Below are 56,098 nucleotides of genomic sequence, written 5' to 3'. Positions count from 1 at the left end.
GAGCAAGGGTGGACGTCCGCGTCCCGCAGCGGGGCGACAAGGCCGCCCTGATGTCCACGGTCCGGGAGAACGCAGAGCATGCCCTGAAGCTGCACAAGACCCGCCGCGCAGGGGACCTCACCGTGAGGTCGCAGGCTCTCCAGGAACTCCAGGAAGCGCTGGACCTCCCCGTGCCGCTGCTGCGCATCGAATGCTTCGACGTCTCCCACGTCCAGGGAACCAACGTGGTGGCGTCCATGGTGGTGGTGGAGGACGGGCTGCCCAAGAAATCCGACTACCGGAAATTCTCCATCACCGGACCGGCCGCCTCCGATGACACCGCGGCCATGCACGACGTCCTCACCAGGCGCTTCCGCCACTACCTCCAGGACAAGTCCGCCCAGGTCGATGAGGCGGTCCTGGAATCCCCGGACGGGGAGGCTGCCGCAGAAGACGCGGTGCTGGACACCACCACTCCGGCGCCGAAAGCCAAGTTTGCCTACCCGCCGAACCTGGTGGTGGTGGACGGCGGGCAGCCGCAGGTCAATGCGGCCGCACGGGCCCTGGCGGACCTGGGCATCGACGACGTTTACGTGGTGGGCCTGGCCAAGCGCCTGGAGGAAGTCTGGCTGCCGGACAGCGACTTCCCGGTGATCCTTCCCCGCACCTCGCAGGGCCTGTACCTGCTGCAGCGCATCCGCGACGAGGCGCACCGGTTCGCCATTTCGTTCCACCGCCAGAAGCGCGGCAAAGCCATGACCGTTTCGGCGCTGGACGGCGTTCCGGGGCTGGGCGCCTCCAAGCGCAAGGCGCTGCTGACCCATTTCGGGTCGGTCAAGGGCGTCAAAGCGGCGACACCCGAGGAGCTCGCCCAGGCGAAGGGGATCGGTCCGGCGCTGGCCGCAGCCATCGTCAGCCACTTCTCCGGCGATGGTCCCGCAGCGGTCACAGTGCCGGCCATCAACATGACCACCGGCGAAATCATTGAAACTTAGCTAGGGTAAGTGGCGGGGTTTGCGCCGGCGCTGCCCCGCGGACCAACAACGGAAATGGGGCGGACTCAATGGCAGGCACTTCGGCGGAATCCGAGGCGGGGCAGGACGGCATGGAGCCCGTCAAACCCCTCGAAGCGGAGCTGCTGGTGGTTACCGGGATGTCCGGTGCGGGGCGCAGCACCGCCGCCGATGCACTCGAGGACCACGGCTGGTACGTCGTGGAAAACCTGCCACCCCAGATGCTGGGAACCCTTGCCGAGCTTGTCTCGCACGCCCCACAGTCCATCCCGCGGCTGGCCGTTGTCGTCGATGTCCGCAGCAAAGGCCTGTTCGCGGACATCCGTGCCACCCTGGGCGCCCTGGCCGCCAGCGGTGTCACCTTCCGGGTGCTGTTCCTGGACGCCAGCGACAACGTCCTGGTCCGCCGCTTCGAGCAGGGACGCCGGCCGCATCCGCTGCAGGGCGGGGGCCGCATCCTGGACGGTATCGCCGCCGAACGCGAGCTCCTGCAGGAACTGCGCGACAGCTCCGACGTCGTGCTGGACACCTCCGGCTACAACGTGCACGGCCTGGCCACCGCCATCACCGAACTCTTCAGCGAAACGGGCCCGGTGGCGCTGCGGCTGAACGTCATGAGCTTCGGCTTCAAATACGGCCTGCCCGTGGACTCCAACTACGTGGCCGACGTCCGGTTCATTCCCAATCCGCACTGGGTGCCGCAGCTGCGTCCGCACACGGGCCTGGACAAGGACGTGAGCGACTACGTGCTGGAGGCCGAGGGGGTCAAGAACTTCGTGGACCGCTACGTTCTGGCCCTCGAGCCGGTCCTCGATGGCTACCGGCGCGAAAACAAGCACTACGCCACCATCGCCGTGGGCTGCACGGGCGGGAAACACCGCTCCGTGGCAGTCGCCGTCGAGCTTTCCAAAAAGCTCGCGCAGTATCCCCGGGTCACCGTGACCACCACCCACCGGGATCTGGGCCGCGAGTAATGGCGCTGTTCACCGGCGCGCTGCCGCTGGTTCCCCCTGCCACGGGACCGGGCGCCGGCCCGCAGGACACCGAGCCCACCATTGTTGCGCTGGGCGGCGGCCACGGGCTCTCAGCCTCGCTGTCCGCCCTCCGCCTCCTCACCTCCAAGCTCACCGCGATCGTCACAGTGGCGGACGACGGCGGCTCATCCGGGCGCCTGCGCGAAGAGTACGGTGTCCTCCCGCCGGGAGATCTCCGGATGGCGCTCTCCGCGCTCTGCGACGACACGGACTGGGGGCGGACCTGGCGCGACGTCATGCAGCACCGGTTCCGCCCCAGCAGCGGCCCCGGCGGATCGCTCGACGAACACGCCATGGGGAACCTGCTGATCGTGACGCTCTGGGAGTTGCTGGGCGACGCCGTCGCCGGCCTGACCTGGGCCGGGGCGCTCCTGGGTGCCCGCGGCCAGGTCCTGCCCATGTCCACGGTGCCGCTCACCATCGAAGGCGACGTCCGCGTGACGGCGCCGGACGGGGGATCGGTGCTGCAGACGGTCCACGGCCAGGCCCGCTGCGCCGTGGCAGGATCGCTGGAAAACGTCCGTTTGCTCCCGGAGTCGGCACCCGCCTGCACGGAAGCGCTGACCGCCATCGAGCTTGCTGACTGGGTCATCCTGGGCCCGGGCTCCTGGTACACCTCGGTGCTGCCCCACCTGCTGTTGCCGGAGATGCGCCAGGCGTTGTGCAACACTCCCGCCAAACGCTGCCTGACCATGAACCTCGCCACGGACACCAAGGAAACCTCGGGCATGACGGCCGCGGACCACCTGCACGTCCTGCGCCGCTACGCCCCCGGATTCAACGTTGACGTTGTCCTGGCCGATCCTGCCTCCGTCCCCGACCGCCAGGAGTTCGAGAAGGCCGCCGCGATGATCGGCGCCGAGGTGGTCTTGGGTAAAGTAGGGGCGTCGGGACGCCGTCCCGTCCATGACCCCCTGCGGCTGGCCACGGCGTACCAGGACATTTTTGGGAACAGTTAGGAAGGTGCCATGGCACTGACAGCATCGGTCAAAGAAGAACTGTCCCGTCTGGACATTAAGAAGTCGTCCGTCCGCAAGGCTGAGGTCTCCGCGATGCTCCGTTTCGCGGGCGGCCTGCACATCATTTCCGGCCGGATCGTCATCGAGGCAGAGGTGGACCTTGCATCCACGGCGCGGCGCCTCCGGGCAGCCATCGCAGAGGTCTACGGGCACCAGAGCGAAATCATCGTGGTGTCCGCCGGCGGGCTCCGCAGGGCCAGCAGGTACGTGGTCAGGGTAGTGCGCGACGGCGAGGCGCTGGCCCGCCAGACCGGCCTCCTGGACGGCCGCGGACGCCCCGTCCGGGGGCTGCCGTCCGCCGTCGTCAACGGCTCCGCGGCGGATGCCGAAGCAGTGTGGCGGGGTGCGTTCCTGGCCCACGGCTCGTTGACCGAACCCGGCCGCTCGTCGTCGCTCGAAGTGACCTGCCCCGGGCCTGAATCCGCCCTGGCACTGGTCGGTGCCGCCCGCCGCCTCGACATCCAGGCCAAGGCGCGCGAGGTGCGCGGCGTGGACCGGGTGGTAATCCGCGACGGCGACACCATCGCCGCGCTCCTGACCCGCATGGGCGCGCACGACGCACTCATGGTCTGGGAAGAGCGCCGGATGCGCAAGGAGGTCCGCGCCACCGCCAACCGCCTCGCCAATTTCGATGATGCCAACCTCCGCCGCTCGGCGCAGGCCGCCGTCGCTGCCGGCGCCCGCGTGGACCGCGCCCTGGAAATCCTTGGCGACGACGTCCCGGATCACCTGAAGTACGCCGGCGAACTGCGCGTGGCCCACAAACAGGCCAGCCTGGACGAACTCGGCAGGCTTGCCGATCCTGTGATGACCAAGGACGCCATCGCCGGCCGGATCCGCCGGCTCCTGGCGATGGCGGACAAGCGGGCCCTTGACCTGGGGATTCCCGGCACCGACGCCAATGTGACGCCCGAAATGCTCGACGAGTAGCGGGCCCCTAGAATCAAAAATAATTCCGGGCGCCAGACGTCCGGATGCATAATCCGAGAGTCACCAACCGGACCGAAAGTCCACGATATTGGAGGATTTTGTGACTGAGTACGTATTGCCCGAACTCAAGTACGACTACGCCGCCCTTGAGCCGCACATCTCTGCGCGCATCATGGAGCTGCACCACAGCAAGCACCACGCAGCTTATGTTGCAGGCGCCAACAACGCGCTGGCCCAGCTGGCAGAGGCACGGGAGAAGGGCGATTTCGCCAACATCAACCGGCTCTCCAAGGACCTCGCTTTCCACACCGGCGGACACGTCAACCACTCGGTCTTCTGGAACAACCTTTCCCCGGACGGCGGCGACAAGCCCGAGGGTGAACTGGCTGCAGCCATCGATGACGCGTTCGGTTCCTTCGACGCCTTCCGCGCCCAGTTCTCCGCAGCCGCCCTCGGCCTGCAGGGTTCGGGCTGGGGCTTCCTGGCCTACGAGCCCATCGGTGGAAACCTGGTCATCGAGCAGCTGTACGACCAGCAGGGCAACGTGGCGCTGGGCACCACGCCGCTGCTCATGCTGGACATGTGGGAGCACGCCTTCTACCTGGACTACGTGAACGTCAAGGCCGACTACGTCAAGGCATTCTGGAACATCGTGAACTGGGCCGACGTCGCCAAGCGCTTTGACGCCGCCCGCAGCAACGCAACCGGGCTCATCACCCTCCCGTAACCTGCAGCACACATGCTTGTTACAAACTTCACATTCGGACTTAATAAGGCCGCCATGTGGACTGGCCGCCCCCGCACTTGCGGGGGCGGACCCAGTTAAACGTAAGATAGGTCACGGAAGGCGGTTAGCCTTCAGCAATGAGGCTGGTCGCCCTCCGTCTGTAAATCATCTCTGCCCAATGGCGTGCGGGATCTGTTAGTTGGCTTGAACGCCCGCTCAACTAGTAGTGCTTGCTTCAAGCACCAAGGAGACTGAAAAGTGACGACCCGTATTGGTATCAACGGCTTCGGCCGTATTGGCCGCAACTACTTCCGCGCAGCACTCGCCCAGGGTGCGGACCTCGAAATCGTTGCCGTCAACGACCTCACCAGCCCCGAGGCGCTGGCCCACCTGTTCAAGTACGACTCCGTGGGCGGACGCCTGAAGGAAACCATCGAGGTCAAGGACGGCAACATCGTCGTCAACGGCAACGTCATCAAGGTCCTGGCCGAGCGTGACCCCGCCAACCTGCCGTGGGGCGAGCTGGGCGTGGACATCGTCATCGAGTCCACCGGCTTCTTCACCAAGGCTGCCGCCGCGCAGAAGCACATTGATGCCGGCGCCAAGAAGGTCCTCATCTCCGCCCCGGCGTCCGATGAAGACATCACGATCGTTATGGGCGTGAACCACGGCCTGTACGACAACGCGACGCACCACATCATCTCGAACGCTTCCTGCACCACCAACTGCCTGGGCCCGCTGGCCAAGGTCATCAACGACGAGTTCGGCATCGAACGCGGCCTGATGACCACCGTGCACGCCTACACCGCAGACCAGAACCTGCAGGACGGCCCCCACAGCGACCTCCGCCGTGCCCGTGCCGCAGCCATCAACATGGTCCCCACCTCCACGGGTGCTGCCAAGGCCATCGGCCTGGTTCTCCCGGAGCTCAAGGGCAAGCTGGACGGCTACGCCATCCGCGTCCCCGTCCCCACCGGTTCCGCCACTGACCTCACCGTGACGGTCGGCCGCGAAACCACCGTCGAGGAAGTCAACGCTGCCCTCAAGCGCGCTTCCGAGTCCGACGAACTGCAGGGCTTCCTGACCTACACGGAAGAGCCCATCGTCTCCTCGGACATCGTTGGCGACCCCGCATCCTCGATCTTCGACTCCGGGCTGACCAAGGTCATCGGCAACCAGGTCAAGGTTGTTTCCTGGTATGACAACGAATGGGGCTACTCAAACCGCCTCGTCGACCTCACGGAGCTTGTCGCGTCCAAGCTGGGCTAGGGTTAGACGCATGACATCCCACACCCTCAACGAACTGATCGCTGAAGGTGTCCGCGGGCGGTACATTCTGGTCCGAAGCGACCTGAATGTGCCGCTCGACGGCTCTACAGTCACTGACGACGGCCGCATCAAGGCCTCCCTCCCAGTGCTGGCAAAGCTCACGGACGCCGGTGCCCGCGTGCTGGTAACAGCCCACCTCGGACGCCCGAAGGGCGCCCCCGAGGATAAGTACTCCCTCCGCCCCGCCGTGAACCGCCTCGCGGAACTGGCGGGCTTCAAGGTCACCCTCGCCGCCGACACCGTCGGTGACTCTGCCAGGGAAGCAGCAGCTTCCCTGCAGGACGGCGAAGCCCTGGTCCTGGAGAACGTCCGCTTCGACGCCCGCGAAACCAGCAAGGACGACGCCGAGCGCGGCGCCTTCGCTGACGAGCTCGTGGCGCTGACCGGCGGGAACGGCGCGTACGTGGATGACGCCTTCGGTGCTGTCCACCGCAAGCACGCAAGCGTCTACGACGTCGCGTCCCGGCTGCCGTCCTACCAGGGCGACCTGGTGCACACCGAGGTGGAGGTCCTGCGCAAGCTCACGGCCGACACCCAGCGTCCCTACGTGGTGGTCCTGGGCGGATCGAAGGTCTCGGACAAGCTCGCCGTGATCGATAACCTGCTCGGCAAGGCAGACACCATCCTGGTGGGCGGCGGCATGCTGTTCACGTTCCTCGCTGCGGCGGGGCACAAGGTGGCCGCCAGCCTGCTCGAACAGGACCAGATCGGCGTTGTCCAGGACTACCTGAAGCGCGCTTCGGATGCCGGCACCGAGTTCGTGATTCCCACGGACGTTGTGGTGGCGGAGAAGTTCGCTGCCGACGCCGCGCACGAAACGGTTGCCGCGGACGCCATCGAGGGCAGCAGCTTCGGTGCCAACGGCATCGGGCTGGACATCGGTCCCGACTCGGCAGCTGCTTTCGCGGACCGGATCAAGGGCGCACGGACGGTGTTCTGGAACGGACCCATGGGAGTCTTCGAATTCGAAGCCTTCTCCGCCGGAACCCGTGCCATCGCCCAGGCCCTGACCGAAACGGAAGCGTTCACCGTGGTGGGCGGCGGCGACTCCGCTGCCGCTGTTCGCACCCTCGGCTTCGCCGACGACCAGTTCGGGCACATTTCCACCGGCGGTGGCGCCAGCCTGGAGTACCTTGAGGGCAAGGAACTCCCGGGCCTGAGCATTCTGGACCGGTAGAACCAACCGCCGGGAGCAGCAACGCTCCTGTCCTTCGGCCGGCAGGTTGCCCGCGGCAGCCTGCCGGCCGCACACTTTACAAGACCATTTTGGAGAACACGTGACAACGTCTACGAACGGCGCCTTCGACCGTAAGCCCTTCATCGCCGGCAACTGGAAGATGAACATGGACCACGTGCAGGGCATCACCCTCCTGCAGAAGCTGGCCTGGACACTCTCGGACGCCAAGCACGACTACAGCCGCGTCGAGGTTGCAGTATTCCCGCCCTTCACGGACCTCCGCGGTGTCCAGACCCTGGTCCAGGGCGACGACCTGGATGTGGCCTACGGCGGCCAGGACCTCTCCCAGTTCGACTCCGGCGCTTACACCGGTGACATCTCCGGGCAGTTCCTGAGCAAGCTGGGCTGCAAGTACGTGCTGGTGGGCCACAGCGAACGCCGTACCATCCACAACGAGTCGGACGACGTCCTGAACGCCAAGACCAAGGCCGCCTTCAAGCACGGCGTCACCCCTGTCCTCTGCGTCGGTGAGGGCTTGGAGATCCGCCAGGCCGGCACGCACGTCAACCACACCCTGGACCAGCTTCGCGCCGGCGTGGCAGGCCTGACCGACGAGCAGGCGGCAGAGCTCGTGGTTGCCTACGAACCCGTATGGGCCATCGGAACGGGCGAGGTTGCCGGACCGGAGGACGCGCAGGAGATGTGCGCCGCCATCCGGGCCGAGCTGGAGAAACTGTTCGGCGCGGACGTTGCTGCCAAGACCCGGCTGCTCTACGGCGGCTCGGTCAAGGCCAACAACGCGGCAGCCATCCTGAAGGAGCGCGACGTTGACGGCGTGCTTGTGGGTGGCGCCAGCCTGGACCCGGCTGAGTTTGCTAATATTGTCAGGTTCGAGAGTCACCTGGTGACGGACTAGTCCGTCCCGGCGCACGCACTCCCGCCCCACTAACTTCCTGAAAGGCCGTCGTGGACGTTCTTCATGTCATCCTGCAGATCCTCCTGGGCATCACCAGCCTCCTGCTGACGCTGCTCATCCTCCTTCACAAAGGACGTGGCGGCGGGCTGTCGGATATGTTCGGCGGCGGCATGAGCTCAGGACTCAGCTCATCCGGTGTGGCTGAGCGCAACCTCAACAGGTTCACCATCATCCTCGGCGTGACCTGGGGAATCGTCATCATCGCCCTGGGCCTGATCATGCGGTTCAGCGGCGCCGGGGACTCCTGACCCCTAACTTCAAACACTGGCATGCCGCTGGGCCCTCCCGCCCCGCGCGCCTGCGAACTAAACTGTGGCTGTCGGCTTCCGACAGCCACAGTTTTGTTTTAACCGGCAGAACCAGTCATCCCGAGGCAGGAGTTCCAATGGTCCATCCAGTGTCAGGTTTCCGCGGTACGCGGGCTGGGGTGACAGCGGGGACGGGCTCAAGCCTCCAAGGCGGCGCCGACCACGGCAGCCCGCTGCCCAGGATCCGGGTTTCGTACTGGTGTGCAAAGGGGCACGTCACGGAGCCTGTTTTCCTGCAGCTCCCTGACGTCCAGATCCCGGCCGTCTGGGACTGCCGGCGCTGCGGAGCGCTGGCATCCAGGGACGGTTCCGAGGCCGCCGGCACGGAGGCCCTCGACGACGGCTACAAAACGCACCTCGAGTACGTTAAAGAGCGGCGCTCCGACCAGGACGCCGAAGACGTGCTGGCCGGAGCGCTGGAACGGTTACGCGCCCGCGGCGTCCTTCCGGACGAGCTGCTGCGGGACCCGTGAGGCCGCATTCTCGTCGATGAGCCACAAGGTCCGGGACGTTCCCCGCGGCCCCGCCGCGGGGACCTGGACCGGGGTGGCCCCTGCGAGGGCCAGGCCAACGGCACCGGCCTTATCCTCGCCGGCCACCACCATCCAGACCTCAGCGGCAGTGTTGATAGCCGGCAGCGTCAGCGAAATCCTCTGCGGCGGCGGCTTTGGGGAATTGCGCACCCCCACCACCGTGCGTTCCTTCTCGCGGATGCCGGCCTGTTCGGGGAAGAGCGACGCAACGTGCGCGTCGGGACCCACACCCAGCAGGACGACATCAAGCCGGGGAAGGACCCCGGGCTCTTCCGGACGGTCGTCGGACATGTCGGCGGCATGTTCGGCGGCTGCCGCTTCACGGAGCCGACGCGCATAATCATCAGCCGCCTCTTCAGGCGTTTCGAAGTCGTCCGAGGAACCGGGTTCGTGGATGCGCTCCGGATCCACGGGAATGTGCTTCAGCAGGGCGTCGTGCGCCTGCCTGGTGTTCCGGTCGCCGTCGGCAGATCCCACGAACCGCTCGTCGCCCCACCAGAAATTCACCTTTGACCAGTCGACGGCCGGAGCCGCCGGAGAGTCTGCAACAGCCTTCAGCGTGCCGATGCCCACCGTGCCGCCGGTCAGGACAACGGTGGCCTCACCGTGTTTGTCCTGGACATCGACGAGCTTGGTGATCAGGCGTGCCGCGATGGCAGCCATCAGCACGGACGAATCGGGATGAATGCTTACTCTTGGGTCAACGCTCACTGGGCCGGACGCTCCTTAGGTTTGTACGTGGCAGTCCAATAGTAATCACTTCGCCGAACACCTCATCCGGGTCGAGCCGGCGCAGTTCTTCGGCGAGGCAGTCGCGGAGGCTGCGGCGCGGGAGGGAGATCCGCTGGGCAGGCTGACCGGGCTGGGTGAGTTCCGCCACCGAGAGCCCGGGTCGGAACAGCTGGACGTCACCGCCGGGCCGGGTGAGCCGGACCCGGCGGATGCCGGTTCCTGCCGGATCCGCCACGATGGTGACGGGGGCGTCCAGGGTGAGGGTCAGCCAGGCAGCCAGCAGGATGGTGCTGGGCGAGTCCGAGGCACCTTCCACAGCCACAGCCGTGACGGGGGAGGAATCCGCTTCGTCGAGGGCCGCAGCGAGCTGGATGCGCCAGTTGGTCAGCCTCGTCCAGGCGAGGTCGGTGTCACCGGCTTTGTAGGTGCCATGGATCCGTTCGAGGGCCGCCTGGGGATCGGGTTCGTTCGCGGAGTCCGTGATCCGGCGGTGCGCGATGGCGCCGATGGAGGTTTCGCAGGCATTCTCCGGAGCACCGTGCGGCCACCAGGCCACAATCGGCGCGTCCGGGAGCAGCAGCGCCGCGACGAGCGACTCGCTTTCGTGGGCGAGCTGGCCGTAGCCGCGCAGCACGATCACCTCCGAGGCGCCGGCGTCGCCGCCAACCCGGATCTGGGCGTCCAACCGGTCACCAGCGTCCTTTCCGGCGTCGGCGAGGACAATGATCCGGCAGGGGTGTTCCCGGCTGGCGTCGTTTGCAGCCTCAATAGCTTCCTCTTCGAGGCCGGACTTCGTCACTACCACGAGGGTCAGGACCCGGCCCAGGGCGATCACGCCGCCCTGTTCCCGCAGGGCCATGAGTTTCTTGGACACCTTCGAGGTGGTGGTGTCCGGCAAATCGACAATCATGGCCTTCTCCAGGTTCGTCCGTCACGGGCCAGCAGCTCATCAGCCGAGGCAGGGCCCCAGGATCCCGGGGCGTAAGGTTCGGGCTGTTCGTCCAGCTGCGCCCAGTATTCCTCGAACGGGTCAAGGATCTTCCAGGACAGTTCCACTTCCTCATGCCGGGGGAACAGCGGCGGTTCACCTAGGAGCACGTCCAGGATCAGGCGCTCGTACGCCTCGGGCGAGGACTCGGTAAACGAGTGGCCGTAGCCGAAGTCCATCGTCACATCCCGGACTTCCATCTGGGTGCCCGGGACCTTCGAACCGAACCGGATGGTGACGCCCTCATCAGGCTGGACGCGGATGACCACCGCGTTCTGCCCGAAGTCGTCCTCACCGTGGTCACGGAACAGCAGGTTGGGAGCGCGCTTGAAGACCACGGCAATCTCCGTGACCCGCCTGCCCAGGCGTTTGCCGGCACGCAGGTAGAACGGGACTCCTGACCAGCGGCGCGTGTGGATGTCCACCCGCACGGCGGCGTAGGTCTCCGTGGTGGAGTCCGCGGGGATCCCCTCTTCCTCCAGGTAGCCCTGGACCTGCTCGCCGCCTTGCCAGCCGCCGGAGAACTGCCCCCGCGCAGAATGCGTGGACAGGTCCTCCGGGAGCTTGACCGCTGCCAGGACCTTTTCCTTCTCCGCGCGCAGGTCATCGGCGTTGAAGGAAATGGGCTCCTCCATCGCCGTCAGCGCCAGCAGTTGGAGCAGGTGGTTCTGGATGACGTCGCGGGCTGCACCCACGCCGTCGTAGTACCCGGCACGGCCACCGGTACCAATGTCCTCCGCCATGGTGATCTGGACGTGGTCCACATAGTTCGCGTTCCACAGCGGCTCGAACAGCTGGTTGGCGAAACGCAGCGCCAGGATGTTCTGGACCGTTTCCTTACCCAGGTAATGGTCGATCCGGAACACCGCATCCGGCGGGAAAACCGATTCGACAATGTCGTTCAGCTGCCGCGCGGACTGGAGGTCGTGGCCGAACGGCTTTTCGATGACCACGCGCCGCCACTTGTCGCCGTCGGCCTGTGCCAGGCCATGCTTGGAGAGCTGCCGGCAGACCTGTTCAAAGGCCTTCGGCGGGATCGACAGATAGAACGCGTGGTTCCCGCGGGTGCCGCGGACATCATCGAGTTCCTTGATGGTCTCGCCGAGCCGCTCAAACGCAGCGTCATCGTCGAATTCACCCTGGACGAACCGGATGCCCTCGGAGAGCTGGTTCCAGACCGCCTCATCGAACGGGGTCCGTGCGTGGGCCTGGACGGAGGCCTTCACCTCAGCGGCAAAGTCTTCCTTGTCCCACTCACGGCGGGCGAACCCGACCAGCGCGAAACTCGGCGGCAGCAGCCCCCGGTTGGCGAGGTCGTACACAGCCGGCATCAGTTTCTTCCGGGCGAGGTCGCCGGTAACCCCGAAGAGCACCAGCGACGACGGACCGGCAATCCGGTTCAACCGGCGGTCACGCGGATCCCGCAGGGGATTCCGGCCGGACTTTCCGGAACGTGTTCCGGAAGTCCTGCCGTATTCAGTTTCTGGCATGTTGCTTGTGCGCCTTAGCTTTCGGTAGCGGATGCCCGGGCAGACAGTGCAGAAACGATGTCCTGCAGCTGTGCCACGCCGGCGGCTCGGTTGGTCAGGTGCAGCCGGAGCACGGGGCGGCCGTGCTCCTCGAGGACCTGGGCATCACCGGCGGCCTGGGCGGAAATCAGTTTGCCGAAGGTGAAGGGACGCTCGGGGATGGCGAGGTCCTCCGTGGACTCAGCCGTCACCTGGAGGAACACGCCGATGGCGGGGCCGCCCTTGTGGAACTGGCCCGTCGAGTGCAGGAACCGGGGACCCCACCCAAACGTCACGGGGCGTCCCGTCACCGCCGCGAACTCATCGCGGACGCCTTCAAGCTGCGCGAACGCCAGCCGGTCGAAGTAGGCCTGGACGCTGAGGTAGCTGTCCGGCTGGAGGGTGTCCAGCAGTGCGCTGACAGCTTCTGCGGCCGTTGATGCGTCGCCGAGCCATTCCCCGCCGCGGACTTCGATGGAACCATCGACGAACGCTGCCGGAGTGGGTTCGGGCTGCGCGTCCAGCAGGCCGCGGGCCGCAACCTTGGCGGCTTCCACGTCAGGCTGGTCGAACGGATTGATGCCCAGGAGCCTGCCGGCCACTGCGGTGGCGAACTCCCAGACCATCATCTGGGCGGCGAGGCCGCCGGCGATGGCAACTTCGTTTTCACCAAGTTCGACGTCGGCATCCGCGGCCACGAGGCGGACCACGAGGACATCCTTCGCGCCGGAGTTGACCTCGGGGGAGTCGGGACCTGCCACAACGGGCAGCACTCCGGTGCCGAGCTTGCCGGTGGATTCGGCGATGAGCTGCTCAGCCCAGTCGGCGAAGCCCACGATGCCGGACCCGTCTTCGGCGATGACGATCTTGTTGCGCAGCGGGCTGGTACCGCCCAGTGCGGTGCCGAGGGCCAGGCCGATGTTCTCGGGGGCGTCGTCGTTCAGGACCTCTGCAGCTTCGTCAGCCTCGTCCAGGAACGCCTGGATGTCCACGCCGGCCAGGCCGGAAGGCACCAGGCCAAACGCGGTCAGTGCAGAGAAGCGGCCGCCAACGTTGGGGTCGGCGTTGAATACGGCGCGGTAGCCGGCTTCACGGGAGGCCTTGTCCAGGGGCGAACCGGGATCGGTGACGATGATGATCCGGCTGTTGGCGTCGATGCCGGCGTCGTTGAACGCCTTCTCGAAGACGCGCCGCTGGGAGTCGGTTTCAACGGTGGAACCCGACTTGGAGGAGACCACGATGGCGGTCTCGGCCAGACGGTCCGCCAGGGCAGCACGGACCTGGTCAGGGTCTGTGCTGTCCAGCACAGTCAGCTCGACGCCGGCGGTGCCGGCGATGACCTCGGGGGCCAGCGAGGATCCGCCCATGCCGCACAGGGCAATACGGGTGACTCCCTCGGCCCGGAGGGCGTCGCGCAGTTCCAGGATGTCCTTCACCAGCGGCTGGGAGACCGTTGCAGCCTCGACCCAGCCGAGGCGGATTGCGGACTCCGGCTCAGCGTCGGGACCCCAGAGGGTATGGTCCTTCGCAAAGATCCGGCTGGCAATCCTGTCCTCGACGAGGGCGGGAAGGTGCTGTTCGAGTGCCTGCTGCGCGGCACCGGTGGCTTCGTAGCTGAGTGTGCTCATGGGTGGTTAGGAGGCCTTCCGTGCAGAGGCGAGGGCGCCTTCGACATCGGCCAGCAGTTCCTTCCAGCTGGCCACGAACTTATCGAGGCCCTCGGATTCCAGGAGGGCAACGACTTCGTTGTAGGAGACGCCGAGCTTTTCGAGCGCATCCAGGGTGGCGTTGGCGTCGGCGTAGGTGCCGGAAACGGTGTCACCCGTGACCACGCCGTGATCGAAGGTGGCGTCCAGGGTCTTTTCCGGCATGGTGTTCACGACGCCGGGAGCAACCAGTTCGGTCACGTAGAGGGTGTCCGGGTAGGCCGGGTCCTTCACGCCGGTGGAGGCCCACAGCGGACGCTGGGGGAGCGCGCCGGCTTCGGCGAGGAGCGCCCAGCGTTCGGTGGCGAAGAGTTCCTCGTACACCTGGTAGGCGAGGCGGGCGTTGGCCAGGCCGGCCTTGCCCTTGAGGGCCTTGGCTTCGTCCGTACCGATCTTGTCGAGGCGCTTGTCGATTTCGCTGTCCACGCGGGAGACGAAGAAGGATGCCACGGAGTGGATCTTCGAGAGGTCGTGCCCGTTCTCCTTCGCCTGCTCCAGGCCTGCCTGGAAGGCGTTGATGACCGCGCGGTAGCGCTCGAGGGAGAAGATGAGGGTCACGTTGACGCTGATGCCCTCTGCCAGTGTGGCGGTGATGGCTTCCAGGCCCTCGATCGTGGCCGGGATCTTGATCAGGACGTTGTCCTTGTTGACCTTCTTGTAAAGGTGCTTGGCCTCGGTGATGGTGCCGTTGGTGTCCCAGGCGAGGCGGGGGTCCACCTCGATGGAGACGCGGCCGTCAACACCCTTGGTGGCTGCCGCCACGGGGGCGAACAGGTCACAGGCGTCGGCGACGTCGGTGGTGGTGATCTCGAAGATCGTCTCCTCCACGCTGGCGCCGGCTGCTGCCTTGGCAGCGATGGTGGCGTCGTAGTCCGTGCCGGCGGTGATCGCGGCGTGGAAGATGGACGGGTTGGTGGTTACGCCAACCACGTTCTTTTCTTCGATGAGCTTGCGGAGGGTGCCGGTGTCGAGGCGTCCGCGGGACAGGTCATCGAGCCAGATGGAAACTCCGGCTTCGGAGAGCTGCTGGGTGGGAGTAGTCATGGTGGTTATCTCCTGGAAATCGTTGTTAGGCGTTCAGGCCTGCGAGGGAATCCTTGGCTGCGGCGGCGACTGCCTCCGCGGTGATGCCGAACTCCTGGAAAAGGCGCTTGTAGTCGGCTGAAGCGCCGTAGTGCTCGAGGCTGACGGAACGGCCTGCGTCGCCGACGAATTCCTTCCAGCCGAGTGAGAGGCCGGCCTCGACGGAGACGCGGGCCTTGACCGCGGCGGGCAGCACCGATTCGCGGTAGGCGGCGTCCTGCTTGTTGAACCACTCGACGCACGGCATCGAGACGACGCGGGCGGCGACGCTTTCGGCCTGCAGGGCTTCGCGTGCCTGGACGGCCAGCTGGACCTCGGACCCGGTGGCGATCAGGATGACGTCGGCGGGGACGGTGGCGCCGTCCTTGGCTGCTTCGGCCAGGACGTAACCGCCCTTGGCGACGCCGGACGCGGCACCGAACGTGTCGCCGTCGGCTGCTCCTTCGCCGCGCTCCCAGGTGGGGATGTTCTGGCGGGTCAGGACGATGCCGGCAGGGTTGCTGTGGTTCTCCAGCATGGTCTTCCAGGCCACGGCAACCTCATTGGGATCGCCGGGACGGACTACGTCCAGGCCTACGATGGCGCGCAGCGTGGCGAGCTGCTCCACCGGCTGGTGGGTGGGGCCGTCCTCGCCCAGGCCGATGGAGTCGTGCGTCCAGACGTAGAGCGACGGAACGCCCATCAGGGCACCCAGGCGGATGGCGGGACGCTGGTAGTCGCTGAAGATCAGGAACGTGCCGGAGAACGCACGGGTGTTGCCGTGCAGGCTGATGCCGTTGACAATCGACGCGGCCGCGTGTTCGCGGATGCCGAAGTGCAGCACGCGGCCGTAGGGGTTGCCCTTCCATGCGTCAGTCTGCTTGGAAGCCGGGACGAACGACGGCGAACCCTCGATGGTGGTGTTGTTCGACTCGGCGAGGTCGGCGGAGCCGCCCCAGAGTTCGGGCATGACCGGGCCCAGCGCATTCAGGACCTTGCCGGAAGCGGCGCGGGTGGAGACGTCCTTGCCGGCCGGGAAGACCGGAAGAGCGGCGTCGATGTCCGCGGGAAGTTCGCGGGCCTCGATGCGCTGCAGCAGGGCTGAACCTTCGGGGTTGGCGGCCTGCCAGGCGTTGAAGGACTCTTCCCATTCCTTGCGGGCTTCCGCGCCACGGTCAACCACGGAGCGGGCGTGGGCCAGGACTTCCTGGTCCACGTCGAAGGACTTGGCGGGGTCGAAGCCCAGGACTTCCTTCAGGGCTGCAACTTCCTCGGCGCCCAGGGCGGAACCGTGGATCTTGCCCGTGTTCTGCTTCTTGGGAGCCGGGTAGCCGATGATGGTGCGCAGCGAAATGATGGAGGGCTTGGAGGTCTCGGACTTGGCGGCGCGCAGGGCGGAGTACAGCTCCTGGACGTCTTCCTTGTATTCGCCGGTCTTGGTCCAGTCCACCCGCTGGATGTGCCAGCCGTAGGCTTCGTAGCGCTTCAGGACATCCTCGGTGAAGGCGATGTCCGTATCGTCCTCGATGGAGATGTGGTTCTCGTCGTAGATGACCACGAGGTTGCCGAGTTCCTGGTGGCCGGCCAGCGAGGAAGCCTCGGACGTGACGCCCTCCTGCAGGTCGCCGTCGGATGCGATGACCCAGATGGTGTGGTCGAAGGGGCTGGTGCCCGGTGCGGCATCGGCGTCGAACAGGCCGCGCTGGCGGCGCTGGGAGTACGCGAAGCCAACCGAGGACGCCAGGCCCTGCCCCAGGGGACCGGTGGTGATCTCCACGCCGGCGGTGTGCTTGTACTCGGGGTGGCCGGGGGTCAGTGAACCCCAGGTCCGCAGGGCTTCCAGGTCCTTGAGTTCCAGGCCGTAGCCGGAGAGGAACAGCTGGATGTACAGGGTCAGCGAGGTGTGGCCGGGGGACAGGACGAACCGGTCACGGCCCAGCCACTGCGGATCCCGCGGATCGTGGCGCATGAGCTTCTGGAACAGCAGGTACGCGGCCGGTGCCAGGCTCATCGCCGTACCGGGGTGTCCGTTGCCCACCTTCTCCACAGCATCTGCGGCCAGGACGCGGATGGTATCCACGGCACGCTCATCCAGGCTGGTCCAGGACAGTTCTTGCTCTTCCAAATGTGGCACGAAAACCGGGCCCCTCTCTTTGCTGACGGCGCACGGCACACCCGGTCCGGTTATAGGCACGAAATGGGGCGCCCGTTGCGGTGTGTACCAGTCGCCGTCGAATGTTGGTCTCTCGTCCAGCCGCGAGGCATGTGGGAATGCGTTTTCCACCGCATTCCTGCCGCGTGCTGATCTGGTGACAGCTTAGCTCCATTCCAATCTTCGGGAGGCTGAAATCTCACGTTTTGGACGCAATTTCCCCTTTTATGAATAAGGCTGAAGTGAGGATGAGTTAATCTGCTCGAATCGGGCTGCGAGCGATCAAGTGCGCATATCAGCCGGGCTTTGGGCGGGTGGCGGCGCGGTATGATATTCGGAGGCCAATGCCGGGCGCCGGACCTTTTCAACCGCCCGCAGCTGCAATGCCAGATACAACTGCCACACAGAACGGGTGACTGCCACCGTGAGCACAACAGATACGCCGCTGAACGCTTCCCGGGCCTCCGGCCCAGGGTTTGCCCGTAAGGCCAAGGCGTATCTCGCCCTCACCAAACCGCGCGTCATTGAACTGCTGCTGGTCAGTACGCTGCCCACCATGATTTATGCAGAGCGGGGTTTCCCGTCCATCGGCCTGATCCTGGCCACACTGGTAGGTGGTGCGTTCGCCGCGGGCAGCGCCGGCGCGTTCAACTGCTACATCGACCGCGACATCGACAAACTGATGGCCCGTACCGAAAACCGGCCCCTGGTCACCGGGGAAGTCACCCCCCGCGAAGCGCTGGTTTTTTCGTGGCTGCTGGGCGCTGCGGCCATCGCCATCCTGTGGTTTGGCGCCAACCCGCTGTCGGCCTGGCTCGGGCTTGGAGCCATCTTCTTCTACGTCGTGATCTACACGATTATCCTGAAGCGGCGCACGGCCCAGAACATTGTCTGGGGCGGGGCAGCCGGCTGTTTCCCGGTGCTGATTGCCTGGGCCGCCGTCACCAACTCGGTGGAATGGCCGGCCATCATCCTCTTCATGGTGATCTTCCTCTGGACGCCGCCGCACTACTGGCCGCTGTCCATGCGTTACGGCGAGGACTACCGCAACGCCAAGGTGCCCATGCTTGGAGCCATTGCCGGCGCCAAGGTGGTGTCCGTGCAGGTGGTCCTGTACGCCTGGGCCATGGTGGCCTGTTCGCTGCTGATGGTCCCGGCCGGCGGCGCCGGGTGGGTTTACACGGTCACTGCCGTGCTGGCCGGTGCCTGGTTCCTCTATGAGTCGCACGCCCTCTACAACCGCGCCCAGCGTGAGGACATCCCGGACAAGCGGGCCATGAAGGTCTTCCACGGCTCCATCAGCTACCTCACCCTGCTGTTCATTGCCCTGGCCGTGGATCCCTTCATCGGACCTGCTGTCATCGGCGGCTAGACGCGCCCGATGTGCCGACGAACGGCCCGGACTTTCGAGTCCAGGCCGTTCGCCTTTTAAGCGCCGCTGCGAGCCGTGGCATCCCGGTCGTAGACGCAGGAACATGGGGTGACTAGTTTTGTCATATCCGTCACTTTAAGTGTCACCCGGCGTGACAACCTGCATACGGTGGACTGGATCTTTCCCGCGAAGCAAAGGAAATCCCATGACGCCCGGCCCAGCCACAACAACAGCCTCCAACCACAGTCCGCCCGGAGGGCAGCGCGGCCGAGCCAACCGCTTCCGGCCTTTCCTGTCGAACCTGGGTGCGGACGTGCCCGCCTCCCTGGTCGTGTTCCTCGTGGCGCTGCCACTGTCCCTCGGGATCGCCGCTGCCTCCGGTGCGCCGATCATGGCCGGACTCATCGCCGCAGCCGTCGGCGGCATCGTCGCCGGCAGCCTGGGCGGCGCTCCGCTGCAGGTCAGTGGGCCGGCCGCCGGCCTGACAGTAATTGTTGCCGGCCTGGTCCAGGAATTCGGCTGGCAGGCCACCTGTGCCATCACCGCCGCTGCCGGCGTCGTACAACTCCTGCTCGGCGTGAGCCGGGTGGGGAGGGCTGCACTGGCGGTCTCGCCAGTGGTGGTCAAGGCGATGCTCGCCGGCATCGGCGTGACCATCATGGTCCAGCAGATCCATGTGCTGCTCGGCTCCGGCCCGGCAGGCTCCGCCATCGAAAACCTCGCCAACCTCCCGGCGGCCATCACCAACGTCGAGATCCATGCGGCTCTGCTGGGGCTCACCGTGGTGATCATCCTGGTGGCCTGGAAGCACCTGCCCGCCGCCGTACGGAAAATCCCCGGCCCGCTGGCCGCTGTTGCTGCCGTCACCGCGTTGTCGGTGCCGCTGGCGCCGGGCGTTGAACGGATCTCCTTCTCGGGCTCGATGCTGGACGCTGTGGCCTTGCCGGCACTGCCCGAAGGAAACTGGCGGGCCATAGCCTTCGCTGTCCTCTCGATGGCGCTCATCGCCAGTATCGAATCGCTCCTGTCGGCTGTCGCCGTGGACAAGATGCACTCCGGCCCGCGGACCAACCTCAACAAGGAGCTGATGGGCCAGGGAACGGCCAACATTCTCTCCGGTGCCCTGGGCGGGCTTCCGGTCACGGGCGTCATTGTCCGCAGCGCCACCAACGTGGAAGCAGGTGCCAAGTCACGGACCTCGGCCATCCTTCACGGCGTGTGGATCCTCATCTTCTCGGCACTCTTCGCCGGCATGATCCAGCTCATCCCGCTCTCGGTGCTGGCAGGTCTGCTCCTGGTCATCGGGGCCAAGCTGATCAAGGTTGCCGACATCCGAACCAGCCGGCGCACCGGTGACCTGCTGATCTACGTCGTGACCCTCTTCTGCGTCGTCTTCCTCAACCTGCTGGAGGGCGTGCTCATCGGCCTGGCACTTGCCGCGGCCAGCGTGCTGTGGCGCGTCCTGCGCGCGGCCATCCGCGTACACGAGCCGGTCGCGCCGTCGTCGGCCTGGCGGATCACCATCGCCGGATCGTGCAGCTTCTTCGCCCTGCCGCGCCTGAACCGCGTACTGCACTCGGTGCCCGCAGGGAACGCGGTGGTGGTTGAACTCAACGCCGATTACGTGGACCACGCCTTCCGTGAATCCCTGGTGGCCTGGCGCGACCAGTACCTGGCCGCCGGCGGCTTCGTCGAACTTGAGGAACACGGAAACACGCTGTTCCAGGACGCCGAGCACAGGGCACCGCAGCGGCAGGACGCCCGCGAGCTTCCCCTGCCGCCGCGCAACTCCCGGACCGCGGACGGCGCTGATGACTGTGACCGGCGCGGCAGTGAACGGTTGCCGGCAGTCCTGGCGGGAATCAGCAAGTACCACCGGCGCTTCGCTGACCAGGTCCGTCCCCTGGTGGAGGACCTCGCGGAGCAGCAGCATCCGGATACGCTCTTCGTGGCGTGCGTCGATTCGAGGGTCAACCCCAACCTCATCACCAGCAGCGGCCCGGGCGACCTCCTGACGCTCCGCAACATCGGTAATGTGGTGTGCCATGACGGCCAGGACGCCTCCATTGACTCGGCGTTGTCGTTCGCGGTCAAGGGCCTCGAGGTGAACACCATTGTGGTGTGCGGGCACTCGAACTGCGGTGCCATGAAGGCTGTCATCGCCGACGCCGAAGGCGCCGGGAACCCGGGACTGGGTAGCGGGTTCGACGCCTGGCTGGAGCATGCCCGTCCCAGCTACCTTGAACTGCTGGCGGACCACCCCGTGGCGCGGGCCGCTGCGGAAACGGGCTACTGCCGCCTCGACCAGCTGGGCATGGTCAATGTGGCAGTCCAGCTCAGCAAGCTCGACAACCACCCGGTGGTTGGTCCCGCCATTGCCGCCGGGGAAGTACAGGCCACCGGGCTTTTCTACGACATCGCCACGGCCCGCGTGGTCCTGGTGACGCCGCACGGCATCGAGGCCCTGGATCCAGCCCAAGCCCTGGTACAGGCCACGGGCGCGGCAGCCGGCTGAGCGCTGACGTCAAGGCATTTTAAAACGCGAGGGCGCCCCGGTCCGGAACCGGGGCGCCCTCGCGTTTAAGGTGTTACTCCACCGGGCTGGACCTGGCGACGTCCCAGGCATTCGTGGCCGTAGCCATCAGCAGCGCGGCTCCCAGCATGTGGGCGCCCACCAGCAGGGCCGGAATGCCGTTGTAATACTGGGTGAAACCGATAACCGCCTGCAGGACCGTGACCCCGAGCAGGCCGAACACTGCAGTCCGGAAGGGACCGGCAATGCGGCGCGTCAGCACCAGGACAAGCGCCACCAGGGAACCCGCTGTCACCAGGTAGGCCGGAACGGCGTGGATGTGCGAGAAAAGATCCCAGTCCAGGCCGTTCCGCGGTGCATCCGCGTCACCGGCGTGCGGTCCTGCTCCGGTGACCACCACGCCCAGCATCACGGCCAGGGCGGAGAAAAGCGCGACGGCGGACGTCACCGGACGCAGTGTCCCCGGCAGTGCGCGCAGGGAGACCGTCATGTATCGCCCGGTGCGGCCGTAGGCCCTGTTGACCAGCAGGGTGGCGAAGACCACCAGGGCCATGGACACCAGGAAGTGCAGGCCCACCACCCACGGGTTGAGGCCTGTGAGGACGGTGATCCCGCCAATGACGGCCTGGGCGGGGATGCTGGCCAGGAGGCCGAGCGCCAGCAGGAAAAGGTCCCGGCGTTCCTTGCGGAGGTTCCACAAATACACCAGCATGAGGGCCGCCACGGCGGCGAGGGCGAACGTCAGGAGCCGGTTGCCGAACTCGATGAAGCCGTGGATGCCCATTTCCGCCGTGTTGACCAGCGAGGTGTCGGTGCAGCGCGGCCAGGTGGGGCAGCCCAGGCCCGACGCCGTCAGCCGCACGGCGCCACCGGTCACCACCAGCAGCGTCTGCCCGATCAGGGAGGCCACGGCCAGGCGGCGCACTCTGGCGTCGACTGTGCGGGGAAGCCGCGATGCCAGGCGGCCGGCGAACTGGGGGAGGCGCGAAGCCGTGCTCACGAATATCTCAATTCCACTTGAACCAACGGATGGCTGCTGCCCCGGCAATCGCCGTCCAGAGCACCAGGATGAGGGCGGCCCCGCCGTTCAGGGCGCCATGAAGGAAAGCATCGCGAAGGGATTCACCCAACGCGCCGGATGGCAGGAAATGCACAATGGATTGTGCCAGTGCAGGAAGTCTGTCAGCCGGAATCACGATTCCTCCCATGGCACCCAGCAGGATCCACAGCAGGTTGGTGATGGCCAGCGTTGCCTCCGGGCGGACGGTACCGGCAACCAGCAGGCCCAGTGACGTGAACGCCGCCGCACCCAGGACCAGCAGGACAAGGCCGGGCAGCCAGCCCGCAGCAACGGGCTGCCAGCCCAAGGCAAACGCCACTGCCGATACCACCACGATCTGCAGGCACAGCACCACCAGCACCGAGAGGACTTTGCCCGCAATCAGGCCGCCGCGGCCAAGAGGGGTGGTGGAGAGGAAACGGAGCACGCCGTAGCGGCGGTCGAAGCCTGTTGCGATGCCCTGGCCGGTGAAGGCCGTGGACATGGCGCACAGGGCCAGGATGCCCGGAACGGCCACGTTGACGCGGCTCGGACCCAGGCCGTCAAGGAAGGGCGTGACGGTGAGGCCAACCAGGGCAAGCAGCGGCAGCACCACGGCGAGGATCAGCTGTTCACCGTTCCGCAGCATGGTGAGGGCTTCATATTTGCCCTGCAGGAGCACGCGCCGAAGCAGGGAGGCAGGGTGCTGGCGGCCACCGGCTACTTCCGCCAGGCCGTTCCCGGGAGCGCTGCCCGCGGCAGTACCGGTCCCGTTCATCGAATGTCCTTTCCAGAGATGTCCAGGAAGACGTCTTCAAGGCTACGCGCCTGCAGGCTCATGGCGGCGGGCATGATGCCCTTCGCTTCCCACCAGGCAGCCAGTGCCGCGAGGTGTCCCGGAGTGAGTGCACCGGTCACGGAATAGCTGCCCGCGCGGGTCTCGGCGACGGCGATGGAGGCTGGGAGTACAGCGGAAACGTCCAGGCCGGGCTGCGCTTCGAACACCAGCGTCCGGACGTGGTCCGCCCCGCTGTCAACGGCCGGTTCGCGCTGCAGGAGCTGCTGCACTGTTCCTTCGGCGACGTTGCGGCCGCCGTCGATGATGTAAACGTAGTCGGCCAGGCGCTGCGCATCGTCCATCAGGTGGGTAGTGAGGATGATGCCCATTCCGCTGCTGCGAAGCTCGGAGATGAGGTCGAAGACGAGGGCGCGGGACTGCGGGTCCAGCCCGGCGCTCGGTTCGTCGAGGAAGAGGACTTCGGGCCTGCCCACCAGGGCCGCCGCGAGGGCAAGCCGCTGCTTTTGTCCGCCGGACAGCCTCCGCACGCCGGTGCGGCTGAAGGTATCGATGCCCAGCCTCTCCACCAGGTCCTCCACGGGCCAGGGGTTCGCGTACAGGCCGGCGATGTGCCGCAGCAGCGGCACAGGCTTGGCCGACGGCGGGAGGCCGCCATCCTGGAGCATCACGCCGACACGGGAGCGCAGGGCTGCCCCGGCAGAGGCAGGATCTTCGCCGAGGAGGCTGATGGTTCCGCCACTGCGCCGCTGGAGGCCCTGCGCGCATTCGAGCGTGGTGGTCTTTCCGGCGCCGTTGGGTCCCAGCAGGGCCGTCACCTCGCCACGCCCGGCGATCAGCGAGACATCGCTGACCACCCTCAGCATCTTTCCGTCCAGGCTGGCCAGCGGGCCGACGTCCTTAACGAGTCCACTGATGGACAGGACGGGGGATTGGGGGGATCGCACCCCAGTATTCTACGGGATGTAGTACTTGCCGGTCCCCGCCGTGGTGCCGGGGGAAGGTCAGCCTGCCCTTACTGGAGCCCGGGACTAAATTACGACATGATTGTGTTGTGTATTCCGTGAGCAATGCTACTGCTGTGCCTATCGCCGGGCACGGGGCCGCGCAGGCCCAGGAAGGGCGCACCCAAACGGTGCCCGGTCCCGTGGCTGACGCCGATGAGCGCACCCGCGACCGCGTCCTCTCGGCTGTCCTGGAACACGGACCGGTCAGCGCTGCCGAGCTTGGCGACATGCTGCGATTCACTCCGGCGGCAGTCCGCCGGCACCTTGACCATTTATCCCGTGCCGGAATCATCGAAGTCAAGAGGGTGGCCAGGGCCGGAGCGGGCGCCGGGCGCCCCGCACGCCGTTACGTCCTCAGTTCCGAAGGCCAGTCGAGCCTGGGCAACGACTACCTGGACATTGCCGCGCTGGCGCTCCAGCAGCTCCAGAAAGCGGCCGGACCGGACGCCGTCCGTGCCTTCGCCGAAGAGCGCTTCGCTGACATGGAGCGGCGCTACGCCCCCGAAATCGACAAGGCAGGTCCGGACATCGCTGACCGGGCCAGGGCTCTTGCCGAGGCACTCAGCCGGGACAACTTCGTTGCGTCCGCAGCCTCCATCGAAGCCAAGGCGCCACTGCCGGCCGCGCTCTCCAGCGTCCAGCTGTGCCAGGGCCACTGCCCCATCCAGCAACTCGCCGCCCGCTTCCCGGTGTTCTGCGACGTGGAAACCGAAGTGTTTTCACGGCTGGTGGGCGTCGACGTGCGCCGCCTGTCCACACTGGCCCGCGGCGGGCACGTCTGCACCACCCACATTCCCACAGGCAGGCTGTCTGCGCCCGGGCCCACAAGGCCTTCCGCAGCCCCCGCCAGCCTGAACGAAGTAACAAACCATCAGCAAGAAAGGCCGTGATGACGGACCAACTATCAGAGAAAGCAGTAGCCGAAAACACTGTGATCTCGGAGATTCTGGAAAAGAATCCCGAGCTGCACGGCATCGGCAACTACGAGTACGGCTGGGCCGACAAGAACGATGTCGGCGCCAACGCACGCCGTGGACTCGACGAAGAGGTAGTCCGCGACATCTCGGCTAAGAAGAGCGAGCCCGAGTGGATGCTGGACCTTCGCCTCAAGGGGCTGAAGTACTTCGACCGCAAGCCCATGCCCACCTGGGGTGCAGACCTCTCGGGCATCGACTTCGACAACATCAAGTACTTTGTGCGCTCCACGGAGAAGCAGGCCACCAGCTGGGAGGAACTGCCCGAGGACATCAAGAACACGTACGACAAGCTCGGCATCCCCGAAGCTGAAAAGCAGCGCCTGGTTTCTGGCGTCGCTGCCCAGTACGAGTCCGAGGTTGTCTATCACCAGCTGCGTGAGGACCTTGAGAAGCAGGGCGTCATCTTCCTGGATACCGACACGGCGCTGAAGGAACACCCGGAAATCTTCCAGGAGTACTTCGGCACCATCATCCCGGTGGGCGACAACAAGTTCGCCTCGCTCAACACGGCAGTCTGGTCCGGCGGTTCCTTCGTCTACGTCCCCAAGGGCGTTCACGTGGACATCCCGCTGCAGGCCTACTTCCGCATCAACACCGAGAACATGGGCCAGTTCGAACGGACCCTGATCATCGCCGACGAGGACTCCTACGTCCACTACATCGAAGGCTGCACGGCGCCGATCTACACCTCGGATTCCCTGCACTCAGCCGTTGTGGAAATCGTGGTCAAGAAGGGCGCCCGCGTCCGCTACACCACCATCCAGAACTGGTCCAACAACGTGTACAACCTGGTGACCAAGCGTGCCGTCTGCGAAGCCGGCGGCACCATGGAATGGGTGGATGGCAACATCGGCTCCAAGGTGACCATGAAGTACCCGGCCGTGTACCTGGTGGGTGAGCACGCCAAGGGTGAAACCCTGTCCATCGCGTTCGCCGGTGAAGGCCAGCACCAGGACACCGGCTCGAAGATGGTCCACATCGCGCCCAACACCAAGAGCTCCATCATCTCCAAGTCGGTAGCCCGCGGCGGCGGCCGTGCAGCTTACCGCGGCCTGGTCCAGGTCCGCGAAGGCGCCAAGCACTCCGCCAACACCGTGCGCTGTGACGCCCTGCTGGTGGACACCATTTCGCGGTCCGACACCTACCCCTACATCGACATCCGCGAGGACGATGTACAGCTGGGACACGAGGCAACTGTTTCGCGCGTCAGCGAGGAGCAGCTGTTCTACCTCATGTCCCGCGGCATGCCCGAGGACGAGGCCATGGCCATGATCGTGCGCGGCTTCATCGAGCCGATCGCCCGTGAGCTCCCCATGGAATACGCCCTCGAGCTCAACCGCCTCATCGAACTCCAGATGGAAGGATCCGTCGGTTAATGACTGCCGAAGCTACTACCGAAAAGGCCCGCATCGGCGCGCCGTCAATCGCCGGTTTCACTGAGGAAGGCGAACACCTGGTCGCCTCCAAGGTGGACCGCCACCACAGCCACGGAACGCAGGTCATGGCCTCCCGCGCGGAGCGCATCACCAGCCACGACGTCGCTGACTTCGCCCTGCCCAACGGCCGCGAAGAGGAATGGCGTTTCACCCCGGTCCGCGAGCTGGCCAACCTGCTCTCGGACACGCCTTCGGACGCCGGCGCTCTCGGCGTCACCGTCGAAGGCCCGGACTCCTTCGTCCAGGGTGCCCTCCGCGCCGGCGAGGCCCCCCGCGGTGCCACACTGGTCCCCGCAGACCGTGCCGCCGTCGTCGCTTCCGCGAATGTGGAGGAGGCCCAGCTGATCCGTATTCCCGCGGACGCCGAACTGGACCAGCCCATCCGCGTGGTCATGACCGGCAACGGCGCAGGCCGCCGCACCAACACGCACCACGTCATCGAGGCCGGCGCGAACAGCCGCGCTGTGGTGATCCTGGAGCACGACGGCTCCGCCGACCACAACGGCAACGTGGAGGTCTTCGTCCGCGAAGGCGCCAAGCTGACCGTGGTCTCCGTTCAGCTCTGGGAAGACGACGCGCGCCACCTGGCCCAGCACGACGCCGAGGTTTCCAAGGACGCCGTGTACAAGCACATCGCGGTGACCCTTGGCGGCAAGATCGTCCGGCTGAACTCCAACGTCCGGTTCGCCGGCGAGGGCGCCGATGCCGAACTCCTCGGCCTCTACTTCGCCGACGCCGGACAGCACCTGGAGCACCGTTCGTTCGTTGACCACAACCTGGCCAACTGCAAGTCGAACGTCCTCTACAAGGGCGCGCTGCAGGGCAAGGGCGCGCACACCGTCTGGGTGGGCGACGTCCTCATCCAGAAGCAGGCCGAAGGCACCGACTCCTACGAGAAGAACCAGAACCTGGTCTTGACCGACGGCTGCCGCGCGGACTCCGTGCCCAACCTCGAAATCGAGACCGGCCTGATCGAGGGTGCCGGCCACGCCAGCTCCACCGGCCGTTTCGACGACGAGCACCTGTTCTACCTGATGGCCCGCGGCATCCCTGAGGATGTTGCCCGCCGCCTGGTGGTCCGCGGCTTCCTCAACGAGATCATCCAGCAGATCAAGGTCCCGGCACTCGAAGAGCGCCTGACCGAGGCTGTGGAACGCGAACTCGCGGCAACGGAAAACTAGACGACAGGCAGGCAGGAACGCATGAGTGGTAAGCCCAAGGGCGAGCTGGTGTGCAGCGCCAACGACATCAAGGTCAAGCAGGCGCTGCGCATCCTGATCGACGACTACCCGGTGGCCGTGGTCAGGGATTCGATGGGTGACATCCACGCCATCGGCGACACCTGCTCCCACGCTGACATTTCGCTGTCCGAAGGCGACGTGGAAGGCTGCGCGATCGAATGCTGGGGCCACGGTTCCCAGTTCGACCTGCGCAGCGGCCAGCCACTCCAGCTTCCCGCCTACGATCCCGTTCCGGTGTTCGCCATAGAACTCGACGGCGACGACGTCTACGTGGATGTCACCAACGTTTTGAACGGCGCGGCAGTAAACAACTACTGAGCGCCCCGCAGCACAGACTTACGAACGAACAGAAAGAAGAGCATGTCAACTCTTGAGATCAAGGACCTGCACGTCAGCATTGAGACGGAACAGGGCACCAAGGAGATCCTGAAGGGCGTCAGCCTCACCATCCGCACGGGTGAAACCCACGCCATCATGGGCCCCAACGGATCCGGCAAGTCCACCCTGGCCTCCACCATCGCAGGCCACCCCCGCTACACGGTCACCAGCGGTTCCATCACCCTGGACGGCGAAGACGTCCTGGAGATGAGCGTTGACGCCCGTGCCCGCGCCGGAGTCTTCCTGGCCATGCAGTACCCGGTGGAGGTTCCCGGCGTAACCATGACCAACTTCCTGCGCACCGCGAAGACCGCGATCGACGGCGAAGCGCCTAAGCTGCGTACCTGGACCAAGGACGTCAAGGACGCCATGGGCAAGCTGCGCATCGACGCCGACTTCGCCGAGCGCAACGTCAACGAGGGCTTCTCCGGCGGCGAGAAGAAGCGCGTGGAGATCCTGCAGCTCGAACTCTTCAAGCCGAAGTTCGCAGTGCTGGACGAGACCGACTCCGGCCTGGACGTCGACGCGCTCAAGATTGTTTCCGAAGGCGTCAACCGCGCACACGCCGAGGGCAACATGGGCACGCTGCTCATCACCCACTACACCCGCATCCTGCGCTACATCAAGCCTGACTTCGTCCACGTCTTCGTTGACGGCCAGGTTGTCGAAGAAGGCGGCCCGGAACTGGCTGACCGCCTTGAAGAAGAGGGTTACGACCGCTACGCCAAGGGTGCCGGCACGGCCGCAGCTCCCGCAGCAGCACAGGCCTAGTTAGGACTTGCGATGACCGAAATCGTGCCGGGCCGCACGGCCCTGGAAGACGTCGAGGAAGCCCTCAAGGACGTCATCGATCCTGAGCTTGGCGTCAACGTGGTGGACCTTGGGCTGCTGTACGGCCTGAAGTACTCCGATGACGACGGTGCGCTCCTGATCGACATGACGCTCACCACGGCGGCCTGCCCCCTCACCGATGTCCTCGAGGAACAGGTGGGCAAAGCCCTGGAAAGCGTTGTGGATGACTGGCGCCTGAACTGGGTCTGGATGCCGCCATGGGGTCCCGAGCGGATCACCGACGACGGTAAGGACCAGATGCGGGCCCTCGGCTTCAACATCTGAAAACCTGAAGTACGACGACGGCCTGTCACCTTCTCCACGAAGGTGACAGGCCGTTGAACTTTTAAGGGTGCGCCGGGGCTAAAGCGTGGGGGCGCTGAACGTGTCGCACTGCTTGATGTCGCCGGACTCGTAGCCGCGGGCAAACCAGCGCTGGCGTTCCTCGCTGGAGCCATGCGTCCAGCCCTCAGGGGAAACGCGTCCGGTGGCGGCCTTCTGGATACGGTCGTCGCCCACGGAGGCAGCGGCGGAGAGGGCATCGTTGACGTCCTGCTGCTTCAACGGCTCCAGGTACGGCTGGCCGGTATCCGGGTTCGGCGTGGTGGAGGCGTACTTGGCCCACAGCCCTGCATAGCAGTCAGCCTGCAGCTCCGTGCGGACGGACCCGGATTCCGGGCCCTGCGGATCCTGCTGGGCGCGGCCCAGGTCACCGAGGACATTCTGAATGTGGTGGCCGAACTCATGGGCCACCACGTACTCCTGCGCGAGCGGACCGCCGGAGGAACCGAACCGGTCCACCAGCTCCTGGAAGAACCCCGGGTCGAAGTAGGCAGTGGTGTCCGTGGGGCAATAGAACGGGCCCACCTCGGACGTCGCTGCGCCGCACCCGGTGTTGGTGCCGCCCGTGAAGATCACGGCCTCCGGCCGCGGGTACTGGACGTTGTACTGCTGCAGGTAGCCGGGCCAGAACGCGTTCAGGCTGTTGACCGTGCCGGTGATCCGGCAGTCAAGCCGGGCGTCGGCATCGGCGCCGGTGCTGCAGGCAGGAGCGCTGCCCTGGGTTTGGGGTTCCGCTGTGCCGCCGCCGGCCAGGCCTTCCAGGAGCTGCGGGTTTACTCCAAGCAGCGCAGCGATGAGCAGGATAAGTCCGCCACCGATACCGCCGCCAACTTTTACGCCGCGGCCCATTCCCCGCCGGTCCTGGACCTGGGACGGATCCAGCTGCACATTGTCATTGAAACTCATATCGTCACAATACCCGCGGATCGGCCACCCAATCAGGGCCGCCGGTAAAGTTGATCCGATGCCTTTCCTTGACCGAATCCAGCGCTGGGCCACTGAGCGTCCGCACGGCACAGCCGTGGCCATCGCCGGCCGGCGGCTGTCCTGGGCCGAGCTGCGGGGCCGGGCGGCCGCCTTGGTTCCGGAAACGAAATCGGTGACCACGCTGTGTGAAGCCAATTCCATCGATTTCGCGGCGAAGTTTGCCGCGGCCGTGGCCGGCGGACGCCAGTGCGCCGTCCTGGATCCTGCCTGGCCCGCCCAGCTGCAGGAGGATATTGTCCGGCGGGTCCAGTCGTCAGCAGAACCGGCAGCGGTGGCTACGGACGACCCCCTGGCCGAGGGCCCGCCCGGCTCAACGTTCCTGATCGGCCTCACGTCGGGTACCACCTCCGTGCCGAAAGCGTTCACCCGGTCCCGGCGTTCGTGGCAGGAGTCCTTTGAGGCGTCCATCGAATTCTTCGGCCTCCGCCAGGACGATGTGACCCTGGCTCCCGGCCCGCTGGCCGCCAGCCTGAACCTCTACGCCCTGGCCGAGTGCCTCTACGCCGGATCCGAATTCCAGACCCTGGAGCATTTCGACGTTGGCGACGTCCACGCAGCCATCACCCATGACCGGGTGACCCGCCTGGTGCTGGTGCCCACCATGCTGCGGATGCTGAGCGAACGCGGGCTGACCGGATGCGTGGACGCATCCGGGATCCGGACCATCATCTGCGCCGGCTCCAAGCTTGATGCCAGGACCCTGGAAGCGGCCCGCCGCTGGGCTCCCAACGCCACCATCTACGAGTACTACGGCGCTTCGGAACTGAGCTTCGTCTCAGGCGCCGGCCTCTCAGCCAACCAGCCACCCGCCGTCGGAAGCACCTGCATAGGCCGGCCGTTTCCCGGCGCTGAGGTGCGCATCCTGGATGACGCCGGGCAACCGGTACCGGACGGGGAGTATGGGAATATCTGTGTGCGCAGCGGCATGGTCAGCAACGGCTACCTGTGGGGCGACGACGGCGAAGCCCTGCGGTCCTTCGGCGACTGGCACACCGTGGGAGACCAGGGCTACCTGGGCCCGGACGGGCTGCATATCCTGGGCCGCCGGGCAGACATGATCCTCACCTCGGGCCGGAACGTCTACCCGCACGAGGTGGAGCTGGCTCTCTGCGCGGTGCCTGGCGTTTCCGCGGCCATCGCCGCCGGAATGCCCGACGACCTGCGCGGGCAGAAGGTGGTGGCCGGCGTCGTCCCTTCCCATGGGGGCATCACCGCAACGCAGCTCCGGTCAGCCCTGGAGGACATCCTGGCCAGGGACAAGCGTCCGCTGCAGTACTACGTTCTCGCCGAGCTTCCCGTCACGGACCGCGGCAAGGTCAGCCGCAACCTGCTGCTGGAGTGGATCGCCCACAGGGATCCACGGGTGGAGAGCCTTGGCAGCTGACCTTCTTCCGGCAGACCGCCAGCCCGTGATCATCGCGGCCCGCCGGACCCCTGTGTGCCGCACCAACGGCGCCCTGCGGACCGTCCGCGCCCACGAACTCCTGGCCCCGGTGCTCAGCGGCCTGCTCCAGGAAACTGCTGCGGCACCCGGCGCCGTGACCGACGTCGTCATCGGCAACGCGGTGGGCGGAGGCGGAAATGTGGCCCGGCTGGCCCTCCTGGAAGCCGGTTTGCCCGTCAGTGTTCCGGGCATCACCGTCGACCGCCAGTGCGGGTCCGGCCTGGACGCGATCGCTCTCGCCGCGCAGCTGGTGGCCGCCGGCGGGAACCCGCTCTATCTCGCGGGGGGAGTGGAAAGTACCAGCACCGCTCCTTTGCGCGCACACAGGAATTCCGACGGCGGCCCGGAGTTCTACGCCCGCGCCCAGTTCGTGCCGGCCAGTTTTGGCGACCCGGACATGGGCGTCGCGGCGGAGACGGTGGCCCGGCGCTATGGCATTGCCCGGGACCGGCAGGACGCCTTTGCCCTCAGCAGCCACCGGAAGGCGCTGGAAGCGATGGTGGAAGGCCGCTATGACCAGGAGATTGTTCCGCTCGCCGCGGCCGGCGGGACGGTAACGGCTGATGACGGCCCGAGGCGCGGGCTTACCCCTGCAGTCATGGGGCGGTTCCCGGCCGCGTTCGTGGCCGGGGGATCTGTCACCGCGGGAAACTCCTGCTTCGACGCTGACGCCGCATCCGCCGTCGTCATGACCTCCCTGCAGCGGGCCCGCGACCTGGGTGCCGAAGACGGGCTCCTGGTGCTGGGCACCTGCACCGCCGGGGTGGCGCCGGACGTGCTGGGCGTGGGTGCCGCCGAGGCAGCACGGAAACTGCTGTCCATCCACGGTGTGGATGCAGCCGGGCTGGACCTGGTGGAATTCAACGAGGCGTTCGCCTCCCAGACACTTGCCTGCTTTGACGAACTGGGCATCGATCCTGCCCGCGCCAATCTTGACGGCGGGGCGCTGGCCCTGGGGCACGCTTACGGTGCCTCCGGCTCCGTCCTGGTAACCAGGCTGCTCGCCCAGGCGCGCCGGACGGGAACTCCCGGGAGCCTGGGGCTGGCCATGATCAGCAGCGCCGGCGGCATGGGAACGGCGGCCCTGCTGCGCTACGGGCGCCTGGACTGACCCGCAGCCCGCTCATTCCCCGGGCCCGCGGTCCTCGGCGTCCCCAAGCCCCCTGGCGGCGAGCGCTTCGCCGGTCTGGCGGGCATAGGCCACGGAGGTGATGAAAACCGGCAGGACCAATGCCCGCGGGGTCCGCTCCAGCCCGCGTGCCCTTGCGGAATCCCTGACGTCGGCGAAGGTGCCGGCGATGTAGGGGATGCTGCGCAGCATGACTCCGATGGTGAGCGCGAACCGCTCGGGATCGGCTCCGAACCGCTGGAATGGAGTGGCGGCCGCAACCACGCCGTCCAGGAGCCGCTGCACTGGGGTGGTGGCGGTCAGCAGGGACGCGGCAACCACGCAGACCAGGATGTTCAGGACAATCCTGCCCGCTGTGGGCGCACCGAGCTGCCACCACTGGAAGAGCCCGATCACCAGGAGCACCGGAAGCAGGGGGCGGACCGCGCGCCACAGCCGCTTCGGCCCGGCTCCGGTCAGGAGGAACAGCCCGCACAGGGCAGCCAGCACCGCCAGGGATACGCGCCAGTCGACAATCAGGAACGATGCCAGCCCGCAGGCGAACACCAGGAGGAACTTCAGGGCCAGGGGTGTCCGGTGGATAAAGGAGTTTCCCGGCACATAGTTGGCCAGCAGGAAACCGTGGCCCCTCATGGCGCGGCCGGGTTGCGGTCCGGGTCAGCGGGGTGCCGCATCCCGTCCAGGCACAGGGCACGGTAGAACGCGACGGCGTCTGCCGGGGCGCCGTCGTAGGCCACCGTCCCGTCCTCCACTACCAGGACCCGGTCCATGTCCAGGGCGAGCTCGAGGTCGTGGGTGGACATGATGACCTGCTGTTCCAGTCCCGCAAGGGTGTGGCGCAGCAGTTCCCGGTTCCTGAGATCCAGGAGCGTGGACGGTTCATCGAGGACCAGCACCGCCGGCTCCACCGCCAGGACCGCCGCGAGCGCCATCAGCTGGCGTTCCCCGCCGGAGAGTTCGTAGATGCTTTGGTCTGCCAGGGGCAGCAGGCCAAGGCGGTGAAGGGCGGCTTCGGCCATGGCCTGGCGTTCGCGGCCGTTCCGGACAGAGCGGCGCAGCGACAACTCAACATCCTCGCGGCCGGTGGGCATGACCAGCTGGGACAGCGGGTCGGTGAAGACGAAACCGACGCTCCGGCGGACTTTCCGGACCGCGCGGACTGTGTCGTCGCCGTCGACCGCTACTGTGCCTGCCGTGGGCTGGACGAGCCCGTTCACCAGGCGCAGCAGCGTGGACTTTCCGGATCCATTGGCACCGATGACGCCCACTCGGCGTTCGGCCAGACGGAGGTTCACGCTGTCAAGGAGGACCTTGGGCGCAGGGGAGTGGTCCGTCTCCACGGCGACTGTTACCTGGTCAAAGGTGACGACGGGCATTGGCGTACGTCCTAGGCCTTGGCCGGCTGGACAGGCTGGTTGCTGCGGCGGGCGCGGCGGACCAGGACGTCCGGGAAAGCGCGGTGCAGGGCAACGGCGATGCCTGCGGCGAGGATGTTCTTGATGATGTCCCCGGGGTAGAAGACGAGGTCGCTGAGGAAGGCCTGGCCGAGGGTGGCCTTCGTGTTAAGGGCGATGCCCGCGACGCCCAGGGTGTGGACGGTGAGGATGCTGGTGACCGTGGCGGCGAGGAAAAACCACAGCGCGCGGGCCTTGGTGGTGCGGCGGATCACGACGGTTGCCAGCCAGCCGACAAATGCGGCAGCGATGGGGAACGCGATGATGTAGCCCGCAGACGGGCCGGCGAGGATGCCCAGGCCGCTGCGGCCCTGGCTGAAGATGGGCAGTCCGGCAAGGCCCAGGAGGGTGTAGAGGCCGACGGCGGCGAAGCCCCTACCCGGTCCGAGCACCAGGCCGGTGAGCATCACGGCGAGGGTCTGAAAGGTGATGGGCACGCCGAAGCCGTTGACGGCCAGGCCGGGTACGAGCGCGGCGCCGGCTACCAGTGCAGCGAAGACGCCTATCAGGCCCAGGTCTGTGGCGTTCCAGCGGCGGCGTTTTGAGGAAAGGCTGGAGGTGACGGCGGTGTCGGTGTTGCTCATTGAAGTCCTGTCGGGGTTGTACAAGCGGAATCTAATGTACTGCCGACGTTACTGGGACGGAACAGGGCCCATTTTGTAGGGGATCTACTAAAGGGTTGGCACGGAGATTGGGGGCAGGGCACAACTGCGGGCAGAACCGCCTGATGAGCTGGTTTGACGGGGGAGGGAAGGACGGCACGCGGACGTGCCTGCCCTCCCTCCGGTGCCCACCTAGTTCAGCGCCGGAGTATCAGCGGGAATGACGCCGGCCCCGTACAGGTCCGTGGCAAGGTCCCGCAACGCCCGAAGGGCTACGCGCTGGGTGAAGGGGCCGTACGACACCCGCGCCACGCCCAGTTCCTGGAGTTGGGCTGCCGGGAGCGCCCCGGGTGCTCCAATGATGGACAGCTTTCCACGGCCGAGGCCCTCGACGAGGGGTTCGATGACTTCCCGGGTCAGGGCGCCCGGGACAAAGACCAGTGCCGCACCGGCGTCGAGGAAGGCACGGCCCCGGGCGATGGCATCCTCAATGCTGTCCTTGACCGGCCGGTCCCCGGCGCGGACCAGCGCGTCGGTTCGGGCATTGAGCTGGAAGGGCACCCCTTCGGCAGCGGCTGCGGCCACTATCGCCTGCACCCGGGAAACGGCTTCATCAAAGGGCCGCAGCCTGTCTTCGACGTTGGCCCCGGCCACGCCGATCCCGATGGCCCGCCGGATGGTCTCGGCCGGGTCCTCGTAGCCGTCGTCGAGGTCTGCAGTGACAGGCAGGTCCACGGCGTCGACGATTCGCCTGACGCCCGCCAGGGCAACGTCCAAGGGCATGGTTCCATCCGCATAACCCAGCGCGGCTGCGATCGAATGCCCTGCGGTGGCGATCGCCTTGGTCTCCGGGAGGCCAGCGACGGTTGCCGCGCTGATGGCATCCCACACGTTGACCACCTGGAGGATTTCCGGTGCTTCGTGGAGGGCCTTCAGCTGCTGTGCACGCTCTGCCGTGGTCGTTTCAGTCATCCGTGTTTCTTCCTCATCCATAGGGTTGGCACTAACTGTCATTGCACTTCCTACCTACACACATGCAGCAGCCTCAAGGCAAGGCAATGTCACGCAGGGTTGGAACTCGCCGGCCGGCACTTACGAGAGGTTTGCGGTGGCGTAGGTGGTCTTGTCCGCGTAGTTGTAGACCACTACGCTCCTGACCGGCGATGGCATGGCGGACCACATCCGGGCGTCGATGTCGATGCGCTGTTGCGGGCTGCCATTAAGTGGTCCCAGTTCGATCAGGGTGGAAGAGGAAAGGCCGGGTTGGCCGGTGCTGTCCGGAGCCAGGATCCCCGGGCTGAGCATGAGCCGGAGGTCGTCGCCAGCCCCGGTGGTGAAGCCGTCCAGCTGCAGGACTGTGCCCGAGTCAGCAACACGGATCGTGGCCGTTCCCCGGGTATCGGCGGCCTGCGATTGGAACTGCCCCTGCAGTGTGCGGGGCACAACTGAAGGGGCCGGAGCCGGCGGCTGGGGCAACCCCGGTGACGGCGGTCGCTCAGCTGACTCCACCGACTCCGTCGGCACAGGCTCTGTGTAGGTACAGCCCGCAAGGCAGCCGGCAACGGCCAGCGCGATAAACACGCGTTTATACATTTTCATCATTCCCCCCAAGAATTCGTTCATACTACCTTCATCAAAGGGGGCAACAATGGCGGGGCAAATTGACGAGTGGCCGTGGAACCGCGCATGGCCATGGTTGCTGCTGACCGCTCCCGTGGTGCTGTTTACGGGATGGCTGTGGATACCGATCGGAAGCTGCGCTGGCTACACCGACGATTACCGAGGGGATACGTCATGCTATGTGGGGCCGGCGGCCGGTTACGCAGCCACCTGGGTGATGACCGGCCTCGCCCTGGTGCTGGTGCTGTGCTTCGGCGCCGGGCTGCTCAGGGCACTGGTCCGCCGCGGGCGCAGGGGATTGCCCTAGGCTGGCAAGGCCGTCCGTGGCAGCTGCATGTTTGGGGGAAATAGTGGAAATTGTCGTGTTCGTAGTGCTGTCGATTGTCTTCTTTTATGTTCTTTACGGGGTTATCAAGGCAGCGGTGAGGGACGGAATCCTCGCCGCCGACCGGGTCCGGAATTCGGGCAACGTCGGGGGAACCGGAGCGCCGGACGTAGCCGAACAGCGTGAGCCCTTGGCTTAACCGCCCGCAGCGGCTGCGGCGATTCGGAAGAATAGCGTCATGGAATTCAACCGGCTCCTGCAGATCCGGCGCATCTTCGCTCAGCCGGAGGCGCTGGAATTGCCCCGCGGCCGCGAGATCGTGGAACGCTGGCCGGACGCCGACGTCGTACCTGTCGAGAACCACTGGAACATCCCGGAGCTGCACGGCGACGAAACCAACGTGCCGCGGTGGTCCCGGATCAAGACCGAGGCGTTGGTCCTCGGAGTGAAGAAGTCCTTGACCGTGAAGCCCAACGGGCGCTCGGCTGACCTTATCGCCCCCTCCACGGCGAACGGGTGCGCCATGGCATGCGCCTATTGCTACGTCCCCCGCCACAAGGGCTACAGCAACCCGGTCACCGTCTTTGCCAACATCAACCAGATCGCCGCGGCACTCGAACGGCACGCCACCCGGCAGGGCATCAAGCTGGAACCCAACCAGTGCGACCCCGAACTCTGGGTCTACGACATCGGCGAAAACAGTGACTGCTCCGTGGATGCGCTAATCAGTGACAACGTGGAGGACCTGGTGGGGCTCTTCCGGGAACTGCCCACCGCCAAGCTGTCATTCGCCACCAAGTACGTCAACAGGGACATCCTCAACTGGGACCACGGCGGCCACACCCGGATCCGGTTCTCGCTGATGCCCGCGCACCTGGCGAAGTCCATTGATGTCCGGACGTCCCCAGTGGCCGAACGCATTGCCGCCATCAACGACTTCGTCGACGCCGGGTACGAGGTACACGTCAATTTCTCCCCGGTGGTGGTCACGGAGACCTGGCTCGATGACTGGCGCGAATTGCTTCAACAGCTCGATGCCGCCCTGACACCTGCAGCCAAAGCGCAGCTTGCCGCGGAAGTGATCTTCCTGACCCACAATGAGGGGCTCCACAAGGTCAACCTCGGATGGCACCCGCAGGCGGAGAAGGTCCTCTGGCGTCCGGACCTGCAGGAGGCCAAGACCTCCTCCAACGGCTTCAGCAACGTCCGTTACCGCAGCGGAACCAAGGGCCGCTACGTACGGCAGCTGACGGCGCTGATCGAGGAGATCACCCCCTACTGCCGGGTCCGCTACGCCTTCTGATACCCCGGTCCGAACCGGAAGGTCCGGTTTCCTTGGCATGGACGGTAGACTTGTCAAGGCCGTTCTCCGGCCACTCTGCCTCCAGCCCCCGCCATATCCTGTTGGGGCTGCGGCGTTCCCCGTTGTGAAAGGCCTTACCTTCTGTGATTACTGTCCAGGATCTTGAACTCCGCGCCGGTGCCCGGCTCCTGATGGATCAGGTGAGCTTCCGCATCGATAAGGGCGACAAGATCGGCCTGGTGGGACGCAACGGAGCCGGCAAGACCACGCTCACACGTGTCCTGGCAGGCGAAGGGCTTCCCGCTGCCGGCAAGGTGACCCGCAGCGGCGAGATCGGCTACCTGCCGCAGGACCCGCGCACCCCGGACATGGAGCAGCTGGCGAGGGACCGGATCCTCTCCGCCCGCGGCCTGGACATCGTCGTCGGAAAACTCCGCAAGGCGCATGACGAGATGGCCAGCGAGGACGCTGCCGTGCAGCAGAAGGCCATGAACCGCTACGACCGGCTCGAATCCGAGTTCCTGGCGGCGGGCGGCTACGCCGCGGAGGCGGAAGCAGCATCCATCTGCTCGAACCTGGCACTGCCTGACCGCCTGCTGAACCAGCCGCTCAAGACACTTTCCGGTGGCCAGCGCCGCCGCGTGGAACTGGCCCGGATCCTCTATTCTGATGCCGAGACCATGCTCCTCGATGAGCCCACCAACCACCTCGACGCCGACTCCATCGCCTGGCTTCGCGACTTCCTGAAGAACCACCAGGGAGGGCTCATCGTCATCAGCCACGACACCGAGCTCCTTGAAGCCACGGTCAACAAGGTGTTCCTGCTGGACGCCAACCGGGCCCAGATCGACTTTTACAACATGGACTGGAAGCGCTACCTGACCCAGCGCGAAACCGATGAGCGCGCCCGCAAGCGCGAACGCGCCAATGCCGAGAAGAAGGCCCAGGTCCTCTTCGACCAGGCCAACAAGATGCGGGCGAAGGCCACCAAGGCCGTGGCTGCCCAGAACATGGCCAAGCGCGCCGAGCGGCTCCTCAGCGGCCTCGAAGCCGTCCGCGAGAACGACCGCGTGGCCGCACTCCGCTTCCCGGATCCGTCGCCGTGCGGCAAGACCCCGCTCACCGCAGACGGGCTCAGCAAGTCCTATGGCTCCCTGGAGATCTTCACGGACGTGGACCTCGCCATCGACCGCGGTTCCAAGGTGGTCATCCTCGGCCTCAACGGTGCCGGCAAAACCACCCTGCTGCGCATGCTCGCCGGCGTAGACCAGCCGGACACCGGTGAAATCGTTCCGGGGCACGGGCTCAAGGTGGGCTACTACGCCCAGGAACACGAGACCCTTGACGTTAACCGCACCGTCCTTGAGAACATGCGCTCGTCCGCACCCGACATGAAGGACGCCGAGGTGCGCGGCATCCTGGGTTCATTCCTGTTCTCCGGTGACGACGTCGACAAACCTGCCGGCGTCCTGTCCGGTGGTGAGAAGACCCGCCTGGCACTGGCCACCATCGTGGCGTCCAGCGCCAACGTCCTGCTCCTCGACGAACCCACCAACAACCTGGACCCTGCCAGCCGCGCGGAAATCCTCGGCGCGCTCCGGAACTACACCGGCGCCGTCGTCCTCGTCAGCCACGATGAAGGCGCCGTTGAGGCGCTGAACCCCGAACGCGTCGTGCTGCTGCCCGACGGCGTCGAGGACCACTGGAACGAGGACTACCTGGACCTCATCACGCTGGCCTAGTCGTATGACGCTCGCCTTCGCTGCGCGGCGCGCCCGATTTGCCGCGTGCTGGCTCCTTCGTCGCCTTTGACGCACGCTACACAAATCAGCCGCGTCGCTTTGCTTTTGCCATAGTCGCGTTGGTGCCTTGGTCAGCGGACGGGCATTTCCTCGGCGCCCGTGATCCTGTGCAGGTCCGCTTTGGTAGCCACATGCGGCCGTTCATACTTCTTGTTCCCGGTCCTGCTCACGGCAGGTCGGTCTGCACTGCCTCAAGACGCTCGCGGGGGCGCGACGCACGAGCGGAGCGGCGTAGGTGATTTATGTAGCGTGCGTCAAAGGCGAGGAACGAGCCAGCACGCGGGAAATCACGCGCGCTGCGAGGCGGACGCGAGCCATCGCACCAAGGGCGCGTGAAGGCGGGCGTCAGTATCCCTGCGCGTCCAGCAGCGCGTCTTCCTCTTCCTCGGCTGTCGCCTTCTTCCGCTTGCGGGCGGGGGCCGTACGACGGCGGGACGGAACCGCGGCGTGAATGGTCCCCGCTGCTTCGGCCTCGTCTTCCTCGGCGTCGATGGCGGCGTTGCGGGCCTGCTGCCGCGCCGCGTAGCCGAAGCCCACGAACATCAGCACGCCGAACGCGAACCATTGCAGCGAATAGGACAGGTGCGTGCCTTCTTCGGTGGACGGTTTCGGGAACGCCACCGGCATCTCAGCGGCCGCGGGCGTCTCCGAGGCGAGCTGGCCGTAGGCTCCCGTCAGCACCGGGTAGCCGAGCTGGGCCGCGTAGGTGGGGAGGTCGATGGACGCCAGCTGACCTGCAGGTGCGCCGCGGTTCAGCTCCGGTTCCGGATGCTTCAGCCGGACCACGGCTGTCACTTCGCCGGAGGGCGGCGCGGGAACCGAGTCCGGGCTGCCGGGGTTATTGTTGCCGATGGGCAGCCACCCACGGTCGATGATGACCGTTTCGCCGGTGGCCAGCTTGAACGGAACCACCACTTCGTAGCCCGGCTGGCCGTTCAGGGGGCGGTTGCGCACGATCCGCTGGCCGTCGGTGTCGTAGGTGCCCTGCACCTGCACCTGCGTCCATTCCTTGGCTGGATCAAGCTGTGAGAACTGGTCCCGGGCTGCCGCGAAAGGAATGGGGGTGGCGGAATAGTTGCTGACAACGCGATTAATCTCGGCGAGGGTTTCGGCGCGCCGGTCCATCTGCCAACGGCCCAGGAACACGCAGGCCGTGGCAAAGATCGCGGCCAGCAGCAGATAACCCAGCCATTTGCTGGAGAAGAGAAAACGGTACATTCAGTTGTCCTGCTCCAAAATGCTGTCCGTACTGCCGGGCTGAAGGGGCAGGGTTTCCTTCCACAGGCCGCGGGTCTGCAGGTAGTCCTCGAGCCAGCCGCGGTGGTCCTCGCAGGCCAGCCACGTCTTCCGGCGCTCCGGGGTATGGATTTTGGGGTTGTTCCAGAGCAGCTGCCAGGACGCTCCGGAGCGGCACGCCTTCCGGGAGCAAAGCGCGGAGTCTGATGCTGCCGGGCTGGTTCCGGCGGCGAAATCAAAAATACTCACGGCCCCTGCCGCCCCTCTCCGATGTCCGGTTCGTCGTCGTCATTAATAAGCTCGCCCTGCAGCACCTCGGAACCCTGTTCCTCATGGCCCGTTGGCGGCGGCGGCGCCTCCAACTCGGCCAGCGGCGCTGAATCCAGTAGCGCTTCACTGTGCTCTTCGGCCATGTCGCTGCCGTTGGCAATGACTACCGCGATCCACGGCAGGAACACTGCACCGGCCACGGCGATGATCTTGAGCCAGCCGTCCAGGACAAAGATCATGACCAGGCACACCATGCGGATGCCCATCGCCAGCGCGTACTTGACCATGCGCCTGCGAATGTCCTCGGAATGGGATTCCGCGGCATCCGTAATGCTGTGGACTTCCGCGTCCTCGGAGAACCGGCCGGGTTCTCCGGGCACCGAACGTCCCGCGTGGTTTTCAAGGGTCACAGTGGTTTCTCACGCTCCAAAGGCTTGCCTCAATTCTCTCACCATCGGCAGTGGCACCCAAACCCGGGCGGGCCCGGGCGCTAAGATCGGAGGCAGCCAAATTCCACCTTCCTACCGCGGTGCATCCCGCCGCAGAATTCCGGAGTTCCTCCATGACTGAAGCAGTTACCGCCCCCCGCAGCGTCCTGATCACCGGCGGCAACCGCGGGATCGGCCTGGCCATCGCCAAAGCATTCCTGGCCAACGGGGACAAGGTGGCTGTTACCTACCGCAGTGAATCGGAACTGCCTGAAGGAATCCTGGGAGTGAATGCCGATGTCACCGATGAGGCATCCGTGGATGCGGCGTTCAAGGAAGTGGAAGCAGCCCACGGTCCCGTCGAAGTGCTGGTGGCCAACGCCGGCATCACCAAGGACACCCTCCTGCTGCGGATGAGCGAAACCGACTTCACCTCCGTCATCGACACGAACCTCACCGGCGCGTTCCGTGTCATCAAGCGCGCGTCCAAGGGCATGATCCGGCTGCGCAAGGGCCGCGTGGTCCTGATCTCCTCCGTCTCGGGCCTGTATGGCGCCCCCGGCCAGATCAACTACTCAGCGTCCAAGGCCGGCCTGGTGGGCATCGCCCGGTCGCTGACCCGCGAACTCGGTTCCCGCGGCATCACCGCAAACGTCGTCGCCCCCGGCTTCATCAACACGGACATGACGGCTGAACTCCCTGAAGCCACCCAGAAGGGTTACCTGGCCAGCATCCCCGCCGGCCGGTTCGCCGACGCCGACGAGGTGGCCAACGTGGTGCGCTGGATTTCCAGCGACGAAGCGTCCTACATCTCCGGCGCTGTCATCCCGGTTGACGGCGGTTTGGGCATGGGGCACTGACCTTCGAACCCCACGCGGCTGCCACCAGCGGTCCGGCGCTTCTTTGTGGGACCCGGACAACGGAATCACCAGGTCGCGCTGGCATGATGGAGTTCAGAGCCGCTTCACTTTAGACGTTTCAAACAAAGGAGCCCAGATGGGACTGCTGGACAACAAGACCGCCATCGTCACCGGATCATCACGCGGAATCGGCGCTGACGTAGCGAAGATCCTCGCCGGAGAGGGCGCCGCCGTCGTGGTCAACTACCGCCAGAAGGCACCGCGCGCCAACAAAGTGGTCCAGGGCATTGAGGCCGACGGCGGCCGCGCCGTGGCCGTGGGCGCCGACCTGACCACCCAGGAAGGTGTGCAGGCGCTGGCCTCCGCTGCCATGGAGAACTTCGGTTCCCTGGACGTCCTGGTCCTGAACGCCTCGGGCGGCATGGAAACCGGCATGGGGGAGGACTACGCGCTCAAGCTCAACCGCGACGCACAGCTCAACATGCTCAACGCCGCTGTGCCGCTGATGCAGGAAGGCTCCCGCGTTGTCTTCGTGACCAGCCACCAGGCACACTTCATCAACACGGTTCCCACCATGCCCGCCTATGAGGCCGTGGCCCGCAGCAAGCGTGCCGGTGAGGACGCACTGCGGGAACTCATCCCCAACCTCGCGGAGAAGGGCATCAGCCTGGTGGTGGTTTCCGGCGACATGATCGAGGGCACCGTCACCGCCACGCTGCTGGACCGTTCGACGCCGGGCGCCATCGAGGCCCGCCGTGCCGAAGCCGGGAAGCTGTACTCCGTGGAAGAGTTCGCCCAGGTGGTGGCCGGAATGGCCACCGCTGACGTCGAGTCCGGCCACACGGAATACGCCGGGGGCGCAGACTACTTCGGTAAGAGCGGCCAGTAGTCCACTGATTCAAAAGAGGTGCCCGGCGCATTCGCGCCGGGCACCTCTTTTGAATCAGCACCCGTGGGCGGTTCAGACCCCGGCGATGTGGCGCACCGCATCAAGGTAGGGCATATTGACGGCAGAATCGGCGACGGCCCGCACGGCCGGCTTGGCGTTGAAGGCCACCCCAATCCCGGCTGCGCCCAGCATGTCGAGGTCGTTGGCGCCGTCGCCCACCGCAATGGTGTGTTCCATGGCGATCCCCTCGGCGGCGGCCCACTCGCGCAGGTACTTCTCCTTCGCCGCCCTGTCCACCACCGCACCCAGGACCTTGCCCGTCAGGGCACCATCAACGATTTCCAGTTCGTTGGCCTGCCAGTAGTCCAGGCCAAGGTCCGCTGCGATGGGCTCGAGGATCTGGTTGAATCCGCCGGAGACCACGGCTACCGGGTGCCCGGCCGCCTTGAAGGCGGCCACGAGTTCGGCGGCGCCTTCGCTGAGCTTCACTTCGTGGCGGACGGAATTGACGACGTCGGCCGGCAGCCCGGCGAGGACGGCCACCCGCGCGTGCAGGCTCTGGGCAAAGTCCAGCTCCCCGCGCATGGCCGCTTCGGTGACCGCGGCCACCTCGTCCCGCTTGCCCGCATACGCGGCCAGGAGTTCGATGACCTCCTGCTGGATCAGGGTGGAGTCCACGTCCATGATCAGCAGCTTCCGGCCGGCCGAGCGCAGGTCCCCGGGCACCAGGGCGGTGTCCATTCCAGGGATGGCGGCCCCGGCCACGGCGCTGCGGAGCGCAGCCAGCCCGGCCTCTGTGGCATCCGGCAGTTCCAGTTCCGTGATGCGCACCTGGTAGCGGTCGTCGCCGGCCGTGGATTCGGCTCCCGCAGCTGCACCGTGCTCCGCGAGGATGGAACGCAGCTGCGCCAGTCCGGTGTCGGTCAGATTTTGGCCATAGCTGACCGCAGTCACGTTGGAAGTCATGCCTGCAATCTTAGCCAGCGCAAGAATGGTCCCGCGTATTCATTGCGGAGCGCTGCCGGCCCGGCACCGCGGCCGGACACACGGCGGGGGAGCGGTCACACCGGTTATCAGTCGTCCACTTTTTTGTCCTAGTGTCTATTCCTATGAGTGATGTTCTGGAACTGGACTCCGTTAGCGTTGTCCGAGGCAAAAAGACCCTGCTGGACAAGGTCGACTGGCAGGTCAACGAAGGCGAACGCTGGGTCATCCTCGGCCCCAACGGAGCCGGAAAAACCACGCTCCTCCAGATCGCGGCGGCACGCCTGCACCCCAGCAGCGGCAAGGCCGGAATCCTCGACGAAATCCTCGGCCGCACCGACGTCTTCGAACTGCGTCCCCGTATCGGTCTGTCGTCGGCCGCGCTGGCCACCCAAATCCCGGAGCACGAGAACGTCCTAAACGTGGTGGTCACCGCCGCGTACGGCGTCACCGGGCGCTGGCGTGAAGGCTACGAGCGGGACGACGAGCGCCGCGCCTTCCGCCTCCTGAACGACTGGGGAATGGGTCCGCTGCTGAACCGGACGTTCGCCACCTTGTCCGAAGGCGAACGCAAGCGTGTCCAGATCGCCCGCGCTCTCATGACCGATCCCGAGCTGCTGTTGCTGGACGAGCCGGCCGCAGGCCTTGACCTGGGGGGCCGCGAAGAACTGGTCCACAAGCTGGGCGAACTGGCCCGGGACGAGGCAGCGCCCGCGATGGTCCTGGTGACCCACCACCTTGAAGAGGTACCCCCGGGCTTCACCCATGCCATGCTGCTGCGCGACGGCGGCGTGGTGGCGGCCGGCCCCATTACCGAGGTCCTCACCGACAAGCACCTCAGTGAAACGTTCGGACTGGCCCTGGACGTCACGGAAAATGGCGGCCGCTACGCCGCCACCGCCCGCCGCTAAGGGCTGGGCGGGACACTTACTGTGGAGATTCTTAGCAGCATCCTGGTCTTTTTCGCCGGCCTTTGGGCCGGCACCATCAACGCGGTGGTCGGCTCCGGCACGCTGGTGACCTTCCCCGTCCTCATTGCACTGGGCATCACCCCCGTTGTCGCCTCAATGAGCAATGCCATGGGCCTGGTGGCCGGCACTGCTGCCGGCGCCTGGGGTTACCGGCGCGAACTGGCAGGACGTGGCCGGCAGCTGCTGAAGCTGCTCCCGGCCTCGCTGCTCGGCGGGATCACCGGCGCCTGGCTGCTCCTCCATCTGCCGGAGAAAGTCTTCCATTACGTAGCTCCGGTACTGCTGGTCCTGGCGCTGCTCATGGTGATGTTCCAGCCCAAGCTGCAGTCCTGGGTGCGCAACCGCGAACAGAACCCCGAACATGCCGTCCGCGACCGCAGCCACGGCGTGCTGCTGGTGGTGCTCGTTTACCTGGCGGGCGTCTACGGCGGCTACTTCGTGGCCGCCCAGGGCATCCTGCTGGTAGGCATCCTGGGCGTCTTCCTCAGCGGAACCATGCAGAACGCCAACGCCATGAAGAACTTTCTGGTCCTGGGCGTCAACATGGTGGCTGCAATCTCCTACCTGCTGTTCGCCTTCGACCGGATCAACTGGCTGGTGGTCCTCCTGATCGCCGTCAGCTCCACCATCGGCGGACTCGCCGGCGCCAAGGTTGGCCGGAAGCTTTCCCCGAAAGTTCTCCGCGGCGTGATCTTCACCCTGGGCATCGTGGCGCTCGTCGTCATGGTCGCCAACCTCCTGAAATAATCTTCCGGTGCCCTTCCACTACCTTGAGTCCGCCAGCGACCCGCGGGTCAGCGACTACACCACGCTGACCGATGTCCATCTCCGCAAGCTCCGCGAACCGCGCGAGGGGATGTACATTGCCGAGTCCTCCCGCGTCCTGAGGCGGGCCCTCGCGGCCGGCCACCAGCCGCGTTCGTTCTTCCTGGCGGAGAAATGGCTCGCAGACCTCGACGACGTCTTCCGGGCCTATCCTGATGTCCCGGTGTTCATCGGCAAAGCCGCCCTCCTGGAGGAGATCACCGGTTTCCACCTCCACCGCGGAGCCATGGCCGCCATGCAGCGGCCCCGCCCCGTGCCCCTGCCGGAGCTCCTGGCCGGTGCCCGAAGGGTTGCGGTGCTCGAAGACATCGTGGACCACACCAATGTGGGCGCCATCTTCCGCTCGGCGGCCGCCCTGGACATCGACGCCGTCCTGGTTTCGCCGCGCTGCGGCGACCCGCTGTACCGGCGCAGTGTCCGCGTCAGCATGGGGACGGTGTTCCAGGTTCCGTGGGCGCGCCTGGACAGCTGGCCGGGTGACCTGCAGGTCCTCAAGGACCACGGCTTCACTGTGGCCGCCCTGGAGCTGACTCCCGATGCACTGGACGTCGACGCCGTCGCGGCCGGCAATCCGGACCGGCTGGCCCTGGTCCTGGGCACAGAAGGGGCGGGCATGAGCCCGGAGACGCTGGCCGCCGTCGACCTCGCCGTGAAGATCCCCATGCGCAACGGCGTGGACTCGCTCAACGTGGCCGCGGCGTCTGCCGTGGCATTCTGGGAACTGCGCCCCTGACGCTAAGCCGGGACCCTGCAGGTGAAGGCGCCGTGGTGCGGTTCGCAGGTGCCTCCGTGATCCGCTAGTATTGACTGCTGGCCCTCTTGTGTCTTTCGACGCGGAATCGGGCCATCCCATTCATACCTGGCAGCTGGCAAAATCCAGTTGCGCGAACAAAGGCCCCATTATGAAGTCTGATATCCACCCGAAGTACGCCGCCGTCGTTTTCAATGACCTGGCCTCCGGTACCAAGTTCCTGACCAAGTCCACCGTGTCTTCCTCGAAGACCATCGAGTGGGAAGACGGCAACACCTACCCGGTCATCGACGTCGAAATCTCCTCCGAGTCCCACCCGTTCTACACGGGCAAGCAGCGCATCATGGACTCCGCAGGCCGCGTCGAGCGCTTCAACGCACGCTTCAAGGGCTTCGGCGGCAAGAAGTAATTCTTCCACCCATAGCTTTTTGGAAAGCCCGCACCGGGAACGGTGGGGGCTTTCTTTGCGTTGGCGGCCCGTTGGCGGCGCGGGCACGCCGTACGGCAGGATGTAAACCATGAGCCATACGACCTCCACGGACCAGGACGCAGCAACAAACCCCCGCCGGCACGGCGAGTACAAGGTTCCGGGCGGCAAGCTGGTGGTGGCGGACCTTTCCGTGGCTGGCGGCGTCCTGGCAGACGTCTCGATCAGCGGTGACTTCTTCCTCGAGCCGGACGAGGCACTCCTGGCCATCAACCGGGCACTCACAGGGCTCCCGGAAACCACCCCGGCCGCAGACCTCGCAGCGGCAGTCACTGCCGCCCTGCCCGCCGACGCGACCCTGTTCGGCTTTTCCGCCGACGCCGTCGCCGTGACCGTCCGGCGGGCCCTGGCCAAGGCCACCTCCTGGGCGGACCACCACTGGAATGTCATCGCCCCCAACGTCCTGCCCACCGAAATCAACGTGGCCCTCGACGAAGTCCTTACCGAAGAAGTCGGTGCGGGCCGCCGCAACCCCACCCTGCGGTTCTGGGACTGGCAGGAACCCTCAGTGGTCATCGGCAGCTTCCAGTCCGTCCGGAACGAGGTGGATCCCGACGGCGTGGCCCGGCACGGCATCAAGGTGGTCCGCCGGATCAGCGGCGGGGGAGCGATGTTCATGGAGGCCGGCAACTGCATCACCTATTCCCTGTACCTGCCCCAGACCCTGGTGGACGGGCTCAGCTTCGCCGATTCCTACCCGTTCCTCGATTCCTGGGTGATGGCGGCGCTGGAGAAGATCGGCGTGACAGCCTTCTACGTCCCTCTTAACGACATAGCGACGGACCAGGGCAAGATCGGCGGCGCCGCCCAGAAACGGCTGGCCAATGGCGGCATGCTCCACCACGTCACCATGAGCTACGACATCGACGCCGACAAGATGGTGGACGTCCTGCGCATCGGCAAGGAGAAGCTCTCGGACAAGGGCACCCGCAGCGCCAAGAAGCGGGTGGATCCGCTGCGCCGCCAGACCGGACTGGCCCGCACAGAGATCATTGGGGCCATGATGGACGTGTTTACGGGCCGGTACGGGGCAACGCACTCGGAGCTGACCGATGCTGAGCTCGCTGCCGCACGGGAACGCGCGGCCACGAAGTTCGGCACCGAGGAATGGCTGCACCGGGTCCCCTGACCCGCTCCGCACATTGGCCTGCAGGGTCGCTGCGCACGGTCAATCCCGGCGCAGCGACCCGTGGCCGTTACGGCACGGAGGGGGCCGCATCTGATGAACCAACGACGCCGGCCTGCGCGGTAAGTGCCCGCAGCAGGTGGTTGCGCTGCTCCACGATGATCCGCCGCAGCGCACGGGGCGCATCGGCGTTCGCCTCAAGCCAGGCGTCGGTCCTGCGCAGCACTGGGTGGGCGCCGGGGTCTGCGTTGTTAGCGACGTCCTGGTCTGACGGGAACAGGCCCCGCACGATCCGGCTGGCGATCTCGATGCTGCGGCTGTCCCAGACTTCCCGCAGGCAGCCGAAGTACGGTTCAACGTAGGGTTCCAGCAGGGCCACCGGGGCGGTGCCGAATCCGGTGATGGTCGCCGTCAGGAGCTGGTTGGACAGCGCTGTGCCCTGCACGGCTTCGGCCCAGGCCGCCGCCTTCACATCCGCCTCCGGCCGGGCAGCACCGGCCGTGGCATGGCCGGCCCGTCCCGAGGCGGTGTTATCCGTCGCCAGTTCGGCATCGAGCTCCGCCGCGGATGCCTGGCCATTGGCAGCGAGGGCGTGCCAGAAGTGCCAGCGGAGTTCGGCGTCCACGGCCAGGCCGGGCACCTGTTCGGAACCGTCCAGCAGGCCCCTCAGCAGCGGCAGCAGCGAAGCGTCATGCCGGCTGAGCGTTCCCAGCGTACGCGCCCAGGCAAGCTGCTGGTCCGAGCCCGGTTCGGCCCGCCGCAACTGGGCGCCGGCGGTGCCCAGGAAGGAAGCGCGGACGGCATCGCGGCGGGATGCGGGCGTATAGCGTTCCACGGCGGTGCAGGCGTTATCGAGGATGTTAAGCAGCACGCCGATCCCGGTTTCGGACGGACCGAACGCCGCCACCGCCGTTACGTACCGTTCGGCAGGGGTTTCGCCGTCACGGGCCGAGTTCCACAGCGCAGTCCAGCACAGGGCGCGGGCCATGGGGTCACTGATCCGGTCCAGGGAGGCGAGGACCGTGGCTTCCGAGACGGGGTCGAGGCGGACCTTGGCGTAGGTCAGGTCGTCGTCGTTGACCAGCAGGAGGGCCGGCCGCTGCCGCCCGGCCAGTTGGGGGAGCTCCGTGCGGGCACCGGCCACATCCGTTTCGATGCTGCCGGTCCGTACCAGGGCGCCCTCGCTGTCGAAGTCGTACAGGCCCACCCTGAGCCGGTGCGGCCGCAGCTCGTCCCGTCCCGTGACAGGGTCCGTGGCCTCCTGGACGATGGCGGCGGAGCCAAGCCCGCCGTCGTCGTGCGCTCCCTCTGTGGTCGCTTCCAGGGCCAGCGTGGAAATCCCCGATGTCTGCAGCCACTGCCGCGCCCATTCCGAGAGGTCGCGTCCGGAAGCGGAGCTTAGGGCTTCCAGGAGGTCTGCCAGGGTGGTGTTGCCGTAGGCGTGCTTGCGGAAGTACTCCCGGGATCCGGCGATGAAGGCGTCAAAGCCCACATAGGCCACCAGTTGCTTGAGCACTGAGGCGCCCTTGGCGTAGGTGATGCCGTCAAAGTTCTGCTTGGCCGCTTCTAGGTCCGGGATGTCCGCGACGATGGGGTGCGTGGTGGGCAGCTGGTCCTGGACGTAGGCCCAGGCCTTGCGCTTGTTGGCGAAGTTGACCCAGGCGGTGTCCCAAGCGGTGGCCCGGTCCACGGCGAGGGTGCCCATGTAGTCGGCGAAGGATTCCTTGAGCCAGAGATCGTCCCACCACTGCATGGTGACGAGGTCGCCGAACCACATGTGCGCCATCTCGTGCATGAGCGTGTTGGCCCGCGCCTGGTACTGGGCGTCCGTGGCCCGGGAGGTGAAGACGTAGCTCTCCGTGAACGTCACCAGCCCCGGGTTTTCCATAGCGCCCAGGTTGTATTCGGGCACGAAGGCCTGATCGTACTTGCCCCAGGGATAGGGGTAGTCGAAGAGCCGGTTGAAGAAGTCCAGGCCGGCTTTGGTAAGCCGGAACAACTCGGCGGTGTCGAATGATTTTGCCATGGAGGCCCGGCAGTAGAGCGCCAGCGGGACGTCCAGGTGCGTGCCGTCCTCCAGCGTTCCCTGCCAGCGGTCTTCAGCCTTGAAATATGGGCCGGCCAGCACGGTGGTGATGTACGTGGACATTGGCAGGGTGGTGGCAAAATCCCAGCGTGCTGTGGCGGGGTCGCTGGTGAGCAGGGTCCTGGTGGTTTCCACGCCGTTGGATGCCACCTGCCAGGAAGCCGGGGCCATCAGGTGGAAGGTGTAGGTGGCTTTGAGGTCCGGCTGCTCGAAGTTGGCGAAGACCCTGCGCGCGTCCGCCGGTTCGTATTGCGTGTAGAGGTAGGTCTGGCCGTCGGCGGGGTCCACGAACCGGTGCATGCCCTCACCGGAGCGGCTGTAGAGGGCTGTTCCGGTGACCGTGACCTGGTTTTCCAGCTGCAGGTTGTCCAGCCTGATGCGCGCGCCGTCCACCACGTCCTCCACCGGCAGGCCCCTGCCGTTGAGGAACACGCTGTGCACGCCGCTGCCAATGAAGTCCAGAAACGTGGACGTGCCCGCTTCCGCGGCAGTAAACGTGATGACGCTGCGGGTGGTGTAGCCGGCAGCCTCCGGATCTTCGGCCTGGCGGACGTCGAGGGAGACGTCGTAGCTGGCGGTGCTGATCAGGGCCGAGCGGCCGGCAGCTTCGGCGCGGTGCAGATTCTCATGTGACACCCAGCTATCTAATCACGCTGCAAAGGCCGCCATTGCCTGCCGCGGGCGGCACGTCAACCGACGATGAGCAGGGCGGCCGCAAGGCCCAGGACTGCAATCAGCAGCCAGGATGCCAGCGCAGCCAGCAGGGCCCGCCCGCCGGTCAGGAGCAGCGTACGGATCCGCACCGCGGACCCCAAGCCAAAGAGGGCCGCCCCCAGCAGCACATCCTGCAGCATGGCCCCCGCCTCCAGCCAGCCCTCCGCCAGCCATTCGGTGGAGCGCAGCGCCACCATCGCCACGAATCCGAGCACGAACAGCGGCACTACAGGCGGCAGGCCGGCGTCGTCCCCGGATGGACGGAGGGAAATCCGGTGGTGCGCCCCCGCCAGTGCCGTCACGGGCGCCAGGAGCAGCACCCGGGTGAGTTTGACGACGACGGCGATTGCCAGGGCCGCGGGGCCGGCGGTTTGCGCCGTGGCCACCACCTGTCCCACATCGTGCACGGACGCGCCGGTCCACGCTCCGAAGACCTCGGCGCTGAGCTGGAGCGGGTGGACCAGCAGCGGCAGGACGCCGATGGCCAGGGTGCCGCACAGGGTCACCAGCGCCACCGGCAGTACGGTGTCCACGTGCCGGATGCGCCGCACCGCTGCCATCGCGCCGATGGCTGAGGCCCCGCAGATGGAGAATCCGGTGGCCACCAGCAGTGACGTCACCGGCGGCAACCTGAACAGCCGGGAGATCAGGTACGTGCCGCCGAAACTTGCCGCGACCACGGCGGTGATCAGCACCAGCGCCAGCCACCCCAGGTCCAGGACGTCGCCGATGCCCACTTTCAGGCCCAGCAGCACAATTCCGCCGCGCATCAGGTGCTTGCCGGCGAAGTCCAGGCCGGGGCGGGCCCGCCCTGCCGTCCATCCTCCGGTCACCGGCAGGTTGGCGGCCAGGACCCCAAGCACCACGGCCAGGGTCATCGCAGGAAGGGACGGCACCAGCGCGTGGATGAGGAAGGCAAGCACCAATGCAACGGCCGCGGCGGCCAGGCCGGGCAGCAGCCGCATGGCTCCCCGCGGGCGTCCCGGGCCGGGGCTGGAGGCGCTTCTGCTGACTGGCACTCACCCACTTTGCCGGAAGGAACCCGGAATGTCCGAACCGGCTGCCCGCGCCAACACGCCACAATGGAAGGCCGTTTATGAATTCGAAACAAAAAGGTGGTTGGCTATTGGGCATGTCAGACCTCTTCCAGGATTACTCCGAGGCCGCGGGCCGGACCGGAGCCTACGACGAAATGTTCGCCCCCGGGCAACAGGCCCGCCCCTCCTATGAGCAGGTGGCGGACGCGCTCCGCAAGCTCTCGCTGGCCGATGTCAGCGCCCGGGCCGACTCCATGGCGCGGACCTTCCTGGACCGCGGCGTCACCTTCGACTTTGCGGGGGAGGAGCGGCCCTTCCCCCTGGACATCGTGCCCAGGGTCATTCCCGCTGCCGAATGGGACGTCATGGAGCGCGGTGTCGCGCAGCGCGTCCGCGCCCTCGAGGCCTTCCTCAACGACGTGTACGACAAGATGACGGTGGTGTCCGACGGCGTGATCCCGCGCCAGCTGGTGACCACCAGCGCCCACTTTCACCGCCAGGTGCACGGGTTCGAACCCGCCGGCGGCGTCCGCGTCCACATTTCCGGCATCGACGTGGTCCGCGACGCCGCCGGAACCTTCCGTGTCCTCGAGGACAATGTCCGTGTTCCCTCCGGCGTCAGCTACGTCCTCGAGAACCGCCGTGCCATGGCCAAGGGCCTGCCGGAGGCCTTCGGCCAGCAGCTCATCCGTCCGGTCGAGGAATACCCGCGCCGGCTTCTCTCGGCCCTGCGCAAGACCGCACCCTCGGGCGTGGACGATCCCACCGTCGTCGTGCTCACGCCCGGCGTGTTCAACAGCGCCTACTTCGAGCACACGCTGCTGGCCGGACTGATGGGCGTGGAACTCGTTGAAGGGCGCGACCTCATCTGCCGCGGCAACCGCGTATACATGCGCACCACCGCCGGTGAGCAGCGCGTGGACGTCATCTACAAGCGCATCGACGACGACTTCCTGGACCCCCTCCAGTTCCGGGCCGATTCCATGCTCGGCTGCCCCGGACTGGTCAACGCGGCCCGGGCCGGCGGCGTCACCATCGCCAACGCCGTGGGCAACGGCGTCGCGGACGACAAACTGGTCTACAGTTACGTTCCTGACCTGATCCGCTACTACCTGAGCGAGGAGCCCATCATCGCGAACGTGGATACGTTCCGCCTCGAGGAGAAGGAAGCCCGGGAGTACACCCTGGACAACCTCGCCGAGCTCGTGGTCAAGCCGGTGGACGGCTCCGGCGGCAAGGGCCTGGTCATCGGCCCGGACGCTTCCAAGGACGAACTGGACGCCCTGCGGCAGCGGATCATCGCCGATCCGCGCGGATGGATCGCCCAGCCGGTCCTGCAGCTCTCCACGGTGCCCACGCTGAGCGGGGACAAGTTCGGCCCCCGCCACGTGGACCTGCGCCCGTTTGCCGTGAACGACGGCGACAACGTCTGGGTGCTGCCCGGTGGCCTCACCCGCGTGGCGCTGAAGGAAGGCTCGCTGATCGTGAACTCCAGCCAGGGCGGCGGCTCCAAGGACACCTGGGTCCTGGCCGATTCACCGCAGATGCCCGTGGAGTCCGTTCCGCGGCAATCCATCTCGGTCCGCGAGCGGGTCTCCGTGTGGCCCGTGGAAAGCAACTGGCGGGACCGCCAGTCGGAGCAGCAGCAGTGACCCGCCCCGCCCGGCAACTTTTCTTGTCCGTTTCGGCCCCGCAGGAGGTAGCCGCGAATGCTTAGCCGTATTGCCGAATCCCTATTCTGGATCGGCCGCTATGTGGAGCGGGCCGACGGCACCGCCCGCATCCTCGACGTGCACCTGGAGCGGCTCAACCACCTCCCCATGGAGGAGCGCAAAAGCGTGGCCCAGGAGCTGCTGGCTGTGATGGGAGCAAGGCCCCAAAGCGATGACTTCGGCCTGCCCGAACTGCTGCACGCCCTGGCCTACGACAAGACCAGTGCCACGTCTATCGCCGGGTCCCTGGGCGCTGCCCGCGAGAACGCACGGCGTGCCCGCGAAACGGTCTCCTCAGGACTGTGGGAGAGCCTCAACACCACCTACTACGGGCTTAGCCAGCACCGCAAGGACGTGGTGGGCACCTACCGGTTCTGCAACTGGACCCTGGAGCGCACCGCCATGGTCAGCGGCCTGGCGGACACCACCGTCAGCCACGACGAAAGCTGGCTGTTCCTCGTTTTGGGCCGGTCACTCGAGCGGGCCGACATGACCGCCCGCATGCTGTCCACCAGGGATGTCCTCTCCGCAGGCATGTCCTGGGTGAACATGCTCCGGTGCGCCGGCGCCTACGAATCCTTCCTCCGGACCCGCCGGGCAGCTTTCGGTGACCAGCACGCGGCCGAGTTCCTGCTCCTGGACCGGCTGTTCCCGCGCTCCATCGTGTACGCACTGCGCGACGCCGACGAATGCCTCGCCAAGCTGGACCCCTCAGCCCAGCGTGTGGGTTTCATCAACGATGCCCGCCGGATCGTGGGCCAGGCCCGCACGTTCCTTGAGTTCCACCGGACGGACGACCTCATGTCCGAGCTGCCCGAACACATGGAACGCGTGCAGAAGGCTGTGTCCCAGGCCTCGGATGCCATTTCCCGTAAGTACTTCAATCAGGCGGACGAACTGGCCTGGGTGGGAGAAGTTTCATGACCCGGCTGAGCATCGTCCACCGGACGGCGTACAAGTACAACAAGCGCGTCACCCTCTCATACAACGAGGCGCGGATGACGCCGCTGACGGACTCCCAGCAGGTGGTCCTCGAGTCAGTGGTCAAGGTGTCCCCGTCGCAGGCGGCCGTGAGCACCTACCGCGACTACTGGGGGACCAGGGTGACGGCCTTCGACATGCAGATGCCGCACGACCACCTGGAAGTCATCTCCAACATCACCGTCGAGGTCCACCGTGCCGGGAAGATCCCGTCCGAGTCCGACATCGCCGGCTGGGATGTGCTGGCGTCGCCGGAAACCCTTAACACCCACAGCGACTGGCTGCCGCAGTCACGGCTCAGCGGTCCGGGTGAAGAAGTCCTGGGCATCATCCCCGGCGTTGTTGCCGGCAAGAACCCGCACGAAGCGGCCATGGCCATCTTCGCCTGGATGCGCGGCGAGATGACCTACATGTCCGGTTCCACCGCCGTCACCACGAACGCGGAAGAGGCATGGACGCAGCGGCAGGGCGTCTGCCAGGACCTCGCGCACCTGGCCATCGGTGCCCTGCGCAGCTGCGGCATCCCCGCACGCTACGTCTCGGGCTACCTGCACCCTCGGTCCAGCGCCGGCGTGGGAGAGACAGTTGCCGGCCAGTCACACGCCTGGCTGGAGTGGTGGGACGGGGACTGGCGCAGCTGGGACCCCACCAACCACAAGCCTGCCGGGGACTTCCACGTCACCGTGGCACGCGGTAGGGACTACCGGGACGTCACTCCGCTCAAGGGCATCCTGTCCGGCGGCGGCGGATCAGCCCTGAACGTCAGCGTGGAGATAACGCAGCTTGCCTGACCGGTGGCGTGCGCACCGCGCGCACGCTGCCGGCGCCTACTCGTGGGCGGACTTGGCCGAGCTGCTGATCTGGGTCCACCAGGTCATCGGCTCGGTGACCTTGAACCGGCGGCCGGTAACGGAGTCTGGGGTAATCCGGACGAACGCGTCCTTCCGGCC

Annotated in this window: 56 protein-coding genes (2 of these 56 cut by a window edge); 34 read left to right on the top strand and 22 right to left on the bottom strand. The window is 66.3% G+C overall.

The features are described from left to right. The 10 genes from uvrC to AC1DBN_RS01830 form a co-directional block, all read left to right on the top strand. Nucleotides 1-974 carry the 3' end of an excinuclease ABC subunit UvrC gene (gene uvrC / locus AC1DBN_RS01875; RefSeq protein WP_091720080.1) on the top strand. Its footprint begins 1,027 nt before the window's first position, so 974 of the gene's 2,001 nt are visible here — the last part of the coding sequence; its start codon lies beyond the left edge, outside the window; its stop codon occupies nt 972-974. Between the two features lie 68 nt (nt 975-1,042). Continuing rightward, entirely contained in the window at nt 1,043-1,966 is a 924-nt protein-coding gene (gene rapZ, locus AC1DBN_RS01870) for an RNase adapter RapZ (protein ID WP_091720083.1), read from the top strand. Beyond that, entirely contained in the window at nt 1,966-2,985 is a 1,020-nt protein-coding gene (locus AC1DBN_RS01865) for a gluconeogenesis factor YvcK family protein (protein ID WP_091720086.1), read from the top strand. The genes rapZ and AC1DBN_RS01865 overlap by 1 nt, the downstream gene beginning before the upstream one ends. Before the next feature lie 9 nt (nt 2,986-2,994). Next, on the top strand, nt 2,995-3,975 hold the full coding sequence (whiA, locus tag AC1DBN_RS01860) for a DNA-binding protein WhiA (protein ID WP_015937022.1): 981 nt from the start codon (nt 2,995-2,997) through the stop codon (nt 3,973-3,975). 100 nt (nt 3,976-4,075) lie between these two features. Next, on the top strand, nt 4,076-4,702 hold the full coding sequence (locus AC1DBN_RS01855; protein WP_015937023.1) for a superoxide dismutase: 627 nt from the start codon (nt 4,076-4,078) through the stop codon (nt 4,700-4,702). A gap of 258 nt (nt 4,703-4,960) precedes the next feature. Continuing rightward, nucleotides 4,961-5,971: a type I glyceraldehyde-3-phosphate dehydrogenase gene (gene gap / locus AC1DBN_RS01850; protein ID WP_091720090.1), complete on the top strand. Its 1,011-nt coding sequence runs from the start codon at nt 4,961-4,963 to the stop codon at nt 5,969-5,971. A gap of 10 nt (nt 5,972-5,981) precedes the next feature. Further along, entirely contained in the window at nt 5,982-7,208 is a 1,227-nt protein-coding gene (locus tag AC1DBN_RS01845; protein WP_091720093.1) for a phosphoglycerate kinase, read from the top strand. 100 nt (nt 7,209-7,308) lie between these two features. Next, nucleotides 7,309-8,124: a triose-phosphate isomerase gene (gene tpiA, locus AC1DBN_RS01840; RefSeq protein WP_091720095.1), complete on the top strand. Its 816-nt coding sequence runs from the start codon at nt 7,309-7,311 to the stop codon at nt 8,122-8,124. A 50-nt stretch (nt 8,125-8,174) separates the two neighbouring features. After that, a complete protein-coding gene (secG, locus tag AC1DBN_RS01835; RefSeq protein ID WP_015937027.1) occupies nt 8,175-8,432 on the top strand; it encodes a preprotein translocase subunit SecG in 258 nt (85 codons plus the stop codon). 137 nt (nt 8,433-8,569) lie between these two features. Continuing rightward, nucleotides 8,570-8,965, top strand: a complete 396-nt coding sequence (locus AC1DBN_RS01830) for an RNA polymerase-binding protein RbpA (RefSeq protein WP_091720098.1) — start codon at nt 8,570-8,572, stop codon at nt 8,963-8,965. On the opposite strand, the gene pgl is transcribed toward AC1DBN_RS01830, so the two are convergent. The 6 genes from pgl to tkt are packed head-to-tail and all read right to left on the bottom strand — an operon-like array spanning nt 8,918 to nt 17,146. Further along, nucleotides 8,918-9,736 carry a 6-phosphogluconolactonase gene (gene pgl / locus AC1DBN_RS01825; protein ID WP_091720101.1) on the bottom strand — a complete coding sequence of 273 codons (819 nt, stop codon included), beginning with the start codon at nt 9,734-9,736 and terminating at the stop codon, nt 8,918-8,920. The two genes, AC1DBN_RS01830 and pgl, sit on opposite strands and share 48 nt — an antisense overlap. Next, entirely contained in the window at nt 9,726-10,667 is a 942-nt protein-coding gene (locus AC1DBN_RS01820) for a glucose-6-phosphate dehydrogenase assembly protein OpcA (protein WP_015937030.1), read from the bottom strand. Before AC1DBN_RS01820 ends, pgl begins: the two co-directional genes overlap by 11 nt. Then, nucleotides 10,664-12,235, bottom strand: coding sequence for a glucose-6-phosphate dehydrogenase (gene zwf, locus AC1DBN_RS01815; protein ID WP_056078980.1), 1,572 nt, complete (start codon nt 12,233-12,235; stop codon nt 10,664-10,666). The genes AC1DBN_RS01820 and zwf overlap by 4 nt, the downstream gene beginning before the upstream one ends. Before the next feature lie 14 nt (nt 12,236-12,249). Next, on the bottom strand, nt 12,250-13,881 hold the full coding sequence (locus AC1DBN_RS01810) for a glucose-6-phosphate isomerase (RefSeq protein WP_477722487.1): 1,632 nt from the start codon (nt 13,879-13,881) through the stop codon (nt 12,250-12,252). 6 nt (nt 13,882-13,887) lie between these two features. Then, a complete protein-coding gene (tal, locus tag AC1DBN_RS01805; protein WP_091720114.1) occupies nt 13,888-15,003 on the bottom strand; it encodes a transaldolase in 1,116 nt (371 codons plus the stop codon). 25 nt (nt 15,004-15,028) lie between these two features. Next, the gene (gene tkt / locus AC1DBN_RS01800; protein WP_091720116.1) at nt 15,029-17,146 is read right to left on the bottom strand and encodes a transketolase; all 2,118 of its coding nucleotides are present in this window, start codon (nt 17,144-17,146) and stop codon (nt 15,029-15,031) included. Between the two features lie 439 nt (nt 17,147-17,585). Here tkt and AC1DBN_RS01795 point away from each other — a divergent pair, with 439 nt between their 5' ends. Then, entirely contained in the window at nt 17,586-18,545 is a 960-nt protein-coding gene (locus tag AC1DBN_RS01795) for a heme o synthase (protein WP_056078992.1), read from the top strand. Nucleotides 18,546-18,750: 205 nt separating this feature from the next. Next, on the top strand, nt 18,751-21,060 hold the full coding sequence (locus AC1DBN_RS01790) for a SulP family inorganic anion transporter (RefSeq protein WP_477722486.1): 2,310 nt from the start codon (nt 18,751-18,753) through the stop codon (nt 21,058-21,060). Nucleotides 21,061-21,133: 73 nt separating this feature from the next. Here the strand turns inward: AC1DBN_RS01790 and AC1DBN_RS01785 are convergent, their stop codons facing one another. The 3 genes from AC1DBN_RS01785 to AC1DBN_RS01775 are packed head-to-tail and all read right to left on the bottom strand — an operon-like array spanning nt 21,134 to nt 23,860. Beyond that, entirely contained in the window at nt 21,134-22,078 is a 945-nt protein-coding gene (locus tag AC1DBN_RS01785) for a COX15/CtaA family protein (RefSeq protein WP_091720121.1), read from the bottom strand. 7 nt (nt 22,079-22,085) lie between these two features. Beyond that, nucleotides 22,086-22,895 (bottom strand): ABC transporter permease, encoded by an 810-nt coding sequence (locus tag AC1DBN_RS01780; protein ID WP_231994269.1) that lies wholly within the window; start codon nt 22,893-22,895, stop codon nt 22,086-22,088. Next, a complete protein-coding gene (locus AC1DBN_RS01775) occupies nt 22,892-23,860 on the bottom strand; it encodes an ABC transporter ATP-binding protein (protein ID WP_091720123.1) in 969 nt (322 codons plus the stop codon). The genes AC1DBN_RS01780 and AC1DBN_RS01775 overlap by 4 nt, the downstream gene beginning before the upstream one ends. 107 nt (nt 23,861-23,967) lie before the next feature. Between AC1DBN_RS01775 and AC1DBN_RS01770 the strand changes: the two genes are divergently transcribed. Genes AC1DBN_RS01770 through AC1DBN_RS01745 form a run of 6 tightly spaced genes read left to right on the top strand, consistent with a single transcriptional unit; the run spans nt 23,968 to nt 29,068 of the window. Continuing rightward, the gene (locus tag AC1DBN_RS01770; RefSeq protein ID WP_477722485.1) at nt 23,968-24,810 is read left to right on the top strand and encodes a helix-turn-helix transcriptional regulator; all 843 of its coding nucleotides are present in this window, start codon (nt 23,968-23,970) and stop codon (nt 24,808-24,810) included. Continuing rightward, nucleotides 24,810-26,273, top strand: a complete 1,464-nt coding sequence (sufB, locus tag AC1DBN_RS01765; RefSeq protein WP_015937041.1) for a Fe-S cluster assembly protein SufB — start codon at nt 24,810-24,812, stop codon at nt 26,271-26,273. Before AC1DBN_RS01770 ends, sufB begins: the two co-directional genes overlap by 1 nt. Then, nucleotides 26,273-27,514, top strand: coding sequence for a Fe-S cluster assembly protein SufD (gene sufD, locus AC1DBN_RS01760; protein WP_091720126.1), 1,242 nt, complete (start codon nt 26,273-26,275; stop codon nt 27,512-27,514). The genes sufB and sufD overlap by 1 nt, the downstream gene beginning before the upstream one ends. Before the next feature lie 21 nt (nt 27,515-27,535). Next, nucleotides 27,536-27,892 (top strand): non-heme iron oxygenase ferredoxin subunit, encoded by a 357-nt coding sequence (locus tag AC1DBN_RS01755; RefSeq protein ID WP_015937043.1) that lies wholly within the window; start codon nt 27,536-27,538, stop codon nt 27,890-27,892. Nucleotides 27,893-27,934: 42 nt separating this feature from the next. Further along, nucleotides 27,935-28,723 carry a Fe-S cluster assembly ATPase SufC gene (gene sufC / locus AC1DBN_RS01750; protein ID WP_015937044.1) on the top strand — a complete coding sequence of 263 codons (789 nt, stop codon included), beginning with the start codon at nt 27,935-27,937 and terminating at the stop codon, nt 28,721-28,723. 12 nt (nt 28,724-28,735) lie between these two features. Further along, nucleotides 28,736-29,068, top strand: a complete 333-nt coding sequence (locus AC1DBN_RS01745; protein WP_091720128.1) for a metal-sulfur cluster assembly factor — start codon at nt 28,736-28,738, stop codon at nt 29,066-29,068. A gap of 78 nt (nt 29,069-29,146) precedes the next feature. On the opposite strand, the gene ypfJ is transcribed toward AC1DBN_RS01745, so the two are convergent. After that, nucleotides 29,147-30,031, bottom strand: coding sequence for a KPN_02809 family neutral zinc metallopeptidase (ypfJ, locus tag AC1DBN_RS01740; protein WP_377203498.1), 885 nt, complete (start codon nt 30,029-30,031; stop codon nt 29,147-29,149). Nucleotides 30,032-30,089: 58 nt separating this feature from the next. Here ypfJ and AC1DBN_RS01735 point away from each other — a divergent pair, with 58 nt between their 5' ends. Together AC1DBN_RS01735 and AC1DBN_RS01730 are read left to right on the top strand one after the other, a co-directional pair. Continuing rightward, the gene (locus AC1DBN_RS01735) at nt 30,090-31,496 is read left to right on the top strand and encodes a class I adenylate-forming enzyme family protein (RefSeq protein WP_477722484.1); all 1,407 of its coding nucleotides are present in this window, start codon (nt 30,090-30,092) and stop codon (nt 31,494-31,496) included. Beyond that, nucleotides 31,486-32,667 carry a thiolase family protein gene (locus tag AC1DBN_RS01730; protein WP_477722483.1) on the top strand — a complete coding sequence of 394 codons (1,182 nt, stop codon included), beginning with the start codon at nt 31,486-31,488 and terminating at the stop codon, nt 32,665-32,667. The genes AC1DBN_RS01735 and AC1DBN_RS01730 overlap by 11 nt, the downstream gene beginning before the upstream one ends. Nucleotides 32,668-32,679: 12 nt before the next feature. Here AC1DBN_RS01730 and AC1DBN_RS01725 read toward each other — a convergent pair whose 3' ends face one another. From AC1DBN_RS01725 to AC1DBN_RS01705, 5 genes are all read right to left on the bottom strand, one after another. Then, entirely contained in the window at nt 32,680-33,318 is a 639-nt protein-coding gene (locus tag AC1DBN_RS01725) for an energy-coupling factor transporter transmembrane component T family protein (RefSeq protein ID WP_477722482.1), read from the bottom strand. Continuing rightward, complete coding sequence (locus tag AC1DBN_RS01720; RefSeq protein ID WP_477722481.1) at nt 33,315-34,061, bottom strand: energy-coupling factor ABC transporter ATP-binding protein; 747 nt, start codon at nt 34,059-34,061, stop codon at nt 33,315-33,317. The genes AC1DBN_RS01725 and AC1DBN_RS01720 overlap by 4 nt, the downstream gene beginning before the upstream one ends. An 11-nt stretch (nt 34,062-34,072) precedes the next feature. Next, nucleotides 34,073-34,723: a biotin transporter BioY gene (locus tag AC1DBN_RS01715; RefSeq protein ID WP_477722480.1), complete on the bottom strand. Its 651-nt coding sequence runs from the start codon at nt 34,721-34,723 to the stop codon at nt 34,073-34,075. A gap of 210 nt (nt 34,724-34,933) precedes the next feature. After that, nucleotides 34,934-35,713 carry an isocitrate lyase/PEP mutase family protein gene (locus tag AC1DBN_RS01710; RefSeq protein ID WP_477722479.1) on the bottom strand — a complete coding sequence of 260 codons (780 nt, stop codon included), beginning with the start codon at nt 35,711-35,713 and terminating at the stop codon, nt 34,934-34,936. A 120-nt stretch (nt 35,714-35,833) separates the two neighbouring features. Continuing rightward, complete coding sequence (locus AC1DBN_RS01705; RefSeq protein ID WP_477722478.1) at nt 35,834-36,184, bottom strand: DM13 domain-containing protein; 351 nt, start codon at nt 36,182-36,184, stop codon at nt 35,834-35,836. Between the two features lie 205 nt (nt 36,185-36,389). Between AC1DBN_RS01705 and AC1DBN_RS01700 the strand changes: the two genes are divergently transcribed. The 4 genes from AC1DBN_RS01700 to AC1DBN_RS01685 all read left to right on the top strand — a co-directional run bounded on the left by AC1DBN_RS01700 (nt 36,390) and on the right by AC1DBN_RS01685 (nt 39,731). Continuing rightward, nucleotides 36,390-36,668 (top strand): hypothetical protein, encoded by a 279-nt coding sequence (locus AC1DBN_RS01700; protein ID WP_091720146.1) that lies wholly within the window; start codon nt 36,390-36,392, stop codon nt 36,666-36,668. Nucleotides 36,669-36,711: 43 nt separating this feature from the next. Continuing rightward, on the top strand, nt 36,712-36,885 hold the full coding sequence (locus tag AC1DBN_RS01695) for a hypothetical protein (RefSeq protein WP_172829874.1): 174 nt from the start codon (nt 36,712-36,714) through the stop codon (nt 36,883-36,885). A 39-nt stretch (nt 36,886-36,924) separates the two neighbouring features. After that, the gene (locus tag AC1DBN_RS01690) at nt 36,925-37,989 is read left to right on the top strand and encodes a spore photoproduct lyase family protein (protein WP_477722477.1); all 1,065 of its coding nucleotides are present in this window, start codon (nt 36,925-36,927) and stop codon (nt 37,987-37,989) included. A 143-nt stretch (nt 37,990-38,132) separates the two neighbouring features. Next, nucleotides 38,133-39,731, top strand: a complete 1,599-nt coding sequence (locus AC1DBN_RS01685; protein WP_015937054.1) for an ABC-F family ATP-binding cassette domain-containing protein — start codon at nt 38,133-38,135, stop codon at nt 39,729-39,731. Between the two features lie 405 nt (nt 39,732-40,136). Here AC1DBN_RS01685 and AC1DBN_RS01680 read toward each other — a convergent pair whose 3' ends face one another. The 3 genes from AC1DBN_RS01680 to AC1DBN_RS01670 are packed head-to-tail and all read right to left on the bottom strand — an operon-like array spanning nt 40,137 to nt 41,707. Beyond that, the gene (locus AC1DBN_RS01680) at nt 40,137-41,009 is read right to left on the bottom strand and encodes an SURF1 family cytochrome oxidase biogenesis protein (RefSeq protein WP_314213015.1); all 873 of its coding nucleotides are present in this window, start codon (nt 41,007-41,009) and stop codon (nt 40,137-40,139) included. Beyond that, the gene (locus AC1DBN_RS01675; protein ID WP_091720154.1) at nt 41,010-41,276 is read right to left on the bottom strand and encodes a hypothetical protein; all 267 of its coding nucleotides are present in this window, start codon (nt 41,274-41,276) and stop codon (nt 41,010-41,012) included. After that, nucleotides 41,273-41,707, bottom strand: a complete 435-nt coding sequence (locus AC1DBN_RS01670) for a DUF3099 domain-containing protein (protein WP_477722476.1) — start codon at nt 41,705-41,707, stop codon at nt 41,273-41,275. The genes AC1DBN_RS01675 and AC1DBN_RS01670 overlap by 4 nt, the downstream gene beginning before the upstream one ends. A gap of 152 nt (nt 41,708-41,859) precedes the next feature. Between AC1DBN_RS01670 and fabG the strand changes: the two genes are divergently transcribed. Together fabG and AC1DBN_RS01660 are read left to right on the top strand one after the other, a co-directional pair. Then, complete coding sequence (fabG, locus tag AC1DBN_RS01665; RefSeq protein ID WP_477722475.1) at nt 41,860-42,585, top strand: 3-oxoacyl-ACP reductase FabG; 726 nt, start codon at nt 41,860-41,862, stop codon at nt 42,583-42,585. A gap of 136 nt (nt 42,586-42,721) precedes the next feature. After that, nucleotides 42,722-43,474, top strand: a complete 753-nt coding sequence (locus AC1DBN_RS01660) for an SDR family oxidoreductase (RefSeq protein ID WP_091720162.1) — start codon at nt 42,722-42,724, stop codon at nt 43,472-43,474. A 72-nt stretch (nt 43,475-43,546) separates the two neighbouring features. On the opposite strand, the gene serB is transcribed toward AC1DBN_RS01660, so the two are convergent. Beyond that, the gene (serB, locus tag AC1DBN_RS01655; RefSeq protein WP_477722474.1) at nt 43,547-44,440 is read right to left on the bottom strand and encodes a phosphoserine phosphatase SerB; all 894 of its coding nucleotides are present in this window, start codon (nt 44,438-44,440) and stop codon (nt 43,547-43,549) included. 143 nt (nt 44,441-44,583) lie between these two features. On the opposite strand from serB, the gene AC1DBN_RS01650 reads away from it, so the two are divergent. From AC1DBN_RS01650 to AC1DBN_RS01630, 5 genes are all read left to right on the top strand, one after another. Continuing rightward, on the top strand, nt 44,584-45,369 hold the full coding sequence (locus AC1DBN_RS01650) for an ABC transporter ATP-binding protein (RefSeq protein ID WP_377203634.1): 786 nt from the start codon (nt 44,584-44,586) through the stop codon (nt 45,367-45,369). 21 nt (nt 45,370-45,390) lie between these two features. Beyond that, the gene (locus tag AC1DBN_RS01645) at nt 45,391-46,176 is read left to right on the top strand and encodes a sulfite exporter TauE/SafE family protein (RefSeq protein ID WP_091720171.1); all 786 of its coding nucleotides are present in this window, start codon (nt 45,391-45,393) and stop codon (nt 46,174-46,176) included. Nucleotides 46,177-46,183: 7 nt separating this feature from the next. Beyond that, nucleotides 46,184-46,987: a TrmH family RNA methyltransferase gene (locus AC1DBN_RS01640; protein ID WP_477722473.1), complete on the top strand. Its 804-nt coding sequence runs from the start codon at nt 46,184-46,186 to the stop codon at nt 46,985-46,987. A gap of 169 nt (nt 46,988-47,156) precedes the next feature. Beyond that, complete coding sequence (locus tag AC1DBN_RS01635; RefSeq protein WP_015937073.1) at nt 47,157-47,414, top strand: type B 50S ribosomal protein L31; 258 nt, start codon at nt 47,157-47,159, stop codon at nt 47,412-47,414. Nucleotides 47,415-47,523: 109 nt separating this feature from the next. Continuing rightward, nucleotides 47,524-48,621 carry a lipoate--protein ligase family protein gene (locus AC1DBN_RS01630; protein ID WP_314216466.1) on the top strand — a complete coding sequence of 366 codons (1,098 nt, stop codon included), beginning with the start codon at nt 47,524-47,526 and terminating at the stop codon, nt 48,619-48,621. A 67-nt stretch (nt 48,622-48,688) separates the two neighbouring features. Here the strand turns inward: AC1DBN_RS01630 and pepN are convergent, their stop codons facing one another. After that, on the bottom strand, nt 48,689-51,340 hold the full coding sequence (pepN, locus tag AC1DBN_RS01625; protein ID WP_314216465.1) for an aminopeptidase N: 2,652 nt from the start codon (nt 51,338-51,340) through the stop codon (nt 48,689-48,691). A gap of 53 nt (nt 51,341-51,393) precedes the next feature. Further along, nucleotides 51,394-52,383 (bottom strand): YeiH family protein, encoded by a 990-nt coding sequence (locus AC1DBN_RS01620; protein WP_314216469.1) that lies wholly within the window; start codon nt 52,381-52,383, stop codon nt 51,394-51,396. Nucleotides 52,384-52,550: 167 nt separating this feature from the next. Between AC1DBN_RS01620 and AC1DBN_RS01615 the strand changes: the two genes are divergently transcribed. Genes AC1DBN_RS01615 through AC1DBN_RS01605 form a run of 3 tightly spaced genes read left to right on the top strand, consistent with a single transcriptional unit; the run spans nt 52,551 to nt 55,939 of the window. Beyond that, nucleotides 52,551-54,107, top strand: coding sequence for a circularly permuted type 2 ATP-grasp protein (locus tag AC1DBN_RS01615; protein WP_091720184.1), 1,557 nt, complete (start codon nt 52,551-52,553; stop codon nt 54,105-54,107). A gap of 57 nt (nt 54,108-54,164) precedes the next feature. Continuing rightward, complete coding sequence (locus AC1DBN_RS01610; RefSeq protein WP_015937078.1) at nt 54,165-55,091, top strand: alpha-E domain-containing protein; 927 nt, start codon at nt 54,165-54,167, stop codon at nt 55,089-55,091. Continuing rightward, nucleotides 55,088-55,939, top strand: coding sequence for a transglutaminase family protein (locus AC1DBN_RS01605; protein ID WP_091720186.1), 852 nt, complete (start codon nt 55,088-55,090; stop codon nt 55,937-55,939). The genes AC1DBN_RS01610 and AC1DBN_RS01605 overlap by 4 nt, the downstream gene beginning before the upstream one ends. A gap of 36 nt (nt 55,940-55,975) precedes the next feature. On the opposite strand, the gene AC1DBN_RS01600 is transcribed toward AC1DBN_RS01605, so the two are convergent. After that, nucleotides 55,976-56,098: the 3' portion of a pyridoxamine 5'-phosphate oxidase family protein gene (locus AC1DBN_RS01600; RefSeq protein ID WP_091720189.1), read on the bottom strand. The gene runs 345 nt beyond the window's last position; only the last 123 of its 468 coding nucleotides appear in the window; its start codon lies off the right edge, out of view; the stop codon is at nt 55,976-55,978.

It is taken from the genome of Pseudarthrobacter sp. 10T415, from assembly GCF_056394175.1.
The sequence above is the reverse complement of the archived record's forward strand: the minus strand, read 5'-3'. Positions and strand labels throughout refer to the sequence as shown.

Excerpts from the sequence above, each read along its gene's own strand:
- rapZ (WP_091720083.1), top strand. The coding sequence starts at position 1,043 with ATGGCAGGCACTTCGGCGGAATCCGAGGCGGGGCAGGACGGCATGGAG.
- AC1DBN_RS01865 (WP_091720086.1), top strand. The coding sequence starts at position 1,966 with ATGGCGCTGTTCACCGGCGCGCTGCCGCTGGTTCCCCCTGCCACGGGA.
- whiA (WP_015937022.1), top strand. The coding sequence starts at position 2,995 with ATGGCACTGACAGCATCGGTCAAAGAAGAACTGTCCCGTCTGGACATT.
- AC1DBN_RS01845 (WP_091720093.1), top strand. The coding sequence starts at position 5,982 with ATGACATCCCACACCCTCAACGAACTGATCGCTGAAGGTGTCCGCGGG.
- AC1DBN_RS01830 (WP_091720098.1), top strand. The coding sequence starts at position 8,570 with ATGGTCCATCCAGTGTCAGGTTTCCGCGGTACGCGGGCTGGGGTGACA.
- AC1DBN_RS01820 (WP_015937030.1), bottom strand. The coding sequence starts at position 10,667 with ATGATTGTCGATTTGCCGGACACCACCACCTCGAAGGTGTCCAAGAAA.
- zwf (WP_056078980.1), bottom strand. The coding sequence starts at position 12,235 with ATGCCAGAAACTGAATACGGCAGGACTTCCGGAACACGTTCCGGAAAG.
- AC1DBN_RS01810 (WP_477722487.1), bottom strand. The coding sequence starts at position 13,881 with ATGAGCACACTCAGCTACGAAGCCACCGGTGCCGCGCAGCAGGCACTC.
- tal (WP_091720114.1), bottom strand. The coding sequence starts at position 15,003 with ATGACTACTCCCACCCAGCAGCTCTCCGAAGCCGGAGTTTCCATCTGG.
- AC1DBN_RS01790 (WP_477722486.1), top strand. The coding sequence starts at position 18,751 with ATGACGCCCGGCCCAGCCACAACAACAGCCTCCAACCACAGTCCGCCC.
- AC1DBN_RS01780 (WP_231994269.1), bottom strand. The coding sequence starts at position 22,895 with ATGAACGGGACCGGTACTGCCGCGGGCAGCGCTCCCGGGAACGGCCTG.
- sufB (WP_015937041.1), top strand. The coding sequence starts at position 24,810 with ATGACGGACCAACTATCAGAGAAAGCAGTAGCCGAAAACACTGTGATC.
- sufD (WP_091720126.1), top strand. The coding sequence starts at position 26,273 with ATGACTGCCGAAGCTACTACCGAAAAGGCCCGCATCGGCGCGCCGTCA.
- AC1DBN_RS01755 (WP_015937043.1), top strand. The coding sequence starts at position 27,536 with ATGAGTGGTAAGCCCAAGGGCGAGCTGGTGTGCAGCGCCAACGACATC.
- sufC (WP_015937044.1), top strand. The coding sequence starts at position 27,935 with ATGTCAACTCTTGAGATCAAGGACCTGCACGTCAGCATTGAGACGGAA.
- AC1DBN_RS01745 (WP_091720128.1), top strand. The coding sequence starts at position 28,736 with ATGACCGAAATCGTGCCGGGCCGCACGGCCCTGGAAGACGTCGAGGAA.
- ypfJ (WP_377203498.1), bottom strand. The coding sequence starts at position 30,031 with ATGAGTTTCAATGACAATGTGCAGCTGGATCCGTCCCAGGTCCAGGAC.
- AC1DBN_RS01735 (WP_477722484.1), top strand. The coding sequence starts at position 30,090 with ATGCCTTTCCTTGACCGAATCCAGCGCTGGGCCACTGAGCGTCCGCAC.
- AC1DBN_RS01725 (WP_477722482.1), bottom strand. The coding sequence starts at position 33,318 with ATGAGGGGCCACGGTTTCCTGCTGGCCAACTATGTGCCGGGAAACTCC.
- AC1DBN_RS01720 (WP_477722481.1), bottom strand. The coding sequence starts at position 34,061 with ATGCCCGTCGTCACCTTTGACCAGGTAACAGTCGCCGTGGAGACGGAC.
- AC1DBN_RS01715 (WP_477722480.1), bottom strand. The coding sequence starts at position 34,723 with ATGAGCAACACCGACACCGCCGTCACCTCCAGCCTTTCCTCAAAACGC.
- AC1DBN_RS01710 (WP_477722479.1), bottom strand. The coding sequence starts at position 35,713 with ATGACTGAAACGACCACGGCAGAGCGTGCACAGCAGCTGAAGGCCCTC.
- AC1DBN_RS01700 (WP_091720146.1), top strand. The coding sequence starts at position 36,390 with ATGGCGGGGCAAATTGACGAGTGGCCGTGGAACCGCGCATGGCCATGG.
- AC1DBN_RS01690 (WP_477722477.1), top strand. The coding sequence starts at position 36,925 with ATGGAATTCAACCGGCTCCTGCAGATCCGGCGCATCTTCGCTCAGCCG.
- AC1DBN_RS01680 (WP_314213015.1), bottom strand. The coding sequence starts at position 41,009 with ATGTACCGTTTTCTCTTCTCCAGCAAATGGCTGGGTTATCTGCTGCTG.
- fabG (WP_477722475.1), top strand. The coding sequence starts at position 41,860 with ATGACTGAAGCAGTTACCGCCCCCCGCAGCGTCCTGATCACCGGCGGC.
- AC1DBN_RS01660 (WP_091720162.1), top strand. The coding sequence starts at position 42,722 with ATGGGACTGCTGGACAACAAGACCGCCATCGTCACCGGATCATCACGC.
- serB (WP_477722474.1), bottom strand. The coding sequence starts at position 44,440 with ATGACTTCCAACGTGACTGCGGTCAGCTATGGCCAAAATCTGACCGAC.
- AC1DBN_RS01650 (WP_377203634.1), top strand. The coding sequence starts at position 44,584 with ATGAGTGATGTTCTGGAACTGGACTCCGTTAGCGTTGTCCGAGGCAAA.
- AC1DBN_RS01635 (WP_015937073.1), top strand. The coding sequence starts at position 47,157 with ATGAAGTCTGATATCCACCCGAAGTACGCCGCCGTCGTTTTCAATGAC.
- AC1DBN_RS01630 (WP_314216466.1), top strand. The coding sequence starts at position 47,524 with ATGAGCCATACGACCTCCACGGACCAGGACGCAGCAACAAACCCCCGC.
- AC1DBN_RS01620 (WP_314216469.1), bottom strand. The coding sequence starts at position 52,383 with ATGCGGCTGCTGCCCGGCCTGGCCGCCGCGGCCGTTGCATTGGTGCTT.
- AC1DBN_RS01615 (WP_091720184.1), top strand. The coding sequence starts at position 52,551 with ATGTCAGACCTCTTCCAGGATTACTCCGAGGCCGCGGGCCGGACCGGA.
- AC1DBN_RS01610 (WP_015937078.1), top strand. The coding sequence starts at position 54,165 with ATGCTTAGCCGTATTGCCGAATCCCTATTCTGGATCGGCCGCTATGTG.
- AC1DBN_RS01605 (WP_091720186.1), top strand. The coding sequence starts at position 55,088 with ATGACCCGGCTGAGCATCGTCCACCGGACGGCGTACAAGTACAACAAG.